Below are 42,386 nucleotides of genomic sequence, written 5' to 3' on the forward strand. Positions count from 1 at the left end.
GGGCGCCGGGGCTGTTCGGGGGATGGCGTGATCCCCCGGACACGTTCACCGGCGCAGTGACTGCATATGAATCTGTACTGGAAGTGAACGGAACCTTAAGCCGATCCTTCATAGAAGGCATTTATAACTACAGCATAACCAGCCAGAACACGCTTAAAACGTATAACTCATCCCCACCGTTAACTCCCGCAGGTTATTCTTATTCACCATTGGGCTGTCGCTGATAGCACTCGGATAAAAGCGCTGCGTGAACTGTGCCCAGGTGTTCCAGAGCGGCGTCCAGGCATAATTCATCGCCAGCTGCGCATAAGGCACAATGCTGCCTTGCGGGCGCCATGTCGTCAGACCCGTTTTTGCCGACTCTTTCTCAGAGATGCCGTAGTAGTAACGCGTATTTTGCGCGTTAGAAAAGTCCATGCCGGCTTCCGGCACCAGCGTGAAGTCTCCCCACTGCGCCATTGCAATATAGGCTGAATTGGCGACCACGCCGTTGCTGACGCCCAGCGTGTCACCCGCAATCGTGGCGCTAAATGCCCCCACCGGCGTGGTGTACTGCATCGTCATGCCGCCCATCATCGTGCTGTTACGGTTGCTCAAACCTCGCAGCGCGGGCGTTTGCCCGGTATCGGCACGATACAGCGTGTCGTAGTAATAGACCTTAGCGCGCAGCAGCAGCGTATCGGTATTGATGAAGTTATAGCCCGCCTCGGTACCGTCGAGATACCAGGTTTTGCCGTCGTAGCCGACGTAGGGCAGCGCCCAGCGAAGCTGGTGCCGGGTTTGATAAGGGGTTTGATACAGGCCACCCTGCGCGCCGAGCGACCAGTTGGCCGCCGGGCAGGCAGTAGCAATCAGCAACGGACTGAGCAGAAATGCCCCGGTTATCTTTCTCATTTCTTCACTCCAGGGCAACGAATTTACTGCCTCAGCTTAGCCTTTAATTTTAGGATCCAACGCGTCCCGCAGCCCATCCCCCAACAAGTTGAACGCCAGCACGGTCAAAAAGATGGCAAGACTCGGGAAAATAGCCACGTGCGGGGCAATCACCATATCCGCCCTCGCCTCGTTCAGCATAGCGCCCCATTCCGGCGTAGGAGGTTGAGCGCCCAGGCCAAGAAACGACAGGCTCGCGGCGGAGATAATCGAGGTCCCGATGCGCATGGTGAAATACACCACAATCGACGAAACGGTGCCCGGCAGAATATGCCGGAAGATGATAGTCGCATCCGGGGCACCAATGCTACGAGCAGACTCAATAAAAGTTTGCTGTTTCAGCACCAGCGTGTTGCCGCGCACCAGACGGGCAAAGGCGGGAATACTGAAAATCGCCACCGCAATAATCACGTTGGTCATGCCGCTGCCCATCACCGCCACCACCGCTATCGCCAGCAGAATGCCGGGGAAGGCAAACAGAACATCGCAAATGCGCATGATAATGCGATCCCACCAGCCTTCGTAATAGCCCGCCAGCAGGCCAAAGAAGGTACCGATCAGCGCACCGATAAGCACTGAAAAGACCCCGGCGGCCAGCGAGATTTGCGCCCCAACCAGCACACGGCTAAAAATATCGCGCCCCAGTGAGTCCACGCCAAACCAGTGCAGCATCGATGGACCATCGTTCAGCCTGTCGTAATCGAAGTAGTTTTCCGCATCAAAAGGGGCAATCCACGGCGCAATTAACGCAATCACTATCAACAAAAGCACAAACAGCCCGGCGGTCATCGCCACGGGCTGCTGGCGAAAACGCCGCAGAAATTCACTCCACGGGGTCCGAATTTGCCCGGCACGTACCACGGGCATTGCGTTGACTATGGCCTGGCGTCGCCAGTTTAAAAGTCGCATCCTTATTTGTACCTGATGGCCGGGTTAATGGCGGCATACAGCAGATCCACCACTAAGTTGATCACAATAAACTCCAGCGAAAACAGCAGAACCTCAGCCTGAATAACCGGGTAATCACGCATCTCCACCGAATCCACCAGCAGGCGCCCTAGTCCCGGCCAGTTAAACACTTTTTCCACCACAATTGAGCCACCGAGCAGGAAGCCGAACTGCAGTCCCATCATGGTGATCACCGGGATCATGGCGTTACGCAGGCCGTGTTTTACCACGATCAGCGTTTCGCTCACGCCTTTTGCCCGGGCGGTACGCATGTAATCTTCGTGCAGCACATCCACGAACGATGCGCGGGTGAATCTCGCCATCACCGCAGCCACCGCCGCACCAAGGGTAATAGACGGCAAAATGTAGTGCTGCCAGCTGTCCGCCCCCACCGTGGGCAGCCAGCCTAACTCAACCGAGAAGACCTGCATCAGCAGCATCCCCAGCGCGAAGGCCGGGAATGAAATACCGGACACGGCGATCGTCATGCTCAGGCGATCCGGCCAGCGGTTGCGCCAGACGGCGGCCACTATGCCGGTAGCCAGGCCAAACAGCGTCGCCCATGCCATGCTGGTTAGCGTCAGCCACAGCGTGGGCATAAAGCGGCTGGCAATCTCTTCAGACACAGGACGGCGTGAAACCAGCGAGGTACCAAAGTCACCCTGCACAACGTGAGTGATGTAATGCAGGAACTGCCGCCACAGCGGCTGATCCAGCCCCAGCTGTTTGCGAACAAGTTCGATGACGGTGGCATCAGCTTCCGGCCCGGCAATCAGCCGCGCCGGGTCGCCGGGCAGCAGGTGCACAAACAGGAACACCAGCACCGCGACGATGAACAGCGTCGGGATCAGGCCAAAGAGGCGTTTGAGGAAATAGTTAAACATTGCAGCCCCTCACCCTAACCCTCTCCCCAAAGGGGAGAGGGAATAAAAGAACAGGGCATAGAGCCCCTCCCCCCAGAGAGGAGAGGGCCGGGGTGAGGGTCATTATCACGCTACTTCAGATCCGCATTATCAAAACTAAACCCGGTATCCGGCATCACGTAGAATCCGGTGAGATTTTTACTGTGGGCAGAAACCAGTTTTTCTACCACCAGCGGCACCCACGGTGACTCTTTCCAGATAATGTCCTGTGCGTCTTTATACAGTTTCGCTTTCTCTTCAGGCTTGGTGGTTTTCAGCGCATCGGTCAGGTCTTTGTCCACCTGAGGATTACTGTAAAACGCAGTGTTAAACAGCGTTGGTGGCCAGTTCTGGGAAGCAAACAGCGGCGACAGCGCCCAGTCAGCCTCGCCGGTAGATGCTGACCAGCCGGTGTAGAACATTCTCACGCCGCTCTCTTTCTGCCCTTTCGCTTCTACCTCGGCCGCCCGCTGCCCGGCGTCCATCGCCGTCACTTTTACCTTGATGCCAACCTGCGCCAGCTGCTGCTGGGTAAACTGCAGCACTTTCTGCGCGGTGCTGTGGTTGTGGGACGACCAGAGCGTGGTTTCAAAGCCGTTCGGGAAGCCCGCTTCTTTCAGCAACGCTTTGGCTTTGGCCGGATCGTAAGGCCAGGGTTTGAATTTCTCGGCATAGGCAAGCGACGGCGGCACCACGCCTTCTGCCGGCGTAGCGAAGCCGGAGAACGCCACTTTCACCAGCGCCTGGCGGTTAATCGCATAGTTGATGGCTTCGCGGACTTTCGGGTTATCAAACGGTTTCTGGGTGACGTTCATGCTGATGTAGCGCTGCATGATGGACGGCGAAGCGACCAGCTCAAGCTTGCTGTTTTTCTCCAGCACGCCCGCCTGCTCGTAAGGGATTGGGAACGCGAACTGTGCTTCACCAGTTTGCAGCATCGCCGCGCGGGTGTTGTTATCCACAACCGGGCGCCAGGTAATGCTGTCCAGCTTCGGCAGGCCCTGCTGCCAGTAACCGGCAAATTTCTTCACCTTCACAAAATCGGTCTGGTTCCAGGTATCCAGCTGGTACGGGCCGGTCCCCACCGGATGGAAGCTGATATCTTTGCCGTATTTTTGCAGCGCCGCCGGAGAGATCATCGCCGTCGCCGGGTGGGCCAGAATATTGATAAACGCCGAGAATGGCTCTTTTAAGGTGATTTTCACCGTGGAAGGATCGACCACCTCCGTTTTGGCAATGGTTTTATACAGGTTGTAGCGCTTGAGGTGATTATCCGGGTTGCTGGCGCGATCGAGGTTCGCTTTTACCGCATCGGCATTAAAGTCAGTGCCGTCCTGGAACTTCACGCCCGTGCGCAGCTTAATGGTGTACACCAGGCCATCGTCAGACACTTTGTAGCTTTCTGCCAGCACGTTTTGCAGCTTCATGTCTTTATCGAGCCCGAACAGCCCCTGATAGAACGATTTGGCTACGGCCTGGGACAGCGTGTCATTCGCGTCGTAAGGATCGAGCGTGGTGAAGTTTGAGGCCACCGCTACCACGACATCTTTAGCAGCGAAAGCGGGCGTGGCGAGAACGGCGGAGGCAAGTCCCGCCGCCAGCAGCCATTTTTGCGTTGTGTTAGCTGTCATTATTGTTTTCCTTTATAGGCGATTTTCACTGCTGCCGATGGGGTGACGGGCGACAAAATGCCCCGGCCCCACCGCAACCAGCGGTGCTACGTGCGGCTCATCCCCCAGGCTGCGCGTGGCGCTGGGGATCTCATCAGACACTAAAACAGGCTTGCGACCCTTGCGGGTTGGATCAGCGACCGGTACCGCCGCCATGAGTTTGCGGGTGTACGGATGCTGAGGGTTTTCAAACACGGCGCGGCGCGGGCCAATTTCCACTATCTGGCCCAAATACATCACCGCCACGCGATGGCTGATACGTTCCACCACGGCCATGTCGTGGGAAATAAACAGGAAAGCGATGCCAAACTCGCGCTGCAGGTCGAGCAGCAGGTTAACGATTTGCGCCCGGATCGACACATCCAGCGCCGAAACGGACTCGTCGGCAATCACCACCTTCGGGTTCAGCGCCAGCGCGCGGGCAATACAAACCCTCTGCCGCTGGCCGCCGGAGAACTCATGCGGGTAACGCCAGGCGTGTTCAGGCTGTAAACCCACTCGCTCAAGCAGCCAGGCCACGCGCTCTTGAGCCTGCTCTTTAGGCATCGCCTGGTGCACCAACAGCGGCTCCATAATGGAGTAGCCGACGGTCTGACGCGGATCCAACGAAGCATACGGATCCTGGAAAATAAACTGAATGTCTTTGCGGACGTGCTGCAGCTCGCCGTTAGGCAAGTTATCAATACGCTGGCCGTTAAAGGTGATAGTGCCGCCCTGGGTTTCCACCAGCCGCAGCAGCGAGCGCCCGGTGGTCGATTTACCACAGCCGGACTCCCCCACCAGCGCCAGGGTTTCGCCGGGCAGTAAATCAAAACTCACCTTTTCAACAGCATGTACCTGCCGCGTCACCCGGTTGAATATTCCGCTGCGCAGCGGGAACCGGGTCACCAGATCACGAACCTCCAGCACCGGCTTCGCGCCGTGGGGAATCGTGTCCTGCTCGGTTTCAGGCTCTTGCTGATTCGGCTGCCCCGGCACGATAAGCGGAAACTTACGCGGCAAATCGCTGCCGTTCATGGCACCCAGACGCGGCACGGCGGCCAATAACGCCTGCGTGTAAGCGTGCTGTGGGTTTTGAAATATTTGCTCCACGGTGCCGGTTTCCACCGCTTCGCCCCGATACATAACCAGCACCCGGTCGGCGATATCGGCCACCACGCCCATATCGTGAGTGATAAAAATCACCCCCATCTGCATTTCATCCTGCAGAACGCGAATAAGCTGCAGGATTTGCGCCTGAATCGTCACGTCGAGGGCGGTCGTCGGCTCATCGGCGATCAGCACCGCCGGGCGACAAGAGAGCGCCATGGCAATCATCACTCGCTGACGCATGCCGCCGGAAAGCTGGTGCGGGTAGCGGTTCAGGATGGCCTGAGCTTCAGGAATACGCACGCGTTCCAGCATGCGCTTCGCTTCCACCAGCGCCGCCCGGCCATCCAGCTTTTGATGTAAACGGATAGATTCAGCGATTTGTTCGCCCACGGTAAACACCGGATTGAGCGAGGTCATCGGCTCCTGAAAAATCATTGCCACATCCGCCCCACGCACGCGACGCATCTGGGCGTTGCTCAGTTCGGACAGGTTCAGCACCTCTTTATTACGCCGACGCAGCAGCAGCTTGTCGCAGCTCACCTGCCCGCCGCTTCGTTCCAGCAGACGCATCAGCGCCATTGCAGTCACCGACTTACCGGAACCCGACTCGCCCACGATAGCCAGCGTTTCTCCCCGGTTAAGGGTCAGCGACAAGTGACGCACCGCTTCGGTGACCTGCTGCTGTTGGTGAAAGCGAATATTGAGGTCGCTAACGGCAAGCACCTGCTCGTCCGATAGCTCATGACTGTGCGGCATTAACTCTCCTGGTCACGATAAATTCCTACATTCGGGGCATCGCCGACAAAGCCAAAGCCACGGTACATCCCTTCGCTGTTAAACGGCAGCGCGACGTTACCCTGATTATCAATGGCAATCATGCCGCCGCTGCCGCCCAGCGCGGGCAGTTTCTCCAGCACCACGCGGTCGACTGCCTGCTGCAGGCTTAGTCCGGCGTACTCCATTAATGCTGCAATGTCGTAGGCCGCTAGCGTACGAATAAAGACTTCACCAGTGCCGGTGCAGGACACCGCCACGTTAGCGTTGTTGGCATAGCAGCCCGCGCCGACGAGGGGTGAATCCCCTACCCGGCCCGGCAGTTTATTGGTCATCCCACCGGTGGAGGTTGCCGCCGCCAGATTACCGAATTTATCCAGCGCCACTGCGCCAACTGTGCCAAATTTTTTATCGACATCAATCGGCTCAGTCCCGTCATGATCCAACAGCGTTTGCTGGCTTTCACGGGCGCGCAGCAGTTGCTGATAGCGTTCTTCGGTTGAAAAAAGCGTGGCTTCTACCGGCTCAAGCCCATGCTGCACGGCGAAACGGTCCGCCCCTTCGCCAATCATCAGCACGTGCGGGCTGTTTTCCAACACCAGCCTTGCGGCCAGGATCGGGTTGCGGATATGGCTCACCCCCGCCACCGCCCCGGCATCCAGGCTGTTGCCGTCCATCACGCAGGCGTCAAGCTCATGTTTGCCTTCACTAGTGAACACCGAACCAATCCCGGCGTTAAACAGCGGGCATTCCTCCAGCAGGCGAACCGCCTCTGTCACCGCGTCCAGCGCGCTGCCTCCGCGTTCAAGGATCTGCTGCCCGGCTTCAACAATGCCGGAGAGCGCGCTGATAAACTCCTGCTCTTTTTCCGGCGTCAGGTGGGCGCGGGTCAGGGCTCCGGCCCCGCCATGAATAGCAATAACGGCTTTGGTCATTCGGCATTGCCTGTAGAAAGTGATATCCGGCAGCGTTTTTTCTATAAATATCAGAATCGTTGCCAAACATTGATACGATTTTTGAATATAGAAAGACGTAAAAGTGTTGTAAAGAAAATTGACTTTACTCTGTGAGGCTTACGCCGCCCCGGCGGGAAGAAGAAAAAGCGGCCTATAAAATCAAAGCCGCTATTTCTTTGGTAATAACAAAATCTTAGAACTTCGCGCTGATGCCCACGTTGTAGCTGGTCTGGTTCCCGTCGCTTAAGCCTGCGGTTTGTGCAACCGCCGCGAATGCGGACACGGTATTTGAAAGCGGCATATCGGCCCCGACGGCAATATCGGCCCAGTTTTTATCCAGCTGTTCACCGCTGCGGCTGAAGGTCAGCGCCGTGGATTTTAGGCCGCCGTTCGCACGGTAGCTGTCATCGCCAAACTGATGGCGATAGCTGGCCTGCGCCCAGGGATTAATGACGCCCAGCTTCGTGTCCACGCGCCAGCCCGCGCTGCCAATTTGCGAATGGCCGTTCTGGTCGCCAAAGCGCATAGCCGTGCTGCTGCTGCCGTTTTCGCTGTAACCGTTTACGTGGCTGTAATCCCAGGCGTATTGCAGCACGGGCCCCGTGGTCAGCCAGTTCGTGACGGGGATATCGAAGCCAGCCGTCAATCTCGCGCCGTACAGCCTGCCGTCGGTGTCGCCTTTTTCCGTGCGGGTAAGCTGCCCGAGCGTGATATCACGCTGAATGTTGGTGAAGTCGGCCGAGAGATAATGCACGTCCCCGTTCAGCCAGGCCTGGCCCGCGCGAAGCTGGCCAAAGAGCGCGGCCTGGAAACCTCGGGTGTCATAGCGGTAGTTATCATCCGGGCGCTGATTGTCCAGCGAACCGGCAATCAGCCCGCCCAGCACCACGTTTTCATTCCACTGATAGTCGAGGCCCACGGTCAGGTTATTGGTGTTTCCTTTGCCGTCTCCGGTTTCGCTACTGCCGCTGTACCGCTGATACCCGCCGCTGTAGCCACCAAACACGCCCAGTGAACCTGCGGCGTTATTTCCCTGCCGCAGTTGCTGATAGCGGCTATCAAGAGTGGCCCGGCTGCCGCGCACCATCGCCTGTGTGCCCTGGTTCAGGCGAGTGACCTGCACGGGCGCGACGATAATCGACTCAATGTACTGAGCAATGATGCTGTGAACCTGCGGGCTTGGGTGGAAATGATCGGCAAACAGGTAATCCTGAGCTGCGTTAAATCCAGGGGTGGAGCTGGTGCAGTCGGTGGCCGCCACGCCCGGTGGGCAGGCCATTCCGGCGGTGTTTGTCAGGCCAAATGCCTGCGGATTAGCCAGAATCTCCTGGAAAACGCCGTTGATATCCGCCCGGGCAATGTTGCCGCCGTGCTGCAGCAAAGCCTGATCCTCGGCGCTGTTATAGAACGTGGTGAGCAAAGAAGCCTGCTGCACGGCTTGATCGTAGGCAGCAATAAGCTGGGCAGCCACGCCCTGCTGTATGAGTGGATTCGTACTGACGACCGCTGCCGCCGCCTGTAAAGCCTGATGAATTGCCTGCTGGCGGCTCGCCAGGTCAGGCGTTTGCGCCGCATCCAGAGAAGCATAGGCAGCCTGTATCGCTGGCGTGGCCGCCGCACCAAGCCCGGCACTCAGTACCAGTTCCATCAGCGTTGGTGTGGCGCCGATATTCGGGACGTTCGGCACCACCACCAGCCCGGCGCCCGCATCAAGCAAAGCCCCCACCTGCGCGGCAGCGTTAGCCGCGCTGTTAGCCGCTATCCCCTGCGCTAGCGCAGGCTGAGTGGCCGCGGCGGCAAGATCGTTACCGCCTATCCAGTGAATGTATAAGCCGTTGCCGTCCGCCCGGCCGCCGGTCTGGCTTAGATAGCGCTGAACCTGGCTTTGGGTGTTATCGGCCGGATTAAGCGCGGGCACAGCGGTGCCCCCGCCTGCGGCATAGTTGCTGCCGCCCTCGCGGGAAGGCGTTAACGTCAGACCATAATGGTCGGCCAGCTGTTCGTCGTAGAGTTTGTTCTGGCTGCTGTTCCAGGTCCAGCGTCCGTTATTACCGGTATCGCTGAGGCTGTCGCCAAAAACGGTGAGGGAATCAAAGGCGAATGCGGATGAGGTGAAGCCCACAGCGGCGGCCAGCATACTGAATTTGAATGCTTTTTGTTTGCTTATCATCAGTTCTTCCTTGCAAAGTTTTTTATTAGCCACAATGACTATAGCCAATGGCGGTTTACGCGCAGACCGAGCGTAAAGAAGAAACGTGACAACGTGATGTAACGCATATCTGGCCGCTGATGGCAGGGTTTTGCTGATCCCAGACATGCCGCCCGGCGGCGTTTTCTGCCATACTAAGCCCTTATTTTGTCCCTGCTCCTGGAGCCACGAATGGAATTTACCGCCGGGCTGATCCCGCTTGAAACCGCGCTTGAACAGATGCTATCCCGTATTCACCCGCTGTCCGAAACGGAAACCGTGCCGCTGCTGCAGGCCACGGGCCGCATCACCGCCTCCCCCGTTACCTCCCCGCTTGATGTCCCTGGCTTCGACAACTCAGCGATGGACGGGTATGCGCTACGGCTGGCGGATCTCAAGGCCGGTGGCGCGCTGCCTGTCGCAGGTAAAGCGTTTGCCGGGCAGCCGTTCAGCGGCGAATGGCCCGCGGGCACCTGCGTGCGCATTATGACCGGCGCGCCGATCCCTATCGGAACCGAAGCCGTAGTGATGCAGGAAGAGACGGAAGTGACCGAAAGCGGCGTGCGTTTTAACGCCGTCGTGAAGAACGGGCAGAACATTCGCCGCCGTGGCGAGGATATTCATCAGGGCGCCAGCGTGCTGGCCGCAGGCGTGAAGTTGACCGCCGCTGAACTACCGCTGATTGCCTCTCTCGGCATCCCGGAAGTGGAGGTCTATCGCAAAGTGCGTGCAGCGGTGTTTTCCACCGGCGACGAACTCCAGCTTCCGGGCCAGCCGCTGGCCGAGGGCCAAATCTACGATACCAACCGCCTGGCGGTGCACATCATGCTGGAACAACTGGGTTGTGAAGTTATCAACCTCGGCATCGTTCGCGATGACCAGGCTGCCCTTCGCGCGGTGTTTAGCGAAGCGGACAGCCGCGCAGACGTCGTCGTCAGCAGCGGCGGCGTTTCGGTGGGCGAAGCAGATTACACCAAGCAAATTCTCGAAGAGCTGGGCGAAGTCGGCTTCTGGAAGCTGGCGATTAAGCCGGGCAAACCGTTTGCCTTTGGGCGCCTGAAAAACAGCTGGTTCTGCGGCCTACCGGGTAACCCGGTTTCCGCGGCCCTGACGTTCTACCAGCTCGTGCAGCCGCTGCTGGCTAAGCTGAGTGGGCAACTCGGTAGCCCACTGCCGCCTCGCATGCGCGTACGCACCGTCGGCAAGCTGAAGAAATCCCCTGGCCGCCTCGACTTCCAGCGCGGCATTCTGCGCCGTAATGAGCAGGGTGACCTTGAAGTGTTAAGCACCGGGCACCAGGGCTCTCATATTTTCAGCTCCTTCAGCCAGGCCAACTGCTTTGTGGTGCTGGAGCGTGAGCGCGGCAACGTAGAGGCCGGAGAATGGGTTGAGGTCGAGCCGTTTAACCCGCTGTTCGGAGGCTGAGATGGTTGAGCTTAGCGACGAGGAAATGCTGCGCTATAACCGCCAGATTGTGCTGCGCGGCTTTGACTTTGACGGCCAGGAAAAGCTAAAGGCCTCGCGGGTCCTCATCATCGGGCTGGGTGGGCTGGGCTGCGCGGCTGCGCAGTATCTGGCGGCGGCGGGCGTGGGGCATCTTACGCTGCTCGATTTCGATACTGTTTCGCTCTCCAACCTTCAGCGCCAGACGCTGCACAGCGATGCGACCATTGGTCAACCTAAGGTTGATTCTGCAAGGGATGCACTGGCCGCGATCAATCCGCACATCCGGCTGGAGGCGATCAATGCCCTGCTTGAAGAGCCGCAGCTTGATGAGCTGGTCGCTAAGCACGACGTCGTGCTGGACTGTACCGATAACGTGACCATCCGTAATCAGCTTAACCGCTGCTGCCATCGGCATAGGACGCCGCTGGTGTCCGGGGCGGCGATCCGCATGGAAGGCCAGATAAGCGTGTTCACGTATCAGGAAAATGAGCCCTGCTACCGCTGCCTGAGCCGTCTGTTTGGCGAAAGTACGCTGAGCTGCGTGGAGGCGGGCGTTATGGCGCCGCTGGTCGGAATTATCGGTTCACTCGAGGCGATGGAAGCCATCAAGCTGCTGGCAAACTACGGCTCGCCGGCGCGAGGAAAAATCGTGCTTTACGATGCAATGACCTGCCAGTTCAGGGAGATGAAGCTGGCGCGTAATCCGCAGTGTGAAGTGTGCGGATAGAAACCAACATCCATGGAAGTTGTTGAGACACGCCGGATGGTGAACATTACCCCTCCATTGATGGTCCTTTTATTTCCAAAGAATGATGGCGCATGGTTTAGTATCAGCCATGCGCCTTTGGTACTGCACAAAGGAGAAAATCCATGCAAAGTTCTATCGCGGTAACTAACCGCGCAACCCCCACCATCGCGGTATTTGATAACCGTAGCCTGAAAATTCGTGACATTGTTTACTGCCGCCATCCCGATACACCAGAGATAACCGAGTCACTTATTACCCGCCACGGCTATGATTCTCATGGGTTTCTGGCACAGAGCGCTGACCCACGGCTGGAGAACAATTTTGTTTACCAAAACGACCTGGTGGGAAATCCACTACTCACGCAGAGCGCCGACGCCGGAACCCGTTATAGCCTTAATGATGTTAAAGGTCGTCCGCATCGGCAGATCACGCCAGATGGGGTGGTGCGTAGCTGGATTTATGAGAGTACCGGACGGCTACTTAGCATTCTGGAACAGGTCGAGGGCGAGGCGGTAATCCCCCGCGAGCGCTTTGAGTACGCTGGCTATACGCCACAGGCGCAAGCTTTTAACCTCGCCGGGAAGTGTGTTCGTCATGACGATACTGCCGGCTCTCTGGCGACTGACAGTATCAGCCTGAACGGAATACCGCTTTCGGTGACCCGCACATTGCCGGACGGTGCAGCACATACAACGCGAACCACTACTGATGCCACCGGACGCGTTACCAGCACCACCGATGCTGCCGGAAACATGCAGCGCGTGGAGTACGACGTGGCAGGCCTGCTGAAAGGCAGCTGGCTGAAGCTGAAAGACAGGCAGGAGCAGGTCATCGTCAAATCCCTCTCCTACTCCGCCGCCGGGCAGAAACTGCACGAGGAAGACGGTAACGGCGTAGTCACCACCCGGGAGTATGAGCCAGGTACTCAGCGGCTCATTGGCATAAAAACCGAACGTCTGGCGAGTCATCCCGCTGGCCGGGCAATCCTCCAGGACCTACGCTACGAATATGACCCGGTGGGCAACGTGCTGATGGTGCGCAACAACGCGGAGGAAACTCGCTTCTGGCGTAACCAGAAAGTGGTGCCAGAGAATATTTACCGCTATGACAGCCTGTATCAGCTAGTCTGTGCCAGCGGACGCGAAATGGCGAATACCGGCCAATACCACCATCGATTACCTCCAGTCACCCCCTTCGACAACGCTGCTTACGTAAACTATACCCGCCGCTACAGCTACGACAATGCAGGGAATCTGACTCAAATCCGTCACGCCGCGCAGAACAACAATCACACCACCAGTATCACCGTCAGCGACAGCAGTAACCGGGCGGTACTCAGTACGCTAGCTAACAAGCCATCGCAGGTAGATACGTTGTTTACCGCAGGCGGGCTGCAAAAAATGCTTTTGTCGGGCCAGAGCCTGAGCTGGACGACACGCGGCGAGCTGGCAAAAGTGGGTGACAGTGAAACCTACGTTTACGACAGTGAGCACCAGCGGGTGATGAAATGCAGCGACAGTCAGCAAGTGGTTTATTTACCGGGGCTGGAGCTGAGAACAACGGGGAATGAAAAGCTACAGGTTATCTGTATCGGGGAAGCTGGCCGCGCGCAGGTACGAGCGCTGCACTGGACGAGCGGCAAGCCAGATGAGATTGCCGGTGACCAGATACGTTACAGCTACGATACGCTTATGGGTAGCAGCGGACTGGAACTGGACGGTGACGGGCTGGTTATCAGCCGGGAAGAGTATTATCCATTTGGTGGTACGGCAATACTTACCGCACGCAGTCAGACAGAGGTGAACTATAAAACCGTTCGTTACTCCGGGAAAGAGCGGGATGCGACAGGGCTGTACTACTACGGTTACCGCTACTATCAGCCCTGGGTGGGGCGCTGGTTAAGCCCGGACCCCGCAGGAAGAATAGACGGGCTCAATTTGTTCCGCATGGTCAAAAACAATCCTGTCACATTAAGTGATATTAATGGATGTATGACCTACTACGACTATTTTGGGATAACAGAGCTAAAAGGACTGGACGATATACTTGCATTCCCTGAGAATATTTCGGATGAGTATCTAAAGCTCAACATGAACAATGATAAATCGTCATTTACTATAACATGGTTATTAGACAGCCCAGAGATGTTGTCATCAGAACATGAGCGTGTACTTGATGGGGATAGCGTTTCAATTCCTTTTGAAAAAGACTGGAAAAGAAGTATTTATAGCTTCTCATATCCCGGCGGAACGGAACGTATAAATACTGACGCAACTTCAGCATCAAGTTTTACCCACGAAGGATTGATTCATAGTTTTCTGGGCACAGATAAAGCAAAATATTTAACTGAAGTTGCTCACCAGGGGCACCACGCACCTTTCGCCCAACACAATATAAGCCTATGGAAAGGCGACAACATAATAAAACAGTCTCACGCCCATCCTGATTTTAATATCACCCTGGAAACGGACAATCAGATAACGTTACGGTCTCAATCTTCATTTACAGCTATAAACACAGACACTGAAGAAGAAATTAAAGGATTAAATATACACTGGCAACGAGAGAATATTTTTGAAATTGCCAATTCAGAGGGAGGAAGCAATAGTTTGGGTTACCTGAAAGAAAAAAAGAGAGGGATGATGTTCAGAATTAATTATGAAATCAATACGCAAAGTCCTGCGCAACCCGTAAAAGCGGGAAAATTGTTTCAGTTTTCAGCAAGGGCTAAATCCATGTTCAGTCGTAAGCAGTAAGCGACTGATAATCAATTATTGATTTGGCCTCTCTTTACCCAGCGACATTTTTTTGTTCTGGATTTGCACACGATCCCCCCCGGCCTAGCCGGAGGGGGTTCATATACGCGACAAGGCTCTTTTAGACTGCCAGATCGGTAAGCATCACCTTGGCGATTTCGAAGTAAATCAGCAGCCCGGTTCCGTCGATTAAGGTCGTGATAAACGGCGCGGATACCACGGCCGGATCGATATTCACCTTACGCAGCAGCATCGGAATAATCGAGGAAACAATCGCGCTCCAGACGGTGATGGCAATAAGCGTCAGGCTCACCACCATCATCACTTCCATCCCCACGCCCAGCATCCACGCCCGAATAAACCCGGCTGTGCCAATCGTTAAGGCAATGAGCACCGAGGCAGAGATCTCCTTGCGCAGAATAGCGCCCAAATCCTTTAGCCCCACTTCGCCGAGCGCCATCGCCCTGACCAGCGTCGAGGTAATTTGTGTGCCGGTGTTCCCGCCGGTGCCGATCAGCAACGGGATAAAGAACGCCAGCGCGATCGCCGCTTCAAGCTGATCTTCAAACGATTTAATCACCGAGCTGGTATAAGCCTCGGCCACGAACAGCAGCAACAGCCAGACCGATCTTTTGCGCCACAGCGTAAAGACGCTGCTTTGCAGATAAGGCGTTTCCAGCGGTGAAGAAGCCCCCTGCAGCTGGCTGTCGAGCGTGTTTTCATCCTCCAGCAGTTGAGCGATTTCCTGCGGGCCCAGCACGCCTTTCAGCTTGCCGTAGCTCAGCACGGGAATGTAGTTAGAAGCCGACTTTTTAATGTCTACGCAGGCTTCATGGCGCGTTTTTTCCGGCGTTAATGAGAACCCCACGGATCTCATTAAGTCGCTTAGCAGCGCGTCTTTGTCCGCCTGCAGCAGCGATTTTACCGGTACCAGGCCAAACAGATGGCCATCGTCGTCCACCACAAATATCTGCGACGGGATCTGCTCATTTTTGATGCCGGAACAGAACAACGCCTGCGCCTCAGCCACCGAAGTGCCCGGCGGTAAAGCGATATAGTCCTGGCTCAGGTAAGCCAGCACGGTGTTTTGCGAGTCTGAGGATGGCAGTTTGACGGACACGGCCAGTGAAGCGCTGGAGTGCGCTGAGGTATTAGTTGAAAAGGTCATGATTTTTCCCCGGTTACTGTTTTAAAAATAAACAGTCCTCATCCTGGGGCGAAGCAAGATATGAGAGTGCTGACGCTATCTCCATGTCTCGGTTTTAGCACTGTACAACGTATCCCCAAAAGCGGGGGAAGTTACCTGGGATTATACCTTCGCTCGATATAACCTGTCCTAATCTTGGGCGTCTCTCGACGTCGTCAGATCAGCAACCTATGTTTGTACAGGAGCCTCGCCTAACGAGATACTGCAAGTCTTCCGCGGCCTATAGTAGGGATTTAAACTTCGGGCGCAAGGCAAAGAGCCTGCGCTGTTTAGGGTTTATTTATGCTTTTTTTCTGCTCAGTCGTAGAGTTTATCGCTGGTCACCGCCGGCCGTCCCTGCCCCGTACCCACTCGCCGTACTGACGCCTGCACCTTCAGCGTACCGGCCAGCAGGATATTCACCACCGGCGCTTCCGGGCGCATCAGGCGCTGCTGCAGTAGCTGTACCGCCTCCTCGCCCAGCTCATCTCTGGGAACATGAACCGAGGTTAAAGGTACGTCATGGATTTCGGCCAGGTTAAAGCCGTCGATGCTCATCACCGACATATCCTGCGGCACGCGCAGCCCGGCCTTTTGCAAGGCACTCACCGCCCCTGCGGCCATAAAGTCACCGCCGACTAACAGCGCGCTCGGCCAGGCCGGTCGCGGCGTAGCCGCCAGATAGTCACTGATTAAAACCTCGCTCTCTTTGGCGCCAAAGCTTTGGGCGACCAGCAAATGTCGGGTCTCATCAAACGACAAATTACGGCAGTCCCACGCATCCCGAATCCCGGCGAGGCGCAACTCCATGGTGTAGCGACGCAGACACATCAGCGTCAGCACCCCTTTATGCCCCATGTCGAACAGGTAGTTTGCGGCAAAGCGACCGGCCATCAGATGATCCGGCGCCACGCCTGAAAGACGCATTTTGCGATCCTGGCAGTTGATCAGCACGCAGGGTTTGCCCAGGTTCGCCGCTAAATCATGAATATGCGTATCGTCAATGCCCAACAGGATTGCCGCTTCGGTTTCCGGCTCGTTCATCTTGCTGAGAAACAGCCCGGTATCGCTGTCATTCTCTTCCAGCGCGCAGAAGCGCAGCCTGGCCTCGTGGGGAAGCAACGCCTTGCCGATACCCTGCATCACCCGGTAGTAAAAAACATCCAGCCGCTCATCAAACGCCCGTCGGGGTGCAAAAACCACAAGGCTGTTGACCAGCAATCTGCCCGCCGCAATCCCCTGTAATACCCCTTTCTCTTTGGCGCAGGTAAGGACCTGCTGGCGGGCCGACTCGCTGGTGTTCCCCTTGCCCGCCAGCACGCGGGAAACGGTGCTAATCGACAGCCCCGTTTGCGCGGCAATTTCGGCGATTTTTAGCGTTTTACTCATTTTGTGATCGACGCCCGTTTGTGAAATGAAAAAATTTTCATGGCTGTAAATAAGCCATAGTGCCGGAAATACGCCGCTATTTCTTCGCTCTGGATCGAGGTAGTGAAAATGTTTGCAAAAATTGCGCTATTGGTTGGCTGATAACTCAATTACGCTCCATTTTGTTGACCAATAAGGTTCTCGCTTAAAACAAAAATCATATTAAAAATATATAAATCATAAAGTTAAATATCATCCATCGCCAAAAAATAGTGGCATACCAATTCTACTAATTACCCTACAAGGTGGAGTGAACTATGAGTCATGGCATCGACCAACCGATAACCGCCGTTAAGGCAGGACGCGTTTTCCGGCATTTGCGCTGGTGGGTTCTGGTTCTGTTCTTACTTGGCGTCACCGTCAACTACATCACGCGTAATGCGCTGGGGATTCTGGCGCCAGAGCTGAAAACCTCGCTCGGGATTACCACCGAACAATACTCCTGGATCGTCGGCGCTTTTCAGTTGGCCTATACCCTGTTCCAACCGCTCTGCGGCTGGCTGATAGACGTGATTGGTCTGAAAATCGGCTTTCTGATCTGCGCCAGCATCTGGGCAGTGATGTGTATGCTACATGCCGGGGCCGGGAGCTGGTTACAGCTGGCCATTTTGCGCTTCATGATGGGCGGCGCGGAAGCAGCAGCCACGCCCGCTAACGCTAAAACGCTGGGCGAATGGTTTCCGAAAAAAGAGCGGCCGATTGCCGCAGGCTGGGCCGGGGTGGGCTTTTCCATCGGCGCGATGCTGGCTCCGCCGATAATCTATTTCGCCCACAGCTTCTTTGGCTGGCAGGGTGCCTTTATGTTCAGCGGCGCGCTGGCGCTGGTGTGGGTCGTACTGTGGTGGCTGTTTTACCACAACCCGGAGCTGCACCCGAACCTGAGTAAGGAAGAACTGGCCTTCATCAAGCAGGACAACGAGCCGCCCGCCGTGAAACTGCCGTTTTTCACTGCCCTGAAAACCGTCTCAAAAAACAAACGTTTTTACGGTATCGCCATTCCGGCTTTTATGGCAGAACCCGCCTGGGCGGTGCTGAGCTTCTGGGTTCCGCTTTATCTGGCCAACGAACGCGGCATGGATCTCAAACAGATTGCTATGTTCGCCTGGCTGCCGTTCCTGGCCGCCGATATCGGCAGTATTGCCAGCGGCTATCTGACCAAAGTTTACGCGCGATTTTTCGGCTGTTCGCGCACCAACTCCGTGGTAGCCAGCTCGGTCACCGGCGCTTTCCTGATGCTTTCTCTGGCGCTGGTCGCCGTCACTAAAGATCCCTGGATTGCCATCCTGCTTATCTCTATCGGCGGCTTCGGGCACCAGATTATCTCCTGCATGCTCAGCGCGCTGGTGGTGGACTCGTTTGATAAAGGCCAGATGGCCACCGTCAACGGCATGCGCGGCTCTGCGGCGTGGATTGCCAGCTTTATCTTCTCCCTGATCATCGGCGTAACCGCCGACAAGATTGGCTTTAACCCGCTGTTTATCGCCATGGGCTTTTTTGATCTGATCGGTGCGGTGTTCCTGGTGGCGTTTATCGCCGAACGCCGTGCAAAACGTAGCTGAATGGATGGTCTCTGATGAAAACACTTAAGAACTGGACGCTCGCAAAACAAGATGACAGCCAGGTTATCCTGACCCTCGACGGCAAGCATTCTCTGCACCTGTATGTGCTGGAAGAGAAGCTATTTCGCGTGCTGATCAAGCGGCAGCAGGGCCTGGCGCTGGACCGCACCTGGAGCATCGCCCCGCAGCAGGATGTGCCCTGGGAAGGCCGCGAGCGCGAAAGCCTCGCCGGGTTTACCCTGCCCGGCTTCACGTTGGAACAGCAGGCAAATTGCCTCATCATCAGTAGCGAAAGCCTGCGCGTGACCGTGCATCAACCACTGTACCTGGAGTGGGAATACAAAACTGAGCGTGGCGAATGGCAGCCTCTCGCCTGCGATCGCCCCACCAGCGCCTACCAGCTTAACGCCCACGGCGATGGCGTGGCGCACTATCAGCGGCGTTTTGTCGGCGAGCGCTTTTACGGCCTGGGGGAAAAAGCCGGGCCGCTTAACCGCACCGGCAGGCGCTATGAGATGCGTAACCTGGATGCGATGGGGTACAACGCGGCGTCCACCGACCCGCTTTACAAGCATATCCCCTTCACCATTACGCAACGCGACGGCGTTAGCTTTGGCCTGTTCTATGACAACCTGAGCAGCTGCTGGCTGGATCTGGGCAACGAGATTGACAACTATCACCTGGCCTACCGTCGCTGGCAGGCGGAAGCCGGCGACCTGGACTACTACCTGTTTCTCGGCCCGCGCGTGCTGGACGTCACCAAAGCGTTCGTGCGGCTGACAGGTAAAACCTTCTTTGGGCCAAAATGGAGCCTGGGATACAGCGGCTCAACGATGCATTACACCGACGCGTCGGACGCCCAAAATCAGCTGATGAACTTCATCCGCCTGAGCCAGCAGTTCGCCATTCCGTGCGACTCATTCCAGCTTTCATCGGGCTACACCTCCATCAATAATAAGCGCTACGTGTTTAACTGGAACTATGAAAAAGTGCCGCAGCCGAAGGTGATGAGCCAGACGTTTATGGCGGCCGGGATCCGCCTTGCGGCCAACATCAAACCTTGTCTGCTGCAGGATCATCCGCGTTATGCAGAAGTCGCCAAAGGCGGGCTGTTTATCAAAGATTCGGAATCCGATGCGCCGGAACGCTCCAGTTTCTGGGACGATGAAGGCTCTCATCTGGACTTCACCAACCCGGCCACGGTGAAATGGTGGCAGGCAGGCGTTACCTCGCAGCTGCTGGAAATGGGTATCGGCTCAACCTGGAACGATAACAACGAATACGAAGTGTGGGACGGGGAAGCACGCTGCCACGGCTTCGGCCAGCCGATAGCCATCAAGCACATTCGCCCGGTTATGCCGCTGCTGATGATGCGCGCCTCGATGGAGGCTCAGCAGAAGTTTGCCCCGGAAAAGCGCCCGTATCTGATTTCCCGCTCCGGCTGTGCCGGGATGCAGCGCTACGTTCAGACATGGAGCGGCGACAACCGCACCAGTTGGGAAACACTGCGTTACAACACACGCATGGGCGTCGGCATGAGCCTTTCCGGCCTGTTTAACGTCGGGCATGACGTCGGCGGTTTTTCCGGCGATAAACCCGACGCCGAGCTTTTTGTTCGCTGGGTTCAGAACGGCGTGATGCACCCGCGCTTTACCATTCATTCATGGAATGATGACCACACCGTGAATGAGCCGTGGATGTATCCGGCGGTCACTCCGGCGATCCGCCAGGCCATCGAGTTGCGCTATCGTCTGCTGCCCTATTTCTACACGCTGCTGTGGCAGGCCCATGCGGATGATGAACCCATGCTGCGGCCTACATTCCTGGATCATGAACACGACGTGAAGACATTTGACGAGTGCGATGAGTTTCTGCTGGGCCGGGATCTTCTGGTGGCAAGCGTGGTGGAGCCTGGGCAGCGTGAGCGCGCTTTATGGCTGCCAGCCAATGAGCACGGCTGGTACGACTATTATACCGGTCAGTGGTTTAGCGGCGGCCAGGCAATCACCCTGCCCGCCCCGCTTGAACGCCTGCTGCTGCTGGTACGCGCCGGGGCTGCGCTGCCCCACAGCGAACGCATCAGCCACGTTTCCCCGCAGGATGATACCGTTCGTGAGCTGAAGATTTACCCGCTACAGGGCGCGGGTGTTTCTCACGGTTCGCTATTTGAGGATGATGGAGAATCCTGGGGATATAAAGAAGGCAACGCGCTCTGGCTTAGCTGGGAAATCATCTGTTCGGCCAATGAGATTAACGTAGCCTTTAGCCGCAAGGGGGATTATCAGCCTGCCTGGCGTGAGATTAAGCTGTCTTTGCCTGATGGAGAAAAGCGTCGATTGCTGGTGAATGGCGTGGAATGCGGGGTGTGGGGGCTGTAATCGCCCCTCATTCTGGCCCTCTCCCTTTTTAGGGAGAGGGTTAGGGTGAGGGTAAAATTACCCGTCGATCCCTTTGCTGCGCAGGTAATCTTCGTAGCCGCCGGTGAAGTCAATCACGCGTTCTGGGGTAATTTCCAGCACGCGGGTTGCCAGCGAGCTAACAAACTCACGGTCGTGGGACACGAAGATAAGCGTGCCCTGGTACATCTCCAGCGCCATGTTCAGCGATTCGATGGATTCCATATCCAGGTGGTTCGTCGGTTCGTCCATGATCAGGATGTTTGGTTTTTCCATCATTAGCTTGCCGAACAGCATGCGGCCTTTCTCGCCCCCGGACAGCACTTTAGCAGGCTTTTTGATGTCGTCCTGACTGAACAACAGACGACCAAGGATGCTACGTACCGCCTGCTCGTCGTCGCCTTCCTGCTTCCACTGGCTCATCCAGTCGAACACGGTGAGATCGTTTTCGAACTCATATTCGTGATCCTGCGCGTAGTAGCCAATCTGAGCATTTTCAGACCATTTCGCGCTGCCGCTATCCGGGGCCAGCTCGCCGACCAGGGTTTTCAGCATGGTGGATTTACCCACGCCGTTGGCACCAAGAATGGCAATCTTTTCACCGACTTCCAGCAGCAGATTGAAGTTTTTAAACAGCGGGCCGTTCTCAAACCCTTTGGTCAGTGCTTCAACTTCAAGGGCGTTACGGAACAGTTTCTTATCCTGCTCGAAACGGATGAACGGGTTCTGGCGGCTGGAGGCCTTCACTTCATCCAGCTTGATTTTATCAATCTGACGGGCACGAGAGGTTGCCTGGCGAGATTTGGATGCGTTGGCACTGAAGCGGCTCACGAAGGATTGCAGGTCTGCAATCTGCGCTTTCTTCTTCGCGTTGTCCGCCAGCAGGCGCTCGCGAGCCTGGGTCGCCGCCGTCATGTACTCGTCGTAGTTGCCCGGATAAACGCGCAGCTCGCCGTAGTCCAGGTCAGCCATATGGGTGCAGACCATGTTCAGGAAGTGACGGTCGTGCGAGATGATGATCATGGTGCTGTCGCGTTCGTTCAGCGTCTGTTCCAGCCAGCGAATGGTGTCGATGTCCAGGTTGTTCGTCGGTTCATCGAGCAGCAGGATGTCCGGGTTAGAGAACAGCGCCTGCGCCAGCAGCACACGCAGTTTCCAGCCTGGCGCGACTTCGCTCATCGGGCCGTAGTGCTGCTCCAGCGGAATGCCCACGCCAAGCAGCAGTTCACCCGCACGCGCTTCTGCGGTGTAGCCGTCCATCTCGCCGTATTTCACTTCGAGGTCGGCAACTTTGTAACCGTCTTCTTCGCTCATCTCCGGCAGGGCATAAATGCGGTCGCGTTCCTGCTTCACTTCCCACAGCTCGCCGTGGCCCATGATGACGGTGTCGAGTACGGTGAATTTTTCGAAGGCGAACTGATCCTGACGCAGCTTACCGATGCGCTCGTTTGGATCGAGAGAAACGTTGCCCAGCGTCGGCTCTAAGTCCCCGCCGAGAATTTTCATGAACGTGGATTTGCCACTTCCGTTAGCGCCAATCAGGCCATAACGGTTGCCGCCGCCAAATTTGACGGAGATATTTTCGAACAGCGGTTTGCTGCCAAACTGCATGGTAACGTTGCTGGATACAAGCACTGGTATGTCCTGGAGAAATAAGTTGTCGAGATTTTGGAATGTGATTTCGGCCACATTATGCCATAACTATGATAAAGGGTCGCCCCGCATCTTCACCGTACAATAGTTAATCAGTGTGAAAAAATTGTGATTTCATCCACATCTGATTTCCCAGATGAATGTAATGCACATATAATGCGCGGCTGAATCGTCCATGAACACTCACTAGCTGGCCCGTCTGGCATAACACTTCGCACAACATGACTATGAACTTACGCTCGCTCTTACTGGCTTTTGTGGCTGTCGCGTCTTTCTCTGCTTCCGCCGTGACTTATCCGTTACCGACTAACGGCAGCCGCCTGGTTGGTGAAAACCAGGTTATCACTATTCCGGAAGGCAGCACCGCGCCGCTGGAAGAGTATGCCGCACAGTACCAGATGGGACTGTCTAACATGCTGGAAGCTAACCCGGGGATTGACCCGTACCTGCCAAAAGCCGGGACCATCCTGAACATTCCTCAGCAGCTGATCCTGCCGGACACCGTGCATGAAGGGATTGTGATTAACAGCGCCGAAATGCGCCTCTACTATTACCCGAAAGGCACTAACACCGTTATCGTGCTGCCAATCGGTATCGGCCAGTTGGGGAAAGATACCCCGATTAACTGGACCACTAAGGTAGAGCGTAAGAAAAATGGTCCAACCTGGACCCCTACCGCGAAGATGCATGCCGAATACGCCGCTGCCGGTACGCCGCTGCCGGCCGTTGTGCCAGCCGGCCCGGATAACCCAATGGGTCTGTACGCGCTGTACATTGGTAACCTGTATGCGATTCACGGCACCAACGCCAACTTCGGTATCGGTCTGCGCGTCAGCCACGGTTGCGTGCGTCTGCGTAACGAAGACATCAAGTTCCTGTTCGACAACGTGCCGGTCGGCACCCGCGTTCAGTTTATTGATGAGCCGGTAAAAGCTACCACCGAGCCGGACGGCAGCCGCTACATCGAAGTTCACAACCCGCTTTCTACTACAGAAGCGCAGTTCAACTCCGGTGAAATCGTGCCAATCAAGCTGACCAGCAGCGTACAGAAAGTCACCGCTCAGTCCGACGTTGATACCACCGTTGTTGACCAGGCGATTCAGAACCGTTCCGGGATGCCGGTTCGTCTGAATTAAGCCAAAGCAGATTGTATAAAGGCGGCCTCCGGGCCGCTTTTTTATTGCCTGAAATCCGCCCGGCAACCTTCACGCAGGGAATGTTTGTTATGCTGATAATTCATGATGTGATGGATAGCACAATTTTGAGTTTAATTGTATGATGAATGCGTTTCTTAAAGGGTAACCTCCATGCGTAACTCGTTCACGATAATCTGGCAGTATCTTCGCGCTTTTGTCTTAATTTACCTGTGCTTATACGCCGGTATTTTTGTCGCCTCGCTGCTGCCCATCGTCATTCCCGGCAGTATTATCGGCATGCTGATTTTATTTGTGCTGCTGTCGCTGCAAATCCTGCCGGCGAAATGGGTAAAACCCAGCTGTCACCTGCTGATTCGTTATATGGCCCTGTTGTTCGTGCCTATTGGCGTCGGCGTGATGCAATATTACGACGTGCTGAAAGCCCAGTTTGGCCCGGTGGTGGTGTCCTGTTTAATCAGTACGCTGGTGGTGCTGGTGATCGTGAGCTGGAGCTCGCACCTGGTCCACGGCGAAAGAAAAGTGATTGGCGAAGGCGAGGCAGAGAAAAAATGATGCACTATATATGGTGGTCTTTACCGTTAACGCTGGTGGTATTTTTCGCCGCCCGCAAACTGGCTGCCCGGCTGAAATCCCCGCTGCTAAACCCGCTGCTGGTTTGCATGGTGGTGATAATTCCTTTTCTGCTGGTCACGGGGATCCCTTACGACCACTATTTTAAAGGCAGCGAAGTGCTCAACGACCTGCTGCAGCCGGCCGTCGTGGCGCTGGCCTTCCCGCTTTACGAGCAAATTCACCAGATTCGCGCCCGCTGGAAGTCCATTATCACCATCTGCTTTATTGGCAGCATGGTGGCGATGTCCACCGGCACTTCCATTGCATTATTGATGGGCGCTTCCCCGGAAATTGCCGCCTCGGTTCTGCCGAAATCCGTTACCACGCCGATTGCGATGGCGGTAGGCGGCGGCATTGGCGGTATCCCGGCCATTAGCGCAGTATGCGTTATCTTCGTCGGTATTCTTGGCGCCGTGTTTGGCCACACCCTGCTGAACATGATGCGCATCAGCACCAAGGCGTCACGCGGCCTGGCAATGGGGACGGCTTCTCACGCGCTGGGCACCGCCCGCTGTGCGGAGCTCGATTTCCAGGAAGGGGCTTTTAGCTCGCTGGCGCTGGTCATTTGCGGGGTCATGACCTCACTTATCGCCCCGTTTTTATTCCCGGTACTGCTGAAGCTTTTCGGCTAAAACTTGCGAGAGATCGCGCATTTCCATGCTTGTTTTCATAAGTTGCACAAACAATTAGAAGTTGATCACATATTTGGCCTATACAGATCCGTAAACTACGTTTCCGTTACCCTTTATGAGGCTTTAACATGCGTTCACGTTTTGATGCTGCCGTTGTGCAACTCTCCCCTGCGCTGCAAACCGCTTTGCAACCCCTGCTTGCCGACGAGCACTTCCCGGCAATGTTTACAGCGGCCGAGGTTGAAGCGCTAAAACATCAAAGCGGGCTGGGCGACGACGACCTGGCGTTCGCCCTGTTGCCGCTGGCCGCAGCCTGCGCGCGTGCAGACCTCTCCCATTTTAACGTCGGGGCCGTGGCTCGCGGCGTAAGCGGTAACCTCTATTTCGGCGGCAATATGGAGTTTCTTGGCGCCACCATGCAGCAAACCGTGCACGCCGAACAAAGCGCCATTACCCACGCGTGGATGCGCGGTGAAAAAGGCCTGGTCGATATCACCGTCAACTACACGCCCTGCGGCCACTGTCGCCAGTTCATGAACGAACTGAACAGCGGCACCGCGCTGCGCATTCATCTGCCGGGCCGCCAGCCTTCCACGCTTGGTGAATACCTGCCCGACGCCTTTGGCCCACGCGACCTGGACATCAAAACGCTGCTGCTGGATGAAGAGAACCACGGTTTTGCGCTAAAAGGTGATGCCCTCATTCAGGCGGCTATTACAGCGGCCAACCGCAGCCATGCGCCATACAGCAAAGCTCCGGCGGGCGTTGCGCTGGAAATGATCGACGGCAGAATCTTTACCGGCTGTTATGCAGAAAACGCCGCGTTCAACCCTTCCCTGCCGCCGCTGCAGGCTGCCCTTAACCTGCTTTCTCTCAATGGTTATGACTACCCGCAAATTAAGCGGACCGTGCTGGCAGAAAAATTCGATGCGCCGCTGCTACAGTGGGATGCCACCTCCGCCACGCTGAAAGCCCTGGGCTGTGAAGCCGTTGAACGCGTTAATATTGTTCAATAATTCTCCGTTGCGGGTGTACCCACACTCGCATTGTTGAAATTTGCCCCAACTGAACCCGCGTTTCTTGCTCTTGAAGGCTGGGTAAAGTAGCCTTGGATGAAATTTCACCCCGAGAATGAGTCTGCAAGTTCATGTTGAAGCGCGTGTTTTACGGCCTGCTTATTATTATCGGCTTAACGATGGCGGCTGCGCTCGGGCTCGACCGCTGGATCAGCTGGAAAACCGCGCCCTACGTCTATGATGAACTGCAAGATCTGCCCTATCGTCAGGTGGGTGTTGTGCTCGGCACCGCCAAGTATTACCGCACCGGCGTCATCAATCAGTATTACCTGTACCGCATTCAGGGCGCGCTGAACGCCTATAACAGCGGCAAGGTGAACTACCTGCTGCTCAGCGGCGATAACGCGCAGCAAAGCTACAACGAGCCAATGACCATGCGCAAAGACCTGATTGCCGGCGGCGTTGATCCGGCGGATATCGTGCTGGATTACGCAGGCTTCCGCACGCTGGACTCGATTGTTCGCACCCGTAAGGTCTTTGATACCAACGACTTCATCATCATTACCCAACGCTTCCACTGCGAACGGGCATTATTTATTGCCCTGCATATGGGGATTCAGGCGCAGTGCTATGCGGTACCTTCCCCGAAAAATATGCTTACCGTGCGCACGCGTGAATTTGGTGCCCGTCTGGGCGCATTAGCAGATCTCTATCTCTTCAAACGTGAACCACGTTTCCTCGGTCCGTTAGTGCCGATTCCTTCGCAACAGGAAGTACCGGAAGACGCGCAGGCCTACCCGGCCGTCACGCCGGAACAGCTGTTGGAAATACAGAAAAAAGAGAAAAAGTGATATAGACTATCGCTCTCTCATATGATTTCGGGAAAACCTCTCCCGTCGCCGCTTTTCCTCATTCCTTACCTGAAGTTCTCTTATTATGCTTAATCAAACGCCCTGATTTTCCTCCGGGCCGATCCTTCCACCCCATCCGCTCTTTGTCGCGCTCAATATCCGCATTCAATAATTTAAGCGTTAATCCCTGGCGTTAAGTCCATTAATAAAATGAGTTAAGACCAAAGGCCTTTTCTTTTGAAGTCATTTAGGCGAATGTCAGGAAATACATATTACTGCAGGGCGTATGCCGTGGATTTTATTCCCCCAGCCTCACTCTCACATGGAACCAAAGCACATGAACTTTACAAACAGCTTGTTCAGGACCGCAGGTAAAATACCGTTATTAAGGTCGCATGAATGGCCTTTTGGCAAGATAGAAGTCGTGCTTGCCTATAATTTTAAAAAACGCCGGCCTCATGAATATGCTTACCTGAAGTCAAAATATAAAGACATGCTTGAACTGGTTGGTCGTGAGTCTGAAAGCGAAGAAAAAAAGTATATTTACAACAACTTTCATTACCTTCAGTCCGTAACAGAAAACGACCGCATAGATATTTTCGCACACGCCAGTGAACATATGCTGGGCCACTACAGCCCCGAAGCGCTGGCGGATGATTTGAAAAAAATGTCTCTACGCCGCGTCGGGGTAATCAAGTTTCAGGCTTGTTATATTGGAAAGGGAAACTGGCTAGAAAGAGCACGAGATATCTTTATCAGTAAGGGCATAAGCTTTGCTTACATGACAGGCCCCACCAACCGCGTAGTCTGGAATAATCCTTTCATAAAATACGTAGAAGGAGACAGGGATCAGGCCTATAAAGTCGTTAAAGGTAACATCAATAAACAGTTTCCTGGCACAAGATACACGGGATAGATTGCTCATAAGAAAACAAGTATTTGGGTTTTATTGTTAGAAATAAACACATCACTTTAACAATAAAACCACAAATTTATACATAACTTTAAACCGTACCTCTATTTACCAACAACACTTTATCCAAAAGTTAATTAACGCGCCACTAAAAAAAACACACGCAATCACAAAATAAATATAAAAATTATCAAGTTAAATCAAAAGATCTTAATTAAACCACATCAAATATACCTCCATTATTTTTTTTATCATAATCCCCCTCCAATTAATGACCAAGTCCAGGACGACCTCAAAAATGCGGGATACCAATAAAAAATTAAATTTTGCATTATGCTTATGCACGATCGTGTTTTCTTTAAATACGCTACCTGCATTAGCAACGCCTGTTATTGGCATCTCTGATATGTATGATGTGTTAAAGCCCGATGAAAAAACACGCATCAAGCGTATTTACAACACCGGGGACTCAACGGCCTTTGTACGTGTCGAGCACTTTGAAATCATTCCTGCAACTAAAAGCAAACCAGAGGTACAGCTGGAAAATAATGCACAGGACGTTTTGAATAAAAACTCACTCATTGTCACCCCCCTACGAATGATTATTCCACCCGGTGGTTTTCAGACATCGCGAATGCTTTGGGCGGGTAGCCGGGATAAAGAGCGATATTTTCGGATTAGATATAAACCCGTCATGCCGACAAAAGAAAATGGCTTTGATGACAGTACCATTGCTGAATCTAAAAATGAAAAAGTTTCTGCAGGATTAAACGTCATGACAGGTTATGGCACGATTGTGGTTATCCCACCCGAAAAGCCACTTTATGACACCCAAATACAAAACAAGATGAACATAGAAGTTGGCGTTAAAAATAACGGTAATGCAACAATTGTTCTGGATAAAATCCGCATTTGTTCCGCTAAAACAAAAAAATGTAGCCCACCGACAAAGCAGCTTGTTTTACCAAATACTGAATTTACTCTCAAAAAAGAAAAGGGGGATTCGATAACCCTGGATTTATTTGAAGGTAATAGCAGTAAAAAAATGACATTGTAAAAAATGTCGAAAAATTAGTTTTTCTAAGCACCGTAAAAACCGTAAGTAGATTCAACAAGGAAGGAAATGTTCATGACTCGTTTTAACAAATTTGCCGCGGCAATGGCTATCTCATCGCTTTTTTGTAGCTCAGCAGTCCTGGCGGCGGCGGACCCAACGTATGCCAGCTATGACATCAGCCTGAAGGCCGAAATTCCTACTGAGAACTTTCATGTGATCCCTGTGGAATCAGGCTGGATCGATCAAGAGCAAGAGATGGGATATGACTTTGGCTCAAGCTCGTTAAAAGCCTTTGAAAAACAGTTTCAGTTTAAAAACACCAGTGGCGCAATTCAGGCGACATTAACCGATCAGTTAAATGCCGGTGTACCTCAGATGTCTAATGGTACAGATGCCATTCCTCTAAAGGTGATGTTTAACAATATCGAAGTGACCGACAAGGCAGCAACGGTCGTCACCGAAAGTGCAGCCAAAGTGGGGGGACGTACAGCCCTTCGCATTTCACAGAAAGACAGCACAGCGTTAACGGTTACCGGTAAGTTTACGGGCGTCGTTGCCATTACCTTTGAACCTGTTGTAGCCGCCGGTGGTAACCCTTAAAGCATAAGTGTGGCTGACTAAGGTCTTCTGAATGTATTTCTCTATTTTCATTGACCTTAGTTAGCTATCTTTTTGGTCACTCAGCGTAGCGTGATAAAATAATGAAAAAGTGTTTATTAGCATTGCTAATCCCTTCGTTTCTTGCGCATGGAAATAATCCTACCGCCTCCAATATGCTCAACGGGTTGCCCGATGATTTTAAACAATACTTCTATAATTCAGAAATTATTACTCAGATTAACCTTAACGATAAAAAATTATTTGATGCCTCTGTCAGCATTTCAAATGGAGAACAGGTAAAATTAGTTCAAATCATCGCTGACTCAGGTGAAATTGATGTGGCGAAAACCCGTCAATGGGAAGCGATTCTCAGAGAAGGCATGGCTATTGGTGAGTGTGTTAACAATTGCCTGAATGGGCTAATGAAGGTTGATTTCAACCTGGAACGTTCACAGGTAAACATTTACACCCGGCAATATGAAACAGAAAAAGTCCAAAAGGAGTACATCACACTGCCAGATAAAATTCCGTCCGGTGCCATTATAGCCAATAACCTTTCGGCAATGCAGGCATCCTCATATCGTAATATGGCGTTAACCTCGGAATTAACCTCATCGTTTGCAAACTGGTCACAGCGTGTTTCATTCCAGTCCAACGTAAACAGTGGAAAATATAGCCAAAGCAATGCGAGCATTTATAACCTGTATACCCAAAAAGAACTGGCAGGGTATTTTCTTCGCATGGGTATGTTTTCCCCTGATTATGACTCTGGCAGCGTGCAGACGCCGGGCTCCAACAGCAGTTCAATTATGGGCGCGATGTGGGGCAGTTCTGATGCCCTTTCTTTAGACGCCGAAAGCGTGAGCGCCTGGCCTGTGTATGTGACCGGCCGAAATCAGTCTATCGTTGAAGTCTGGCGCGATGAGCGACTGGTGTATACCCAGCAGCTGCAAACGGGGATTCAGGCACTGGATACCCGCCGTCTGCCGTTTGGTATTTACGATGTTGAATTAAGAATTATTGAATCAGGCCAGGTGGTTGAAACCCAGCAGGCGCAGATTTACAAACCGCAGGGGTGGGCGAATAACGGCGAACGTTTTCGCTTTAATCTCTGGGGCGGTAAAAATGACACCATTATATTGAGCGGGGACGACAGCAATAATCAGAAATCATCGCTTGCCATAGGCGGTGCCGTTGATTTCCTGGTGCACCCACGCGTCGTGCTGGGACTCAGTGGCTACACCTCCGATAACGCCGAAAAATTAAGCGTCCGAACCAATATCGAGGCAGGCTCTGGCTCCTCGTTTTTTTATCAGAGCCAATGGAGCAACAATGAAAATAGCGCCAGTAATAATACCGACTTTCGCTATTACAAAACGATTTCTGGCCTGGGGTCTGGCAGTCTTTTTTATAGAAAATCGAAATACAGAAGCCGTCGATACCACAGCACTACGGACACTTACGGTGCCTCGATGTCATTCAGATTATCCGGCATGTCTTCTTTAATCACCAATCTCCAGTATACCGAGAGTGCCGCACGCAAAGGCCTTGGCGTTGATGTATCCGCCACGGCTAACCGTGAGTTCTTATCGCGCAACGCAAGATTCCGGCTAAGCGCGTTTAGCAGACCGGGCTACAGCGGACGTGCACGGGATTACGGCGTGTCGCTTGGGGTTAGCATATCGCTTAACTCAGCGACTCAGCACATTGTTTCAGCCGAAACAGGATTTAACCGTGACGAGATGTACGCCAGCGCTAATTATCAGTGGCAGCCCCATGACAGCAGTATCAGAAACCTCGGCGGCGGTGTGTCATACAGCGCTGACAGCGTGGTCTTTAGCGGAAATGCCGCCATTGATACCCCGTACCTTAGCGGCGATATGTATGCTCAGCACGAATCCCGCAGCGGGACAAACACCGCGGGCGGTAACCTTGAGCAGGTCCTGGTGCTGGGCGGTGGCAAGCTTGCCAGCGTCAATGGTGGAGTCAATCGCAATATGGAATCGGCACTGATCGTTGACGTTGAATCTGATGATAAAAATGCCAGCGTCGCCGCCTCCAGTGAAATGACTGAGGTACGTTTATCACCGGGCCGAAACGTTATTCCTGTCTCCTTGTGGAAAAAGAACAATATTCAATTCAGCGCTAGCCGCGGCAATAATCTTAGCATTCACCCACGTTATATCAATGCGCAAATGAGTCGAGGAAGCGTGCAGCATATCAATATTAAAGCCATAAAAACCATTACCCTCGTTAGCATGTTAAAAGACGAAAATGGCAACATCATTAAAAATAGAAATGTCACCAGTGATGTTTCTAGCAGCATTATTAATCAGGACGGTATTTTGACGCTAAAGACAGGCGTAAAAAATAAACTCATCAGGGTGACCAATAAAAATGGAGAAGTGGAGATGAAGTGTGAACTGCCCTCAAACAACACCCACGATGACGTTAATTTTATCCCGAACCTTCTTTGTAAAAAGGTGTAACCGATGAAGTTGAAAATATTTATTATCCTGTTTTTTGTTTTTCTTTGGCGACCGGCAATGGCCTACGACGTTGAGGTTACAGGCACTTTCGAGCCAACAATAAATAATCAATTTGCTGCGATTCAGTTAATAACCGATGACAGCCAGCAGCTTCAGTGCGCAATCTGGTCAAACTGCCAGGTTGATGGTTCTTTTATCCGTATCCCCCTAAACCTGGCACCGCAACACGATATAACCGCTGGCGCGGAGGCACGCCAGGCTATTAATTTTACTTTTCCGCAATTACCTACGTTAACGTTACGTCATGAGGAAACAGGGCATACCTATGAGACACAGTTTTTTCTGTACCGAATGACGCTTGAAGAAGACAGACCTTTCGACATCAGAAATAATGGCCGGCCGTCACCTGATTGCATCAACGCTAAAATGTACCAGGGAAATTACATTGCGGTAGATGGTAATCAGTGTGGCTGGTCATTAAAGAAGGATACGCCGGTAGATGAGTTGCCCATTTTTCAGTCAGTTCTGTTCGAATCCATGTTTAACCTGTCTGCCCTGCAGCTGCATGGCGGCCTCTATCGAGGGGAGATACGCATTCCCGCTGACTTTGGCGACAATTACCGCCGTCTGGACGGGAATAATAATGAATTGGTTATTGCCGTCATGATTAACGTTAACCATCAATTAAAAATGGAACCAGTATCGCCTGACGACCTCAGCGTGACGCTTCAGCCCTGCCCCAAAGGCCAAATATGCACACCGGTTCAGGGGGAGGAAAACTGGGAACGCTGGATGGTGAGCAGGATCCCGCCGGTACTGACCGGAAGAAGTAACTTTAACCTTTCGACGTCTACCAAGTTTATCGCCTGGCTTGATTGCCCCGAGTCAATTGGCCCGAACTGTGCCATTAAGAGCACCAAAACGGGCGAGCTTGTGCCGGTTAAAACCAGCCTGTCTTTAGCCTCGTCATTTAACATTACCAATGCGGAGAATATACCGCTTTCAGTAGATAAAGATTCAGCCAGAGTTCTCACACCAAGAATATTCAGGGTAGAGAAAGGCAGCTTTGACTTTTTTGTTGAGCAGTCAGACGTGAGCAAAATGCTTGACTCTCCAGAGCGCCCTGAAGTTTATGAAGGTTCGGTGAGCGTGATATTAGAGCCAGTAATATAATATGCCGACACGTTACGGACACTTCCCTGAACCGCAGGGCGTAAATTTAAATTCAGGACAACAATATTTATTTACCCGATCATTATCGGTAGCTTTTATAGCAAACACAAGCTGCCTGGTACATTCACTGAGGAAATAACATGCCAGAAATCACGCAAAAAGAAATGTGTTATCCAATAAGACAAAAACGTTTCGAACTTTGGAGCAAAAGGCAACCAATAAAACAAAAATACGCCGAGTATTTTCCACCAGATAATAGCGATTCATGTTTTGGCATATCATTATCTTGGGGAATGTACTTCTTAGAACATTTAGCGAAAGACAAAAGTTCATTACCAATTTACAAGAATACCCGAGCATTTGAAAAATTTATCATCAATGGAGAGATTGCTCAACGCGATTATGCCAGCATAATAAATACATACGGAAACGTAAACGGCCAAGAGATAATAACTAAATTTTTAAACGAAAAAGAGAAAAAAAATCAAGAGAACGCCCTCTTACATCCTTCACTATCAGTGGATAGATGGAAAAATGGCAATGGTCGTAGCAAACTCAATGTTAAAAAATGACGCTGGCAGCCGACATCGGTCGTTAATATTTGGCATGCATTTAGAAAAACCGTTAAATGATCATCTACAACAAGCCGCACATGCCGCCACGTTGAGCAATTACGGTAACGGCTGTGTTTTTTTTGAAATGAACGGTGGTATTTATAATCTAGATGCGAATAAAGGATTTAATTATAATAACCTAATAAATCGCACAATATATAATATCAGTTGCCTCAGGGATTCTCGTAGTTCTCGTGGCCTCGATAATAAATACTCGATTGGGGAAGGTAAAATGCATATGCTTATCACCCTGCATGCGAAAGAATTCAATACCTATTTGAGAGAAGATCAGGAAACCGATGAAGTTACCAATACTAAGTTTAAGATCCCACGTTTTACAGTAGCTCCACAATCAACCTGATTTTAAGAAAGCGTCAAGAATATCCATGTAGCAAAACTACACTCACTCCTCTTCACTTACGCCACCGCTGAGAAGGATAAACCTGAGAATCAGGGTGTTAAAACCATTAACACTGAGATACTGGAGGCGCAGCTTCGGTCTAAAAATCGAAGCCGCGCCCCAGATAAAGTATGGTTAGATTATTTCTTACGCGCGTACTTCAGGGAGTCCAGCGCCACGGCGAAGATGATAATGCCGCCCTTAATGATGTACTGCCAGTAAGGGTTCACGCCGATATAGGTCAGGCCGTAGTTGATAACCGTGAAGATGATCACCCCGGTCACCACGCCGACAACCGTACCTACCCCGCCGCTGAACGACACGCCGCCCACCACGCAGGCCGCAATCGCATCCAGCTCGTACATAAAGCCCAGGTTGTTGGTCGCCGAGCCGATGCGGCCCGCTTCCAGCATCCCGCCAAAGGCATAGAACACGCCGGACAGGGCATAAATCATGATCAGGTTCAGCGCCACGTTAACGCCGGAGACTTTCGCCGCTTCCGGGTTGCCGCCGATGGCAAAAATGTTTTTCCCGAAGCGGGTTTTGTTCCACAGCACCCACACAAACAGCACCGCAAACAAGGCGTAGAACGTAATGTACGACAGGCGGAAACTGCCCAAGGCAATAAAGCCCTGCGTAAAGGTAGAGAAGTGAGAATCAAAGCCGGAAATCGGTGACGCCCCAACGAAGTCGTAATACAGGGAGTTAATCCCGTAGACGATGATCATGGTGCCCAGGGTGGTGATAAACGGCGTCACGTTCAGGTAAGCGATAATAATCCCGTTCACCAGGCCAATCACCGCGCCCACGGCGCAAACAATCAGCAGCACCAGTGGAATTGGCATGGTGTGCATGTCCGGGAACACCTTGTTGACGTTGTCCATCGACTGCAGCAGTGTGGCCGCCACAACCGCCGCCAGGCCAACCTGGCGCCCTGCTGAAAGGTCGGTCCCCTGGGTGACAATCAGCCCGGCCACGCCCAGCGCGATAATAATACGCACCGAGGACTGGGTCAGAATGTTACTCAGGTTAAGCAGGCTTAAGAACGTCGGATCCTGGAAAATAATGATCGCCAGCAGCACCAGCAGCACCACGTAGATGCCGCCCTCTTTTAGATAAGTTAGAAAACTCTTCTTATTTAACGCACTCATTTTTAATAGCCCCTAAATCATCACAGGTGCACAGACGCAAGACGGAGGATTTCGTTCTGCGTTGTTGTTTTGGTGTCTACAATTCCGGCCACGAGCCCGTTGCTCATCACCAGGATACGGTCTGTAATCCCTAACAATTCCGGCATCTCGGACGAAATGATAATGATCCCTTTCCCTTTTTTAGCCAGTTCAGCAATCAGCTGGTAAATCTCAAACTTGGCGCCAACGTCAATGCCGCGCGTCGGTTCATCCAGCATCAGAATTTCCGGCTGAGTCAGCAGCCAGCGGCCAATGATCACCTTCTGCTGGTTACCGCCGGACAGCGAGCCGATGGAGGTTCGGTGCCCCGGCGTTTTCACTCGCATGGAGTCGATAACCCACTGGGTATCGCTTTTCATGCGGGAGTTATCCAGCAGGCCGACCTTATTTTTGTAGTTACGAATATTGGAAATGAGTGAGTTAAAACCGATATCCAGGTAGGCGTAGATCCCGGTAGAGCGGCGCTCTTCGGTGACCAGCGCAAAACCGTGATTTATAGCTTCGTTCGCGTTGCTGTTATTAATCTTTTTGCCGTGCAGCTTAATGGTGCCGCCAGATTTTTCGCGGATACCAAACAGCGTTTCCACAATGTCGGTACGCTTCGCGCCAACGAGGCCCGCAATGCCGAGGATTTCACCTTTATGTAAATCAAAGGAGATATCGCGAATCGACGGCTGGCGTAGCGAGGTCAGGTTGCGTACTTCGAGTATCACTTCCCCCGGTACGTTGGATTTGTCCGGGAAACGCTGGTTCAGGGAGCGGCCAACCATCATGGCGATGATTTTGTCCATATCCAGCCCTTCCAGCGGCTGGGTGGCAATCCACTGCCCGTCGCGCAAAATTGTAATTTCATCGCACAGCTGGAATATTTCTTCCATTTTATGGGAGATATAAACAATGCCGCAGCCGCGATCTTTTAATTTGCGGATAATTTTAAAAAGATGATTAACTTCTTTTTCCGTCAGCGAGGACGTTGGCTCATCCATAATAACGATTTTGGCGTTATAGGAAAAAGCCTTGGCGATTTCAATCATCTGCATTTGAGAAACGGATAACGTACCGACGCGGGCTCTCGGGTCGATATCAATATCCAGTTCGTCAAAAATCTCTTTGGTGTCGCGGTACATCTTATCCTGATCGACAAACACGCCTTTGGTCGGGTAACGCCCGAGCCACATGTTGTCCATCACGGTGCGCTGCAGGACCAGGTTAAGCTCCTGATGCACCATAGAAATACCGTTTTCCAGCGCCTCTTTCGTGCTGCTGAAATTGACCTCTTTCCCCTGAAAAAGGATGCTGCCGGAATCTTTGCTGTAGATCCCAAAAAGGCATTTCAATAATGTCGATTTGCCCGCACCGTTTTCACCCATCAGGGCGTGAATAGAGTGTGGTCGTACTTTTAAATTAACATTATCCAGTGCCTTAACGCCGGGGAAGGATTTATTAATGCCGGTCATTTCCAGCAAAAATTCCGACGGCGTAGCTGAGTTATTGTCGACCATAATTATACCTGTGTCGCTGAGTAACCTGCCTAAAGCCGGGCGCAGGTATCTGCGCCCGTGTACAACAAAAGTATGACGGGTATTATTTGCCGATAAACTGTGCGAGGTTATCTTTATCCACGCCTACATAAGGTACGCGTACAATTTTGTTCTCGATTTTCCAGTTAGTGCCTTCGGCGGCTGGCTTACCGTCGGCCAGGTTTTTCGCCAGGTCAAAGGTGGCTTTCGCCTGGTTGTTGGCGTCGTTCAGCACGGTCCCGGCCATCGCACCGGATTTCACCAGCGCCAGCGCTTCCGGCAGGGCATCTACGCCAAACACTGGAATAGAGGATTTGTTGTGTGCTTTCAGCGCTTCTACCGCACCCATTGCCATCGCATCGTTGTTGGCGATAACCACTTCGATTTTGTTAGCGTTCGGGCCGGAGAGCCATGCGTCCATTTTGTCTTTAGCCTGAGCGGTATCCCACATGGCGGTATCCAGCTGCAGCTGCTGAGTTTTCAGACCTTTGTCGTTCAGCTCTTTGATAACGTAAGTAGTACGCGCTTCGGCATCAGGGTGGCCGGGTTCGCCTTTCAGCAGTACGAACTGAACCTGACCGTCTTTGTTCAGGTCCCAGGCCGGGTTAGCCGCCCAGTGTTTTGCAATCAGGTCGCCCTGAATAATCCCGGACTCTTTGGAGTCGGTGCCCACGTAGTAAGCTTTGTCGTAGCTATCCAGCGCCTTGCGGGATGGCTCTTTGTTGAAGAACACAACCGGCACGTTTTGCGCGCGCGCTTTTTCGATTACGGTGCCCGCTGCGGCCGGGTCAACCAGGTTGATGGCCAGCGCCTTCACGCCTTTAGCCAGCAGAACGTCGATCTGGTCGTTCTGTTTGGACTGGTCGTTCTGGGAGTCGTTCATCAGCAGCTGTACGTCAGGTGACGCTTTCGCATCTTTCTCGATGGCCTTACGAACCACTGACATGAAGTTGTCGTCGTATTTATAAATCGTCACACCAATACGGTCAGCAGCGTTCGCAGCGGCACCAAACAGCATGCAGGACATCACGGCGGACAGGGTCAAAACCTTCTTATTCATGGTATCTCCGGTTTTTATTTTGCAGGGTAGTTCGCGTTCGAAACCAGGCAGGACAGTAATGTTATGAAGAGGTTACTGAATGCCGAAGTTATCCTAAAAAATGTGCACTTCCGTGTTCGGTAACAATCCAATACTGCGTTTTTATGGTCGTCTTTGGCCTTATCACGATGCTAAAAGTGAGTAGTCACCGTTACATCGTGTTTCAGCTGATAAAACGCTGACATAATAGTCAGCGCAATGTTAATTAACTGTGAATTTACTCACAGATTGAAACCGGTTACATCTAACTCTTTGACAGCGGAGTGATCGACGCCACATTTTGCTTTATCGCCACCGAATGACGGCGGACTAAAGTCGGCATAAAACAGTGCGTTACATCACGATCCAGCTGGCCTGCCGCGCCCTGTAACGCCAGTTCGGTTGCGAGGCGAGCCATCGAAACTACCGGATAACGTACGGTTGTCAGCTGCGGGTCGGTATAACGGGCGATAGGAATATCGTCAAAGCCGATAATCGAGACATGCTGCGGCACGGCAATGCCGTTGTCTTTCAGCGCCGTTAGCGCGCCGGCAGCCATGCTGTCGTTATAAGAGAAGACCGCGCTGAGCTGCAGGTTGCGCCCCAGCAGCTCAACCATTGCCGCTTCGCCGCCCTGCATGTCCGGCGTCCCCATGCCAACCCACGCTTCCGGCGGCACGATGCCCTGCTCCGCCAGCGCCTGCAGCCAGCCCTGATGCCGCTGGTCGTTATCTTCAATCTGATGGCTGGAGGCCAGGTAACCGATGCGCGAATGCCCCTGATTCAGCAGCATGCGGGTGGCCATCACTGCGCCGCTGACGTTATCGAGGCAAACGCAGCGGTGAGCGTAGCCGGGCACCAGGCGGTTGATCAGCACCATACCGGGCACCTGTTCCAGAAAAGTAGCCAGTTCCTCGTCGCTCAGCGCCTTGGCGTGCACAATCAGCGCGCTGCAGCGCTGGCGAATCAGCACCTCAATGGCGTGACGCTCTTTTTCTTCCTGGTGATAGCTGTTCCCGATCAGCAAATATTTATTGTGCTGCTGGGCTACGACATCCACGGCTTTGACCAATGCCCCGAAGAAGGGATCGGAGACGTCCATGACGACCACGCCGATGGTGTCGCTCACCTGGGTGGCCAGCGCTTGCGCATTGGCGTTTGGACGGTAGCCCAGCTCAGCAACCGCCTGCATGACGTTTTCGCGCGTTTCCGGGCTGACCAGCGCGCTGTTATTTAATACTCGGGATACTGTCGCTACTGAAACCCCGGCGATACGGGCAACGTCCCGAATGGTAATCGGCGTTGGGGGAGTCGGTCTCATAGGTGCACCCTGTTTTAGGCAAGGTGGCTATTTTGCGGGGAGTGAGGGGCGGCGTGGCGTGAAGTCGATCACAGCGATGAAAGCGGTTACATACAATTCGTTAACCTTTGTGACGAATATCATTATCTCCGTGCTTTGCGTAACGCATCCCCTGAAGCACGAGCGGTTAACTGCCGCCAGAGCCATTCCACCGGCCCCTGGCGGCAGTAACGCAGCCAGAGCACCGACAGCAGGATGTTCACCGCCCACACGGCGGGCACAAAGGCCAGCAGCGCGAGACGGTCGAATTTCATATATAAACCAAAGCGATAGAACAAGGTTGTGCAGATGAGCGTTTGCAGCAGGTAGTTCGTCAGCGCCATCCGCCCGACGCAGGCAATCCAGCCCACCAGCCTGAAGCGCGAAAGCTGCGGCCAGAATCCCCACGCCAGCGCGGCGTAGCCAATAGCCTGAAACGGTGCGCTCAGCTCGCGCGGGGCCTGTAACAGCAACGCACACCAGCGGGAATTCCAGTCAAGGTGCCACTGGGCAATAATCGCTGGCAGGTTGATGGCCATCCCGATGACGATAAAAATTGCGGCGGTTCGGCGGTAATGCCTCAGGCTAAACTCCCCTTTCAGCCAGCCGCTGCGCATTAGCGCCGCGCCGATAAGCATCATTCCCGCCAGCTGCCAGCCGTACTGCGCGCCCAGCGCCACCAGGTTTGAAGAGAGTAAATCCGCGCGGTTGCTGATGGCCTCCACGCCGCCGCCCAGCTTCCACCATTGCTCATACTGCAAATTGGCCGCATCCGGCACCCAGGAACGGTTAAGACCATCACCTGAAATCACGCCGAGCAGCACCAGCACGCCAATGCCGATGAGGTACAGCACGACGCCGGTCTTAAAGAGCTGATTTTGCCCGGTTGCGTCACGAATCAGCCGCCAGCACACCAGCCCTGTCAGGCCGTAAGCCAGCAGAATGTCGCCGTCCCAGAGCAGCAGCGCGTGGATAAAGCCCAGTAATACCAGCAGCGTGAGCCGCGACTGGATCCAGCGTGAACCGCGAGCCAGCAGCATTTGCAGGCCCGCCCCAAACAGCAGCGCGAAAAGCGTGAGGAATTTAACTTCGGCAAACAGGTCCATTACCGCCCAGGTCCAGGCGTCACGGGAGGTTATCTCGCCATACCAGGCCGGGTTGAGATAAGCCGCCTTCGGCAGGCCAAAGGCGACAATATTAAGCAGCAGGATGCCAAGAATGGCGGTACCGCGGACGAAGTCCAGGGTGACATTTCTCTCCACGGATACCTGCCTGGGGAATTAATTGTGGCGTACTGCGCGCAGGAACTCCTGACGCGTATTCTGGCTGGACTTAAACAGGCCGCCGAGTGACGTGGTGGTGGTCGCGCTGGTTGCGTCTTTCACGCCACGCGCTTTCACGCAGTAATGCACGGCATCAATGGACACCGCCACGTTATTGGTGCCCAGCAACGTTTGCAGCGCAATCAGGATCTGCTGGGTCAGGCGTTCCTGAACCTGCGGACGCTGAGCAAAGAACTGCACGATGCGGTTAATTTTGGACAGGCCAATAACGGTATCTTTCGGGATATACGCCACGGTGGCTTTCCCGTCGATGGTCACGAAGTGATGCTCACAGGTGCTGGTCAGGGTGATATCGCGCACTGTGACCATTTCATCGACCTTCATTTTGTTTTCAATGACGGTGATTTTCGGGAAGTTCGCGTAGTCCAGGCCAGAGAAAATCTCATCGACATACATTTTGGCGATGCGATGCGGCGTTTCCATCAGGCTGTCGTCACTCAAATCGAGATTAAGCAGCTGCATGATTTCCGTCATATGAGCGGCAATCTGGCTTTTACGAGTTTCATTATCCAGTTCACGTAACGGCGGACGCAGCGGCGTTTCCAGACCGCGCGCCAGCAGCGCCTCATGAACCAGGGCGGCTTCTTTTGAGAGTGATGACATGCTGTTTTCTCCTGCAGGTGTGGCTGACCCCTGCCCTTCATGGGGCAAAGTGTCCGCTTATTGTGCGGCAGCACGTGCTTAGAATCCAGTAGTGCCGGGCATAATTATTGAAATCGAAATAACCGTTCATCGCCTGAGCGGGCGGAACAATACCGTTGCGGCCATAATGCGGGATGGCTAGACTCAGGTGAAGTGAAAGTTGTTCATAACTATTGAAAATATGTAAGGAGCCTCTGGATGGAATTACTGGAAGAACACCGATGTTTCGAAGGCTGGCAGCAGCGCTGGCGCCACCCGTCCACCGTGCTTAACTGCCCAATGACGTTCAGTATTTTTCTCCCACCTCCGGCAAGCGCCACGCCACCGCCGGTGGTTTACTGGCTTTCCGGGCTGACCTGCAACGATGAAAATTTCACGACTAAAGCAGGCGCACAGCGCGTAGCCGCCGAGCTTGGCATTGTACTGGTGATGCCGGACACCAGCCCGCGCGGCGAAGAAGTGCCAAACGACGCAGGCTATGACCTGGGCCAGGGCGCAGGCTTTTATCTCAACGCTACCCAGCAGCCGTGGGCCACGCATTTCCGCATGTACGATTACCTGCGCGATGAACTGCCGCAGCTTATTGCAGAGAATTTTAGCGTCAGCGAAAAAGCGTCGATATTTGGCCATTCCATGGGCGGACACGGCGCGCTAATCATGGCGCTGAAAAACCCCGGCCTCTTCCGGTCGGTATCGGCTTTTGCACCGATTGTTAACCCAACCCGCGTGCCGTGGGGGCAAAAAGCCTTCAGGGCCTATCTCGGTGAAGATGAATCTTTGTGGCAAGAATGGGACAGCTGCTGTCTGCTGGATAAAGCCTCGCCGTCGGCACAGCTGCCAATGCTTATCGATCAGGGGGATGACGATCAGTTTCTCGCCGACCAGCTAAGGCCGGAAGAGTTTGAGAAAGTTGCGCAGGAGAAAGGCTGGCCGCTGACGCTGCGCATTCAGCCGGGCTGCGACCACAGCTACTATTTCATTGCGACGTTTGTAGAGGATCATTTGCGTTTTCATGCGGAGCATTTGCGGGGATAGGGAGTTAGCCTGGGAGCTGTCTCTTAGTCAGAAATATGCTCTATGAAGAATCTGCTAAGGTTCCGTTCACTTCCAATTCTGTATCATATG

General features: G+C 53.5%; 34 protein-coding genes and 1 riboswitch. Of the genes, 18 read left to right on the forward strand and 16 right to left on the reverse strand.

The features are described 5' to 3' along the window. Nucleotides 1-153: 153 nt before the first annotated feature. The 7 genes from CNE01S_RS19570 to CNE01S_RS19600 all read right to left on the reverse strand — a co-directional run bounded on the left by CNE01S_RS19570 (nucleotide 154) and on the right by CNE01S_RS19600 (nucleotide 9,412). Nucleotides 154-894 carry a MipA/OmpV family protein gene (locus CNE01S_RS19570; RefSeq protein WP_061277890.1) on the reverse strand — a complete coding sequence of 247 codons (741 nt, stop codon included), beginning with the start codon at nucleotides 892-894 and terminating at the stop codon, nucleotides 154-156. Nucleotides 895-930: 36 nt separating this feature from the next. Continuing rightward, on the reverse strand, nucleotides 931-1,842 hold the full coding sequence (gene gsiD / locus CNE01S_RS19575; protein WP_008455211.1) for a glutathione ABC transporter permease GsiD: 912 nt from the start codon (nucleotides 1,840-1,842) through the stop codon (nucleotides 931-933). Between the two features lie 2 nt (nucleotides 1,843-1,844). Next, entirely contained in the window at nucleotides 1,845-2,765 is a 921-nt protein-coding gene (gene gsiC, locus CNE01S_RS19580; protein WP_061277891.1) for a glutathione ABC transporter permease GsiC, read from the reverse strand. A gap of 110 nt (nucleotides 2,766-2,875) precedes the next feature. Then, complete coding sequence (gene gsiB, locus CNE01S_RS19585) at nucleotides 2,876-4,414, reverse strand: glutathione ABC transporter substrate-binding protein GsiB (protein WP_061277892.1); 1,539 nt, start codon at nucleotides 4,412-4,414, stop codon at nucleotides 2,876-2,878. Nucleotides 4,415-4,426: 12 nt separating this feature from the next. Continuing rightward, nucleotides 4,427-6,301, reverse strand: a complete 1,875-nt coding sequence (gene gsiA / locus CNE01S_RS19590) for a glutathione ABC transporter ATP-binding protein GsiA (protein ID WP_061277893.1) — start codon at nucleotides 6,299-6,301, stop codon at nucleotides 4,427-4,429. Then, nucleotides 6,301-7,254, reverse strand: a complete 954-nt coding sequence (gene iaaA / locus CNE01S_RS19595) for a beta-aspartyl-peptidase (RefSeq protein WP_061277894.1) — start codon at nucleotides 7,252-7,254, stop codon at nucleotides 6,301-6,303. Before iaaA ends, gsiA begins: the two co-directional genes overlap by 1 nt. Before the next feature lie 214 nt (nucleotides 7,255-7,468). Further along, on the reverse strand, nucleotides 7,469-9,412 hold the full coding sequence (locus tag CNE01S_RS19600) for an autotransporter outer membrane beta-barrel domain-containing protein (protein WP_425430212.1): 1,944 nt from the start codon (nucleotides 9,410-9,412) through the stop codon (nucleotides 7,469-7,471). Between the two features lie 243 nt (nucleotides 9,413-9,655). Between CNE01S_RS19600 and moeA the strand changes: the two genes are divergently transcribed. The 3 genes from moeA to CNE01S_RS19615 all read left to right on the forward strand — a co-directional run bounded on the left by moeA (nucleotide 9,656) and on the right by CNE01S_RS19615 (nucleotide 14,413). Continuing rightward, complete coding sequence (gene moeA / locus CNE01S_RS19605) at nucleotides 9,656-10,888, forward strand: molybdopterin molybdotransferase MoeA (protein WP_061277896.1); 1,233 nt, start codon at nucleotides 9,656-9,658, stop codon at nucleotides 10,886-10,888. Between the two features lies 1 nt (nucleotide 10,889). Next, complete coding sequence (gene moeB / locus CNE01S_RS19610) at nucleotides 10,890-11,636, forward strand: molybdopterin-synthase adenylyltransferase MoeB (protein WP_061277897.1); 747 nt, start codon at nucleotides 10,890-10,892, stop codon at nucleotides 11,634-11,636. A 143-nt stretch (nucleotides 11,637-11,779) separates the two neighbouring features. Continuing rightward, the gene (locus CNE01S_RS19615) at nucleotides 11,780-14,413 is read left to right on the forward strand and encodes an RHS repeat protein (protein ID WP_061277898.1); all 2,634 of its coding nucleotides are present in this window, start codon (nucleotides 11,780-11,782) and stop codon (nucleotides 14,411-14,413) included. A gap of 121 nt (nucleotides 14,414-14,534) precedes the next feature. On the opposite strand, the gene CNE01S_RS19620 is transcribed toward CNE01S_RS19615, so the two are convergent. Further along, complete coding sequence (locus CNE01S_RS19620; RefSeq protein WP_061277899.1) at nucleotides 14,535-15,581, reverse strand: magnesium transporter; 1,047 nt, start codon at nucleotides 15,579-15,581, stop codon at nucleotides 14,535-14,537. Between the two features lie 72 nt (nucleotides 15,582-15,653). Further along, nucleotides 15,654-15,826: riboswitch (M-box (ykoK) riboswitch) on the reverse strand. 91 nt (nucleotides 15,827-15,917) lie between these two features. Then, nucleotides 15,918-16,988, reverse strand: a complete 1,071-nt coding sequence (locus CNE01S_RS19625; RefSeq protein ID WP_061277900.1) for a LacI family DNA-binding transcriptional regulator — start codon at nucleotides 16,986-16,988, stop codon at nucleotides 15,918-15,920. A 296-nt stretch (nucleotides 16,989-17,284) separates the two neighbouring features. Here CNE01S_RS19625 and CNE01S_RS19630 point away from each other — a divergent pair, with 296 nt between their 5' ends. Both CNE01S_RS19630 and CNE01S_RS19635 read left to right on the forward strand, forming a co-directional pair. Beyond that, nucleotides 17,285-18,586, forward strand: a complete 1,302-nt coding sequence (locus CNE01S_RS19630) for an MFS transporter (protein WP_061277901.1) — start codon at nucleotides 17,285-17,287, stop codon at nucleotides 18,584-18,586. Nucleotides 18,587-18,600: 14 nt separating this feature from the next. After that, on the forward strand, nucleotides 18,601-20,964 hold the full coding sequence (locus CNE01S_RS19635) for a glycoside hydrolase family 31 protein (RefSeq protein ID WP_061277902.1): 2,364 nt from the start codon (nucleotides 18,601-18,603) through the stop codon (nucleotides 20,962-20,964). A 57-nt stretch (nucleotides 20,965-21,021) separates the two neighbouring features. Here CNE01S_RS19635 and CNE01S_RS19640 read toward each other — a convergent pair whose 3' ends face one another. Then, the gene (locus tag CNE01S_RS19640; protein WP_061277903.1) at nucleotides 21,022-22,617 is read right to left on the reverse strand and encodes an ABC-F family ATPase; all 1,596 of its coding nucleotides are present in this window, start codon (nucleotides 22,615-22,617) and stop codon (nucleotides 21,022-21,024) included. 239 nt (nucleotides 22,618-22,856) lie between these two features. Between CNE01S_RS19640 and ldtB the strand changes: the two genes are divergently transcribed. From ldtB to CNE01S_RS19700, 12 genes are all read left to right on the forward strand, one after another. After that, a complete protein-coding gene (gene ldtB / locus CNE01S_RS19645; protein WP_061277904.1) occupies nucleotides 22,857-23,771 on the forward strand; it encodes a L,D-transpeptidase in 915 nt (304 codons plus the stop codon). Nucleotides 23,772-23,942: 171 nt separating this feature from the next. After that, nucleotides 23,943-24,344 carry a CidA/LrgA family protein gene (locus CNE01S_RS19650; RefSeq protein WP_039295384.1) on the forward strand — a complete coding sequence of 134 codons (402 nt, stop codon included), beginning with the start codon at nucleotides 23,943-23,945 and terminating at the stop codon, nucleotides 24,342-24,344. Next, complete coding sequence (locus CNE01S_RS19655) at nucleotides 24,341-25,036, forward strand: CidB/LrgB family autolysis modulator (protein ID WP_061277905.1); 696 nt, start codon at nucleotides 24,341-24,343, stop codon at nucleotides 25,034-25,036. The genes CNE01S_RS19650 and CNE01S_RS19655 overlap by 4 nt, the downstream gene beginning before the upstream one ends. A gap of 128 nt (nucleotides 25,037-25,164) precedes the next feature. Then, nucleotides 25,165-26,052 (forward strand): cytidine deaminase, encoded by an 888-nt coding sequence (gene cdd, locus CNE01S_RS19660; protein WP_061277906.1) that lies wholly within the window; start codon nucleotides 25,165-25,167, stop codon nucleotides 26,050-26,052. A 131-nt stretch (nucleotides 26,053-26,183) separates the two neighbouring features. Further along, entirely contained in the window at nucleotides 26,184-26,903 is a 720-nt protein-coding gene (gene sanA / locus CNE01S_RS19665) for an outer membrane permeability protein SanA (RefSeq protein WP_061277907.1), read from the forward strand. 337 nt (nucleotides 26,904-27,240) lie between these two features. Next, nucleotides 27,241-27,819: a hypothetical protein gene (locus tag CNE01S_RS19670; protein ID WP_138089249.1), complete on the forward strand. Its 579-nt coding sequence runs from the start codon at nucleotides 27,241-27,243 to the stop codon at nucleotides 27,817-27,819. Nucleotides 27,820-28,114: 295 nt separating this feature from the next. Continuing rightward, nucleotides 28,115-28,873 carry a hypothetical protein gene (locus tag CNE01S_RS19675; protein WP_061277909.1) on the forward strand — a complete coding sequence of 253 codons (759 nt, stop codon included), beginning with the start codon at nucleotides 28,115-28,117 and terminating at the stop codon, nucleotides 28,871-28,873. 72 nt (nucleotides 28,874-28,945) lie between these two features. Continuing rightward, entirely contained in the window at nucleotides 28,946-29,473 is a 528-nt protein-coding gene (locus CNE01S_RS19680) for a CS1 type fimbrial major subunit (protein ID WP_061277910.1), read from the forward strand. Nucleotides 29,474-29,574: 101 nt separating this feature from the next. Continuing rightward, nucleotides 29,575-31,962 carry a TcfC E-set like domain-containing protein gene (locus CNE01S_RS19685; RefSeq protein ID WP_061277911.1) on the forward strand — a complete coding sequence of 796 codons (2,388 nt, stop codon included), beginning with the start codon at nucleotides 29,575-29,577 and terminating at the stop codon, nucleotides 31,960-31,962. Between the two features lie 3 nt (nucleotides 31,963-31,965). Then, nucleotides 31,966-33,135, forward strand: coding sequence for a hypothetical protein (locus CNE01S_RS19690; RefSeq protein ID WP_061277912.1), 1,170 nt, complete (start codon nucleotides 31,966-31,968; stop codon nucleotides 33,133-33,135). A gap of 140 nt (nucleotides 33,136-33,275) precedes the next feature. Then, complete coding sequence (locus CNE01S_RS19695) at nucleotides 33,276-33,707, forward strand: hypothetical protein (RefSeq protein WP_061277913.1); 432 nt, start codon at nucleotides 33,276-33,278, stop codon at nucleotides 33,705-33,707. Beyond that, nucleotides 33,670-34,110, forward strand: a complete 441-nt coding sequence (locus CNE01S_RS19700) for a hypothetical protein (RefSeq protein ID WP_156479840.1) — start codon at nucleotides 33,670-33,672, stop codon at nucleotides 34,108-34,110. The genes CNE01S_RS19695 and CNE01S_RS19700 overlap by 38 nt, the downstream gene beginning before the upstream one ends. A 179-nt stretch (nucleotides 34,111-34,289) precedes the next feature. Here the strand turns inward: CNE01S_RS19700 and mglC are convergent, their stop codons facing one another. The 6 genes from mglC to folE form a co-directional block, all read right to left on the reverse strand. Continuing rightward, nucleotides 34,290-35,300, reverse strand: a complete 1,011-nt coding sequence (gene mglC / locus CNE01S_RS19705; protein WP_008455248.1) for a galactose/methyl galactoside ABC transporter permease MglC — start codon at nucleotides 35,298-35,300, stop codon at nucleotides 34,290-34,292. A gap of 20 nt (nucleotides 35,301-35,320) precedes the next feature. Continuing rightward, nucleotides 35,321-36,841 (reverse strand): galactose/methyl galactoside ABC transporter ATP-binding protein MglA, encoded by a 1,521-nt coding sequence (gene mglA, locus CNE01S_RS19710; RefSeq protein WP_038481110.1) that lies wholly within the window; start codon nucleotides 36,839-36,841, stop codon nucleotides 35,321-35,323. An 82-nt stretch (nucleotides 36,842-36,923) separates the two neighbouring features. Further along, on the reverse strand, nucleotides 36,924-37,919 hold the full coding sequence (gene mglB, locus CNE01S_RS19715) for a galactose/glucose ABC transporter substrate-binding protein MglB (protein WP_061277915.1): 996 nt from the start codon (nucleotides 37,917-37,919) through the stop codon (nucleotides 36,924-36,926). 283 nt (nucleotides 37,920-38,202) lie between these two features. Further along, entirely contained in the window at nucleotides 38,203-39,258 is a 1,056-nt protein-coding gene (galS, locus tag CNE01S_RS19720) for an HTH-type transcriptional regulator GalS (RefSeq protein ID WP_061277916.1), read from the reverse strand. 122 nt (nucleotides 39,259-39,380) lie between these two features. Then, complete coding sequence (gene yeiB, locus CNE01S_RS19725; RefSeq protein WP_061277917.1) at nucleotides 39,381-40,538, reverse strand: DUF418 domain-containing protein YeiB; 1,158 nt, start codon at nucleotides 40,536-40,538, stop codon at nucleotides 39,381-39,383. An 18-nt stretch (nucleotides 40,539-40,556) separates the two neighbouring features. Then, nucleotides 40,557-41,222: a GTP cyclohydrolase I FolE gene (gene folE / locus CNE01S_RS19730; RefSeq protein ID WP_061277918.1), complete on the reverse strand. Its 666-nt coding sequence runs from the start codon at nucleotides 41,220-41,222 to the stop codon at nucleotides 40,557-40,559. A gap of 237 nt (nucleotides 41,223-41,459) precedes the next feature. Here folE and fghA point away from each other — a divergent pair, with 237 nt between their 5' ends. Beyond that, entirely contained in the window at nucleotides 41,460-42,296 is an 837-nt protein-coding gene (gene fghA, locus CNE01S_RS19735; protein WP_061277919.1) for an S-formylglutathione hydrolase, read from the forward strand. Nucleotides 42,297-42,386 lie beyond the last annotated feature (90 nt).

The organism is Cedecea neteri NBRC 105707 = ATCC 33855 (assembly GCF_001571265.1).
Classification (GTDB): Bacteria; Pseudomonadota; Gammaproteobacteria; order Enterobacterales; family Enterobacteriaceae; genus Cedecea; species Cedecea neteri.

Coding starts and splice junctions, on each gene's coding strand:
- CNE01S_RS19570 (WP_061277890.1), bottom strand. CDS start 894: ATGAGAAAGATAACCGGGGCATTTCTGCTCAGTCCGTTGCTGATTGCT.
- gsiD (WP_008455211.1), bottom strand. CDS start 1,842: ATGCGACTTTTAAACTGGCGACGCCAGGCCATAGTCAACGCAATGCCC.
- gsiC (WP_061277891.1), bottom strand. CDS start 2,765: ATGTTTAACTATTTCCTCAAACGCCTCTTTGGCCTGATCCCGACGCTG.
- gsiB (WP_061277892.1), bottom strand. CDS start 4,414: ATGACAGCTAACACAACGCAAAAATGGCTGCTGGCGGCGGGACTTGCC.
- gsiA (WP_061277893.1), bottom strand. CDS start 6,301: ATGCCGCACAGTCATGAGCTATCGGACGAGCAGGTGCTTGCCGTTAGC.
- iaaA (WP_061277894.1), bottom strand. CDS start 7,254: ATGACCAAAGCCGTTATTGCTATTCATGGCGGGGCCGGAGCCCTGACC.
- CNE01S_RS19600 (WP_425430212.1), bottom strand. CDS start 9,412: ATGCTGGCCGCCGCTGTGGGCTTCACCTCATCCGCATTCGCCTTTGAT.
- moeA (WP_061277896.1), top strand. CDS start 9,656: ATGGAATTTACCGCCGGGCTGATCCCGCTTGAAACCGCGCTTGAACAG.
- moeB (WP_061277897.1), top strand. CDS start 10,890: ATGGTTGAGCTTAGCGACGAGGAAATGCTGCGCTATAACCGCCAGATT.
- CNE01S_RS19615 (WP_061277898.1), top strand. CDS start 11,780: ATGCAAAGTTCTATCGCGGTAACTAACCGCGCAACCCCCACCATCGCG.
- CNE01S_RS19620 (WP_061277899.1), bottom strand. CDS start 15,581: ATGACCTTTTCAACTAATACCTCAGCGCACTCCAGCGCTTCACTGGCC.
- CNE01S_RS19625 (WP_061277900.1), bottom strand. CDS start 16,988: ATGAGTAAAACGCTAAAAATCGCCGAAATTGCCGCGCAAACGGGGCTG.
- CNE01S_RS19630 (WP_061277901.1), top strand. CDS start 17,285: ATGAGTCATGGCATCGACCAACCGATAACCGCCGTTAAGGCAGGACGC.
- CNE01S_RS19635 (WP_061277902.1), top strand. CDS start 18,601: ATGAAAACACTTAAGAACTGGACGCTCGCAAAACAAGATGACAGCCAG.
- ldtB (WP_061277904.1), top strand. CDS start 22,857: ATGACTATGAACTTACGCTCGCTCTTACTGGCTTTTGTGGCTGTCGCG.
- CNE01S_RS19650 (WP_039295384.1), top strand. CDS start 23,943: ATGCGTAACTCGTTCACGATAATCTGGCAGTATCTTCGCGCTTTTGTC.
- CNE01S_RS19655 (WP_061277905.1), top strand. CDS start 24,341: ATGATGCACTATATATGGTGGTCTTTACCGTTAACGCTGGTGGTATTT.
- cdd (WP_061277906.1), top strand. CDS start 25,165: ATGCGTTCACGTTTTGATGCTGCCGTTGTGCAACTCTCCCCTGCGCTG.
- sanA (WP_061277907.1), top strand. CDS start 26,184: ATGTTGAAGCGCGTGTTTTACGGCCTGCTTATTATTATCGGCTTAACG.
- CNE01S_RS19670 (WP_138089249.1), top strand. CDS start 27,241: ATGAACTTTACAAACAGCTTGTTCAGGACCGCAGGTAAAATACCGTTA.
- CNE01S_RS19675 (WP_061277909.1), top strand. CDS start 28,115: ATGCGGGATACCAATAAAAAATTAAATTTTGCATTATGCTTATGCACG.
- CNE01S_RS19680 (WP_061277910.1), top strand. CDS start 28,946: ATGACTCGTTTTAACAAATTTGCCGCGGCAATGGCTATCTCATCGCTT.
- CNE01S_RS19685 (WP_061277911.1), top strand. CDS start 29,575: ATGAAAAAGTGTTTATTAGCATTGCTAATCCCTTCGTTTCTTGCGCAT.
- CNE01S_RS19690 (WP_061277912.1), top strand. CDS start 31,966: ATGAAGTTGAAAATATTTATTATCCTGTTTTTTGTTTTTCTTTGGCGA.
- CNE01S_RS19695 (WP_061277913.1), top strand. CDS start 33,276: ATGCCAGAAATCACGCAAAAAGAAATGTGTTATCCAATAAGACAAAAA.
- CNE01S_RS19700 (WP_156479840.1), top strand. CDS start 33,670: ATGGCAATGGTCGTAGCAAACTCAATGTTAAAAAATGACGCTGGCAGC.
- mglC (WP_008455248.1), bottom strand. CDS start 35,300: ATGAGTGCGTTAAATAAGAAGAGTTTTCTAACTTATCTAAAAGAGGGC.
- mglA (WP_038481110.1), bottom strand. CDS start 36,841: ATGGTCGACAATAACTCAGCTACGCCGTCGGAATTTTTGCTGGAAATG.
- mglB (WP_061277915.1), bottom strand. CDS start 37,919: ATGAATAAGAAGGTTTTGACCCTGTCCGCCGTGATGTCCTGCATGCTG.
- galS (WP_061277916.1), bottom strand. CDS start 39,258: ATGAGACCGACTCCCCCAACGCCGATTACCATTCGGGACGTTGCCCGT.
- folE (WP_061277918.1), bottom strand. CDS start 41,222: ATGTCATCACTCTCAAAAGAAGCCGCCCTGGTTCATGAGGCGCTGCTG.
- fghA (WP_061277919.1), top strand. CDS start 41,460: ATGGAATTACTGGAAGAACACCGATGTTTCGAAGGCTGGCAGCAGCGC.